Below are 57,521 nucleotides of genomic sequence, written 5' to 3'. Positions count from 1 at the left end.
ATGCGGCGCTCGCTGTTTGTCAGCCGATCGAATTGAATGGCAAGGCCTGCGCCGAACAGCAGCGAAAACAGCGCAAACGCCTTGAGTTCGACGGCCTGTGTCAGGATCGTTTCGATGGCGCGATCGACCGGCGAGGCGAGCGTCTTCGGGCCAAGAAATTGCTCGAAGATTGAAATGCGAAATTCCATGACGAGGTTGATGGCCATGACGCCGAACAGGGCGACGCCGCGCAACACGTCGATAGCGTCAATTCGCTCCGTAGCATTTGTTGGCCGGGGAGATGCGGCGCCATCGGAAGTCATTGCGGTATGAATTCCAATTGCGCCTTGGCGTATTTCGTCCTCTTACGACAACCGCATGTCCAGCAGCCGCCGGCCTTCGCCCTTCAAGAGCTTCTTTACCGCGCTCGAGGCCACGACCTCGCCGTCATTGGCGTAGGCTTCGTGGTTCTTCTCGATGTCGTCGAGGCGGTAGAGATAGTTGACCATCACGCCGGCCGACTCGCGCACGCCCTTCGGCGAGAGGTCGCCGAGCCAGTTGATGCGCTCGAGCCGTGCGCCGTTGCCGAGATGGAAGCGGGCGACGGAATCGATCAGCTTGCCCTTCGGCGTGCGCGCCTTCAGGAAGTAATAGGCCGCGAGCGGCTCGATCACGGCGCGTAGCAGCGCGGTCGTCTCGGGGTTCTCGAACCATTTGGGATCGTCGAGGCGCTTCAGCACCTCGCGGTCCTCGTCCGAGAGCGGCAGGTCCTTGTCCTGCTTCACCCATTGCATGAAGCCCGGCACCGGCGACAGCGTCACGAAGGTGTCGAGTTTTGGCGTCTCGCGGCGCAGCTCTTCGACCACCTGCTTGATCAGGAAGCTGCCGAAGGAGATGCCGCCCAGGCCCCGCTGTGTGTTGGAGATCGAGTAGAACACCGCGGTGCGCGCGCGCTCGATCGGCAGATGCTGGCGGTCGACCGCGAGCAGCGGCGCGATCGCGCCGGGGATCGTTTCGGTCAGCGCTACCTCGACGAAGATCAGCGGCTCGTCGACCATGGCGGGATGGAAGAAGGCGTAGCAGCGGCGGTCGACCGGATCGATGCGGCGGCGCAGATCGTCCCAGTCGCTGATCTCGTGCACGGCTTCATAGCGGATGATCTTTTCGAGGATGTTGGCCGGAGTTGACCAGTCGATCCTGCGCAGCACGAGAAACCCCCTGTTGAACCACGAAGAGAGCAGATGCGAGACGTCGCGATCGAGCGCGGCAAGATCGGTGTGCCCGTTCATCATGCCGAGCAAATCGGCGCGCATGTTGACGAGGTCGCCGGTGCCGCCGGGCGCGCGGTTGAGACGGCGGATCAGCTCCTGCCGCCGCGGCTCGGAGGCGAAGTGCAGCGAGCTCGCGTCTTCGTCACTGGGCCTGGCGCGCCATTTTTCGATCGCCTTGGACAGGCGTTCCCGATCGGGGCCGAAATCGCGCACCAGGGCCTCGAAGAAGGCGCGGCGTCCTGCCGCATCCAACTCCTGGTAGATGTCGAGCACCTCACGCGCCATGGCAGTGCCCGAAGCTTCGCCACGACCGGACAGCAGCGCACCGCAGAGCTCGATCAGCCCGTTGGCATCGTGCTTGGTGTCGTCGGAATCCCCGCGGCGCAGCAGCGTGCGGCCGCGATCGGAGATTGTGGCGAGCAGGTCTGAGAAGAAGGCGTTGGCCATCTGGACTTTTCGATTCCGGTTTGTGCGCTGCGGAAGCTTACACGGGATTTAGGCGGAAGCCGATCACAATCAAGCAGGCAAATTCTGTATCTTTCGTGGTGCCATGCGTCGCCAAGAAAGCTGTCATGCCCCGCCAGTGGCATTTGGAGAACGAGGCGGCTGCCTCACACGCCGTCATTGCGAGCGCAGCGAAGCAATCCTGACTGCCGCCGCGGAAGGATTCTGGATTGCTTCGCTGCGCTCGCAATGACGAGGTTGGAGCTATCCCTTCCCCGCAAATTCCGTCGGCGTCCGCCCCGTCACCTGGCGGAACGCGGCGGAGAACGCCGGCACGCTGGCATAGCCGAGCTGGGTGGCGAGCTGCTTCACCGAGACGTTCGCATCCGTCGACAGCCGCTGGATCGCCGCGGCGATCCGGGCGCGCTGGCACCAGCTCTTGAAGCTCAGCTGCGTCTCCGTCGAGAACAGCCGCGACAGGGTGCGCGCGGAGGTTCCGACCTCGCGCGCCAGCGTGTCGATGTCGTGCAGGCCGGTTGGGTCGTCGAGCACGATCATCGCGGCGCGCCGGCAGCGCGGCTCGCGCGGCAGCGGCACGAAGGTCGCGGAATCCTCGGCCTGGTGCAATTCCAGCATGACGAGGCGAACCAGCAGCTCGGTGCGCTCATCCGTGTTGCGCGCGTCGAACAGCGCCAGGATCGCCTGATTGAGCAGCGGCGACACCCGCACCACGAATTCCCTGGTCAGGCCGTCATAGCGCTGCTCGCGCTTCAGCCAGGACAGGTCGAAATACAGCGTGCGCATCTCGATGTCGGCGAGCAGGTCGAGGGCGTGCTCGAGCCCGGCCGGCACCCAGACGGCCCGGTCCGGCGGCACCAGCCAGCGTCCCCCTGGTGTCGTCACCTGCATCGTGCCCTTCGCGGCATAGATCAGCTGCGCCTCGCGGTGCAGGTGCGGGTCGATCCGCATGCCCTTGGGATAGTCGCGGGCGACCAGGTGCACGCCCGCGGGCGAGCGATGATTGCTCCGGACCGCCCGGAGGATTGGCGTTTCCACGACAGTCATTGGCAGCATCTCGTCATGCCCAGGACATATAACTCATTTCGGAGCAGGAGAGGATTCGTATGAACAGCCCAAGCCGGGTCATCAGTTTCGTCAACGCAGGCCATTTCATCGACCATTATTCGATGCTGATCTTCGCCGCCGCCGTGATCATCATGGGGCCGGCGCTCGGCATGGCCTATTCGGAACTTCTGCCCTATGCGACGCCGGGCTTCATCGCCTTCGGCGCGGGCTCGCTGCTGACCGGCTGGCTCGGGGACCGCTGGAGCCGCCGCCACATGATGCTGATCTTCTTCCTCGGCATCGGTGCCTCCATGATCGCGGTCGGCTTCGTGCAGACGCAGGCGCAGCTCGGCGCTGCGCTGCTGGCGATCGGAATCTTCGCCTCGATCTACCATCCCGTCGGCACCGCGATGATCGTGTCCTATGCCGACAGGCTCGGCCGCGAGATGGGGCTCAACGGCGTCTGGGGTAATCTCGGCGTCGCCTCCTCCGCGCTGGTCACCGGCGTGATCGGCCAGTATCTCGGCTGGCGCTTTGCCTTCATCGTTCCCGGCGTCGTCACCATCCTGATCGGCATCGCGTTTGCGATGATGGTCGTGCACGAGGACCGCAAGGGCTCGAAGCAGGCGGCGGCGCAGGCGCGCGTCGCCAAGCAGGACATGTGGCGCGTGATCCTGGCGCTGCTGATCGTCGTGATCGCGATCTCTACCACGTTCAATGCCGTCACCGTCGCGCTGCCAAAGCTGTTCGCGGAACGGCTTGCCGATCTCACCAAGAGCCCGGCGCTGCTCGGCGTGATCGCGGCCTGCGTCTACGTGTTCGGCGCGATGACGCAGTACACGATCGGCCGGCTGCTCGACCGCTATTCGCTGAAGACGGTGGCGCTGCCGCTGTCCTTCATGCTGGCGCCGTTCCTGTATCTTGCCGCGAGCCTGTCCAATCTGCCGCTGATCCTGGTCTCGATCGGCATCGTCATGGGCGCGTTCGGGCAGGTCACGGTCAACGACGCCATGGTCGGCAAGTACACCACGGAGGAGTGGCGCTCGCGTGCCTATGCCGTGCGCTATTTCGTCGGCTTCACCGCGGCGGGCGCCTCCGTCGGCCTGGTCGCCTGGCTCTACGAGCAGGGCGGCTTCGTCACCATGCTGCACGCCTTCGCCGCGCTCTGCCTGCTCGCGATCGTCGCCGCGCTGATCCTGCCGCGCGAGATCCGGCCGCCGCAGGCGGTTTGAAGGATTGACGCGGGCGACCGCCTCCACATCGTCATTGCGAGCGCAGCGAAGCAATGACGGGGATGCGGCGGCGTCTCGCGCCCTGCCTGCCCATGATGCCATTCTGCCGGTGTCTTGCCCGACGAGTCAAACGTCGGAGCGGCTGAAAAAACTCAACGCCGTCAACGCCGTTCTACTGTGCATGGGGTTGTTTTCGACTTTTTTGTTCGAGCAGGCTTCCGCAGACAATGCCTAGGGTTTCACCTCGGTCACCGGCTGCGCCTTCGGCGCCTTCTTCGACGCCCGCCAGTTCTCGAACCGCTGCACCACCACGAAGAAGGCGGGCACGAACAGCACCGCGAGGCAGGTCGAGGCCAGCATGCCCGAGAACACGGTGATGCCGATCGACTTGCGGGCGCTGGCGCCGGCGCCGGTGGCGATCACCAGCGGCACCACGCCGAGAATGAAGGCGAACGAGGTCATCAGGATCGGGCGGAAGCGGGCGCGGGCCGCTTCGATCGCCGACTCCAGGATCGGCTTGCCATCGCGGCCGTGCAGCTCGAGCCCGACCTCGACGATCAGGATGGCGTTCTTGGCCGACAGCGCGATCAGGAGGATCAGGCCGATCTGGCAGTAGAGGTTGTTGTCGATCTTCAGGCCGTTGAGGATCAGCATTGGCCCGATCAGCGACAGCGGAACGGCGAGAATCACCGAGATCGGCGCGTACCAGCTCTCGTACTGGCCGGCGAGCACGAGATAGACCAGCAGCATGGCGAGGCCGAACACCCAGTAGATCTGGTTCGAGACCGCCTTCTCCTGGTACGACATCGCGGTCCATTCATAACCCGTGCCCTGCGGCAGGGTCTTGTCCGCGATCTCCTCCATCAGCTTCAGCGACTGGCCGGACGAGTAGCCCTGCGCCGGCAGGCCGATGATGGTCGAGGACGGATAGAGGTTGTAGAGGCTGATCAGCGACGGGCCGGTGGCCGGCGTGATCGTGGCGACCGTGCCGATCGGGATCATGTCGCCGTTCGAGTTGCGCACCATCATGTTGGCGATGTCGCGCTCGGTGACGCGGAACGCCGGATCGGCTTGCGTATAGACCTGGAAGACGCGGCCGAACTTGTTGAACTGGTTGACGTAGGACGAGCCGAGATAGGTCGACAGCGCCGAGAACACTTGATCGGTGGTGACGTGCAAGGTCTGGGTCTTGACGCGGTCGATCTCGACGTTGAATTGCGGCACCGACGAGCGGAACGAGGACTGGACGCGCTGGAGCGCGCTCTGGCTCTGGCCATTGGAGACCATCGCACCGGTGATGGCCTGCAGCTTGGCGAAATCGCTGTTGCCGTCGCGCAGCTCGACCTGCATCGAGAAGCCGGCGGCGTTGCCGATGCCCTGGATCGGCGGCGGCGGCAGCACGATGGTGCGGGCTTCCATGATGGTCGCGAGCTTGTCGTTCAGTCCAAAGACCAACGAGCGCAGATCCTCGCCGGGCCCTTTACGGGCCTCCCAGTCCTTCAGGATGATGTAGGCGACACCGGCATTGGCGAGGCTCGCGCTGTTGTCGAGCGCGGAGATGCCGGCGATGGTGATGACCTGCTGGACTCCAGGGGTGTCCTTGATGAGCCCGCTCGCTCTGTCGAGCACCGTCTGGGTCCGCTCCAGCGCGGCGCCGTCGGGCAGCTGGATGGCGGCGATCAGATAGCCCTGGTCCTCGATCGGCAGGAAGCCGGTCGGCACCCGCGACAGGCCGTAGCCGCCGATTCCGATCAGCACCAGTGCGACCGCGACCGACAGGGTGGCGTGCCTGACCAGGAAGGTGATCAGCCGTGTGTAGCCGCGCTCGACCCGGTCATAGACGTTGTTGAAGCCGCGATAGAAGAAGTTGCGCTGTTCCGGCGGCACCGCCGGCCGCAGCCACAGCGCGCATTGCGTCGGCTTCAGGGTCGCCGCGTTGATGGCGGAGAGCAGCGCGGTCGCCGCGATCACCAGCGCGAATTGCGAGTAGATGCGGCCCGTGAGGCCCGCGAGGAACGAGGCCGGCAGGAACACCGAGATCAGCACCAGCGTGATGCCGACGATCGGCGCGAACAGCTGGTCCATCGCCTTGATCGCGGCGTCGTGGCCGTTCATGCCCTGCTCGATATTGTGCGCGGCGCCTTCGACCACGACGATGGCGTCGTCGACGACGATGCCGATCGCGAGCACGATCGCGAACAGCGTGGACATGTTGATGGTGAAGCCGAGCGCCGCCATCGCGGCGAAGGCGCCGATGATGGTCACAGGCACGGTCGTCGCCGGCACCAGCATGGCGCGCCAGTCCTGGAGGAACACAAGGATCACGACCAGCACCAGCAGGCCGGCCTCGATCAGCGTCATATAGACCTCGTGCACCGAGGCCTCGACGAATTTGGTGGTGTCGAACGGCGTGTCGTATTTGATGCCTTCCGGAAAGCGCTTGGCGAGCTCGGCCATCTTCTTCTCGACGGCCTGCTCGACCTGGAGCGCGTTGGCGCCGGGCGACTGGAACACGCCGATGCCGGTGGCGGGCTGCTTGTTGAGCGAGAAGATCTGGCTGTAGGTCTGTGCGCCCAGTTCGACCCAGCCGACGTCGCGCACCCGCGTGACGTCGCCGCTGGTGCCCGATTTGACGATGATGTTCTCGAACTGGCTGGTATCGTCGAGCCGTCCGTTGACGTTGAGCGTGTACTGGAACGCCTGGCCCGGCGGCGTCGGCGGCGCGCCGACCTGGCCTGCCGAGACCTGCTGGCTCTGCTGCTGGATTGCGTTGATGACGTCCTGCGGCACGAGGTCACGGACTTGCAGCTTGTTGGGATCGAGCCAGACCCGCATCGAATACTGGCCGGCGCCGAACACCGTGACGTTGCCGACGCCGGGCAGACGCGAGAGCTCGTCGCGGATGTTGATGGTGGCGTAGTTGCTCAGATACAGGCTGTCATATCTGGAATCCGGCGAGGTCAGCGTCACGAACAGCAGGATCGAGGTCGAACGCTTCTGCACGGTGACGCCCTGGTTCTGCACCGACTGCGGCAATTGCGACAGCGCGCTGGAGACGCGGTTCTGTACCAGCACCTGCGCGAAGTTGAGGTCGGTGCCGATCTTGAAGGTCACGGTCAGCGTGTAGGTGCCGTCGGAGCCGCTGTAGGACTGCATGTAGAGCATGTCCTCGACGCCGTTGACCTGTTGCTCGATCGGCAGCGCCACGGTGTCGATCACCGTCTTGGCGCTGGCGCCGGGATAGCGCGTGGTGACCTGCACGGTCGGCGGCACCACGTCGGGATATTGCGCGATCGCGAGGTTGAACAGCGCGACGCCGCCGATCAGGATCATCAGCAGTGCGATGACGTTCGAGAGGACCGGCCGCTCGATGAAGAATTTTGAGATCATGGCCGGCGCTCCTACTTGGCAGACGCCTGCGGCTGTCCGATCTTCGTCACCTGCGGGTCGATCTTCTGGCCCGGGATCACCCGGAGCAGGCCTGCGATCACGACGCGGTCGTCAGGCTTCAACCCGCCCTCGATCACGCGCAGGCCGTTGTCGACGGGGCCGATCTGCACCTTGCGCTGCTCGACGACGTTGTCGCCGTTGACCACCAGCAGATAGCGGCCGCCCTGGTCGCTGCCGAGCGCGGTGTCGGGAACGAGGAGCGCGGCCTTCTCCTGGTCGAAAGGCACGCGGACGCGGACGAAATAGCCGGGCAGCAGCACCCGCTTGTCGTTGGGGACGACGCCGCGCACCGCCAGCGTGCCCGTCGATTGGTTGAGGGTCGGCGAGACGTAGTCGAGCTTACCTTCGTGCGGATATCCGGTTTCGGTCTGGAGGCCGACCTGGATCGGCAACTGTTTGAGGTCGTTGACGGTCAGCCCGCGGCGGGCCGCTTCGGCGCGGATGCGAAGGACGTCCTGCTCGTTGACCGTGAAGTTCACCCAGATCGGGTCCATCGCGACGATGGTCGCGAGCTGGGTGGGAGAGGAGACGCCGACGAGCTCGCCGACCGAGACCATATGCGCGCTGACCACGCCGTCGAACGGCGCGGTCACATTGGTGTAGCCGTAGTTGACCTCGGCGAGCCTCGTATTGACCTGGGCCTGCTGGAGACTGGCCTGGGCGTTATCGCGGGTCGATGTCGAGGTGTCGAGGGTGGACTGCGAGACCGCCTGGCGCTGCACGAGCTCGGCCTGCCGCTTGAAATCGGCTTCGGCCTGCTTGACCGTGGCTTGCGCGCCGACCTCCGCGGCCTTCGCCTGCTCGACCTTGAGCTTGTAGGTCTCCGGCTCGATCGTGAAGAGCTGGGTGCCCTGCTTGACGAAGGTGCCGTCCTGATAGTCGATCGATTGCAGAAAACCCTGCACGCGCGCAACCAGGTCGACACTCTTGATCGGGGCGGTGTTGCCGGTGGCTTCGACATAGCGCGTCACCGGGCGTTGTACCGGTGTTGCGACGTCCACCTTGGGGGGCGGCGGTGCCACGTAGGCGTTCTTGTCCTCGCAGCCGGCGAGCGCGATCACGGCGCCCACGGCGGCCAGCGCCCGTCCGACATGTCTCCACGCTTCGTTGCGATGGGCGAGAGATGCGGGATTCGCGCAGGTCATTCGGTGGCCCCCGATTGCTGTCTGTCGGTGCGGCAGGCTACCAACAAATGCCCGGCCGTGGAACACCATAGCCATGGCAGTCACCGGCCTTGCACTGCAAACGGCGGTGTGGCCTTTGACAGGTTTGTCATGACAAACCGCTTTTCACCGCGCGCACGATCGACCAGAATTGTGTCAATGGCCGTGTCACGAAAGAGAAGCGGCCGGGACGAAGAGAAGAAGCCAGGAAGCCAAGAAGCCAAGAAGAAAAGGTGAGGAGAGCATGACATGCCCAGTTCGCTTCGATCGGCCCTTGCCGGCCTCCTCCTTGCAGCGGCGGTTGCCATGCCCGCGCTAGCCGATGGCCTGAAGGACGAGATCGCGCCGACCGGCAAGCTGCGGGTCGCGATCGCAATCAGCCCTGCGGGCGGCGCGTTCTGGTCGACCAAGACGGAAGCCGGCTATGCCGGCGTGCCGGTGGACCTCGGCAAGGAGATGGCGGCCCGGCTCGGCGTTGGCGTCGAATATATCGTGCACCAGAATTCCGGGCAGATCACCGACGCGGCTGGCAAAGGCACTCTTGAAAAAGGTGCTTGGGACGTCACCTGGCTGCCCAAGGATCCGGAGCGCGAGACCAGGATGATGTTCGGCCCGATCTACGAGGTCGCGGACGCCACCTACATCGTCAAGCCTGGTTCGAGCGTGACCAATTTCGCCTCGCTCGACCAGCCCGGCATCAAGGTCGCGGCCGTCAACGCCACCACCACCATGCGTGGCGCAGTCGCGCATCTGAAGAACGCCGAGGTCACGGGCTATCAGACCTATGACGAGATCTTCAGCCTCCTGAAGAGCGGCGAGATCGACGCCTTCGCGCTGTCGCGGGACCAGCTCAACAAGATGGCGCAGAAGATTCCCGGTACAAAGGTGCTGGACGAGACCTTCAAGAAGACGGTGACGGCCGTCGCCGTGCCGCTCGGCCACAGCCAGGCATTGGCGTTCGTGACGAAGTTCATGACGGACGCCACGACGAACGGCACCTTGCGCAAGGCCTATGACAACAATGGCCTGAAGGACTCGCCGATCCGCACCGAATAGGGCAGGCGGCGCAGGGCAGGTTGCAACCGGTCGCTCAGTGCGCCCTGATCTCCGCGTATTTCGCCATCGCGCGCTCGAATTTGCGGTTGAACAGCCACATCGCAGCGAGGATCTCGCGGAAGCTTGCCGAGCTGCGCGATCTGTCGGCCTGTCCAAAGGCGAAGATGCTGTTGTTGCGCAGGTGCCTCATGATCGTCGGGCTGGACACCCGGTAGTTCAGGAGATCGCTTGATTTGAGCGCGGACCGCGTCGGAGTGGGAACGATCTGGATCAGCTCGAACAGCTTCATCTGGTCGATCGGGTCGGGCAGCGTCTTCACGATCGCGGGGATTTCCCGGAAGACATCGGCATGCGCGTTCATCAGGCCGTCGCGCACGTTGGTCCAGTGGTTGAAGCGGTGATCGGTGCCGCGGGCGCGCGCCTCTTCCTTGTCGTCGCGCGCGCTCAATTCGGGATCGGCCGCCGCGATCTCTCCCTTGATGGCCTCCCATTTCCTGCGGCCGTTGCGGTCCTCGGAGGGGCCGGTCTGGAAGCTGCCCATATAGGTGTTCGAGCGCCCGTTGCGGACATTCTGCTTGCCGTTCGTCTCCGCAAAGAACAGCCCGAGGCTGATGCGGCCGGCAGCCTCGGCGTGGTCAAGTGCAAGCCCCTTCGCGCGTGCAATCGCGACGGCGAGATCGACGACGTCCTTGAACGGCGTCGGCGAGTTCTGCGCATTGGCCGGCGGCGCCTCCATGATGTCGAACAGCCCCGCGTATTCGTCGACCAGCGGCTCGATCGCGGCATCGAAATAGGCCGGCGGAATCTCGAACTTGTTGGGCTTGCCGATCCGCGACGGCATGGCGTCGGTGAGATCCTTGTAAGCACTGATGACGGCGACGCGTGCGAGATAGAGCGCCTGTCCCGGCAAATTCGGCAGCGGTTCCTTCGCCTCGATCTGTCGGCGCCGCTCGGCGAGGATGGATTTGAAATCGCCGAGCGCGCGATCGTAGGCTGCAAGCGCCTCCGATTGCTTTGCGTTAAGCGTTTGTGCCTGGCTGACCGCAAATGTCGTGAGGATCAGCCCAAGCATCGCCATGGCTGCGGCGGCCTGACATCGTAGTCCCATGGCGGGTTCCCATGTGCCGGAGATTCGTCGGTCATGGGGATCGTAAACGTCAAACGCGCGGACTGGCGAGTTGCAAATCCCGTTCAGCCCGGGTTCTCCGACCTCACGCTGCGGCCCGGTAATCCGGCGCCGTCGCCAGGAACTTCGCATAGGCATCCGCATCCGGCGGCTGGAAGTGTCCGGCGAGCCCGCCGCTTTTCTGGTTCTTCGCGCCGATGTCCGCCATGAGCTCGTCGAAATGGCGGTAGTGATAGGGCGCGACGCAGAGGCCGCCGTAGACGCCGGCAGCCGGCCGTTCGACGCGCTTGAAGTGCAGCATCATCTCGATGTTGTCGTGCATCTGCCGCGCCGTCGGCTGGTTCGCGAGCCGGCCGTCGGCATAGCGCACCAGCCAGTTGGCGGCGAGGTCGGCACAGAGCACGGTGCAGAACGACGAGTTGAAGCCGACGAAGCCGAGCTCCGGCAGATCAGGGTTGGCGATCAGCCGGTAGAGCCGGTACTGCCCGTCTGAATCGACCAGCTTTGCCTGATATGCGTCCGGCAGGAATGGCACGCCGAGCTTGTAGCCGATCGCGAGCACTGCGACGTCGGCTCCGACCCGCTCGCCGCCGCTCATCACGATGGTATCGCCTTCATAATGATCGAAGCTGCCGAACACCGCCTTGATGCGGCCGTCGGCGACCATTGGGTAGAAGCCCGGCGTTGCGATCGGCACCGAGCAGTTGACGCCGTCCTCGATCCGCTCCTTCGGCACCATCTTGCACCGGCCAAGCTTGAGCTGGGTCTTCAACAGGCTCTCCAGCCCGCGCCAGTTTGCCCAGATCAGCGGCGCGGCGAGGCGAAGCGCGAGCCGTGCCATCGCGCTGGCGCCCCAGCCTGGAAACATCTCCTCCTGCGCGCGGATGTAGAGGATGCGCTTGAAATTCACGAGGCCGCCGATGAAATAGGGGATGCGCCAGACCGGCTCGCGCATCACGATGGTGACCTCGCGTGCACCTGACTTCACCGCGTTCACCGCGATGTCGGTCGCCGATTTCGAGCCGCCGAGCACGACGACGCGGCGTCCTTTCGCCAGGCTGGAATCGCTGTATTTCGATGAATGCAGGATCTGGCCGCCCTGCGCCAGAAAGCCGTCCTCGCCCGGGCAATGCAGCTCGCGCGGCTCGTTGAACTGCCCGGTGCAGACCGCGACGAAATCGAAATCCTCGTTCGTCGTCGTGCCGTCCCTGTTCGTCAGCGCGAGCGTCCAGCCCGGCTTCCCGTCGGCGCGCCGCGCCATGCCGGCGACCTCGGTGTTGAGGCGCAGCATACGGTCGAGGCCGAAGCTCTTGGCGTAATCGGCGAGATAGGCGTGGACCTGTGGCCCGGTCGGCCATTCCGGATAGGCGTCCGGCATGGCGCGGTCGGTGTAGCGATAGAGATCCTTCGGGCTCTGGGTCTGCACCTCGGGATAGGAGCGCGCCGGCTCCCAGACGCCGCCGAGATCGCCGCTGCGCTCGAGAACGGTGACGCGGTGGCCGCGGGTGGAGAATGCCTTTGCGGCGGCAAGACCGGAGACTCCGGCGCCGATCACGCAAACATGCTTGGGACTGACCATGGGATTGCTCGCAATCAGGGTGTTTCGTGTGCAAGCGGCCACGCTCGGCCGCAATGCGCGGCCGGCGGACCTGCAAGCAGATGAAAGTGGACGGTGAGGCGGCCGCCTACTCGTTGGCCTCGGGCGGCAGGAAGTCCACCTCGTGCAGCGCCGAGATGCGCACGACTTCGGCAGGGTCGGTCAGATTGTGGAGCTGGTTGAACAGCGCCTCCAGCTTCTGCATCGGCGAGACCCAGAACAGCGCGCGGCACGGCTTGTCGGATTTGTTGAAATAGCCATGCGGAATGCCGCGCGGCATGCGCACGAGATCGCCGGCATGGGCCTTGACCCATTGGCCGTCGAGCTTGAGATCGAGCGTGCCTTCCTGCACCAGGATGAACTCGTCCTGGGTCGGATGGATGTGCACCGGCACGAACTGGCCGGGATCGCTGTTGGTTTCGAACGCGAAGGTGGAGTCGGTGACGGCCTTGGGGAAATAGACCTGGCCAAGGATGTTCCAGCTCTTGCCGCCATAGCCAGTGCCGACAGCGGTTATGCCCTTTTCGAGTGCAGTCATGGCTCGCTCCTCATGGATTCCGGCGAGGATGGAGCTTCGGCCAGCGACCGGCCGCCTGTCTATCCGCTAAACGAATCCGGATGGAGCTTTTGCCATGCAGCACGACGATTTTGCGACGCGGCCCTTTCCGCGTCCGCGGAACTATTATAGGCTTAAAGCAATTCCGTGACGCGAAGCGTGGTCGACGATGTCCGCAGCCGTGCTGGAAATGAGCGCAAGTGCGTCCGCAGCTGAACGGCTCGCGGACTTCGCCCGCGTCGCCACCGATGATGTCGACGAGGCGGCCGAGCAGATCGGACGCATCTTCTGTCCGCACGATCTCAAGCCGGCACAGGCGCGGGCGGCCGGCTTCTCCGCCCGGCACAATTGCGCGACATTCGACGGCTTTTCCATCAACTACGTTGCCTATGGCGGATCCGTCAGCATCGATCCCGGCTGCCTCGAGCGCTTCTTCCTGCTGCAGGTCCCGCTCATGGGCGCCGCCCGCATTCGGGCCGGCGCCGGCGAGTTCGATGCCGTGCCGGACCGGACGGCATCGCTGCTGTCGCCGACGATCCCGACCCGGATGATGTGGAGCGACTGTGCCCAGGTGATCCTGTTGCTTGACCGCCGCATGGTCGAGCAGCGCGCCGCGGCTTTGTCGGGGAGGGTAGCGGGCACGGTCGAGTTCGATCCTGTGATCGACCTGGACGCGCCGTCCGGGCAGGCCTTGCGGACCAGCCTTGCCGGGCTGATGACGCTCGCCGAACGTCTTGGTCCCGCCGGCAGGCTTTCACCCGTCGCGACGGCCGACTGGCGGGAGGCGCTGCTCGATCACCTCCTCAACGGCCAGCGTCATGGCCTGTCCGATGCGATCAGGACGTTCTCAGGGCGAGCCGAGCGTCTGCCGCGGGCGCTCCGCGTGGCGCGGGACCGTCTTGCGGACAATGCCGGCGAGCCGCTCGACCTTGCGCAGCTCGCCTGCGCCGCCGGGATCGGCATCCGCGCGCTCCAGCTCGGCTTCCGCCGTCATTTCGGCGTGTCGATCTCGGAGATGCTGCTCGACATGCGCCTCGCCGGTCTGCACGCCCGGCTCGCGCAGGCCCCGCCCGATGCCTCCATCACCGAGGTCGCCTTCGATCTCGGCTTCACGCATCTCGGCCGCATGGCCGGCGCCTACCGTGAAAAATTTGGCGAGACGCCGTCGGCAACGCTGCGGCGAAGGATGAGCTAGCGCGAGAGACCTACTTGCGCGACCGAGTCGTGCCGTTGTCTTCAGCCGCCTGCCTGCGCAGAAAACCCTCGACATCGGCCTGCACCGAATAGGGCGTCGGGATCGGGTCGCCCATGGAATCGACGGCGGTGTCGAGAGAGCGGCGCAGCATGCGCGCGAGCTCGGCCTTGCGGTAGGGTTTTGTCAAAAGCGGTGCGCCCATCGTGGCGCGGCCCTGTGCGTTCAGCGAGTCGTAGGCGTATCCGGAGGTGAACAGCACCCGCAGGGACGGCCGCGCGGCCACCATCTGCTCGGCGAGCTCGCGTCCGTTGATGCCGCCGGCCAGCACGATGTCGGTGAACAGCAGGTCGAACGCCTTCCCCTCCGCGGCGATGGCGAGCGCTTCGGTGGCGTTGGCGGCGGGGATGACCTTGTAGCCGAGGCTCTCGAGCTGGACCGTGACGTATTGGCGGACGTCGCGATCGTCCTCGACGCAAAGGATGGTTTCGCGCCCGCCCACGACCTTGCGATCGTCATAGCCGGCCGGGCGCATCGTGCTGGTCTCGGCCTTCGGCAGGTAGATCGTGAATGTCGTGCCGCGGCCTTCCTCGGACGCGACCTTGATGCCGCCGCCGGATTGCTTGACGAAGCCGAACACCATGCTGAGCCCGAGCCCCGTGCCCTTGCCGACCTCCTTGGTCGAGAAGAAGGGATCGAAGATCCGCTCCAGGATGGCCTGCCGCATGCCCGTGCCGGTGTCGGCGATCTCGATCTCGACATAGTCGCCGGCATAGCCGGCGCCGACCGCCACGGCCTCGCGGACGCCGAACACGACATTGCGCGTCGTCAGGCTCAGCCTGCCGCCGTCCAGCATGGCGTCGCGGGCGTTGATCGCGAGGTTGAGCAGCGCCGAGCTCAACTGGCCGCGGTCGACGAGGGCGAGCCAGACCTTGCTGTCGAGCCTCGTCACGATCTCGATCTTCTTGTCGAAGGTCGCCAGCAGCAGCTTTGCGAGCTCTTCGAGCAGCTCGTTGACGTCGATCTCCGTCGGCTGCAGCGCCTGCTTCCTTGCAAAGGACAACAGGCTCGAGGTCAGCGCGGCGCCGCGGTCGGCGGCCTCGCTGATCAGCTTGGTGATGGTCGCAAGCGGAGGATTGTCCTTCACGGCGTCGGCAAGGATCTCGATCGTGCCGGTGATCACGGTGAGCATGTTGTTGAATTCGTGCGCGATGCCGCCAGTGAGCTGCCCGACCGCCTCCATCTTCTGCGCCTGGATCAGCTGCTCCTCGGCGGCGCGCTTCTGGGTGATGTCCTTGACGAAATTGTTGATGATGGTGCGCCCGCCGAGCCGGAGTGCCGTGCTCGACGCCTCGACCAGGATCGCATCGCCGTTCCTGTGCAGCAGGCTCACTTCGATGCGGATGCCGATCGGCGTATCCGACAGTTCCGGCAACAGCCGCATCATGCGCTGCCTGAAGCCGGCGCGGAGCGGCTCGGCGACGAGGAGGTCGACGACGTCGGCGCCGATGGCCTCCTGCCGCGACCATCCGGTCAGGGCTTCGGCCTGAAAGCTCCATTCCAGGACGATGCCGCGTTCGTCGGTCTGAATGAAGGCGTCGAGCGCGGTCTTGATGATGGCTTGCGTCATCTGTGCGCTCTCGGCGACGGCCTTCGCCCGATCGGCCAGTTGCGCGGAAGCCCGCTCGGCCTGCGACGTCGCGATCGCGCGCGTGCAGAGACGCGCGAGCAGCACCGCAACGACACCGCTCGCCATCAGGGCGATGAGCTGGGCCATGCCGAACCCGCGCGGGCCGGCGGTGCCGGTCACGGCATAGGAGGCGAGAAGGAGTGCGGCGGTCACGACGGCCTGGGCGGCCATCGCAAATGTCACAACCCCCCTGAGTTTCATGGTCTCACACCCAAGACGCCAGCCGCGGACCGTGCCGGCCCCGCCCTGTCGAGGGGGCCAGCTTCATGTGAGCTACAGATTCCGTGCGTTTCCGTCGAGGGGCAATTTCCGGTGGCGCGGGGCGGCCGTCCGTCCCGGAGACGAGGCCCGGCCTGCCTCGGGCTTCAACCCGCCGGCGAATCGGTCTGGCGCAGCGTCGTCACCCAGATCGCGCGCGCCACCTGCTGGGTCGGGTTGTCGAACATGTGCGGCACGATGCTCGGGAAACGAAAACTGTCGCCGGCCTCGAGCACATGGGCCTGGTTGTCGAGCCACAGCCGCAGGCTGCCGGACAGGATGTAGCCGGCCTTCTCGCCGGTGTGCTGCAGGAAGTCGGTGCCGGACGAGGCGCCGGGATTGAGCGTGAGCTCGTAGAGTTCGAGCTGGCCCTTGCCATCGGGGGTGAGGGCTTCCTTGACGACGCCGCTGGCGGTGAGGCGCAGCAGGCGACGGCTGTTCTTGCGCACGATGTAGCGCTGCACGTCGGCGGAATCGGTGGTCTCGAAGAAATAGGAGATCGGGACCTCGAGCGCGATGCTGAGCAGGCGCAGCGTGCGGATCGACGGCATGGCGCGCGCGCGTTCGAGCTGGCTGATCATGCCGTTGGAGAGGCCGGTCTTGTTGGCGACGTCCTGGATCGAGAGGCCGGCGCGCTGACGCAGCAGTCGGACGGTTTCGCCGAGGCGCTGGTCGACGGCATCGTCGGCCTCGATCGTTGGAGCGTCCTTCGGGCCGTTGGTATCGCCGCGACCATCCATGTCGCTCTCCCATGCATCATCTCAGCCTTGGACCGCATCGGTCCGAGACTTCAATCGGAGTGAAAAGGTCGCGCATCCTAGCAATGTGATTGACAGCTGTATTTAGTCATGATGAACTTTTGACTGAAAAATTTAGAAGCACTAAAGCCCACTCCTGTCCCTTTGCCGGGGTCTGGGGGCGCGGGAGACGGTGCCGCGTGCGACAACGGAGAGTGGTCATGGCAAGCGACACCGGCAAGTTCGGCGTTGGGGCAGTGCATCTCGGCATTCCGAATCGCCGTCAATTCTTCCAGCTCGGGGCCGGCGCCGCCGCGGGATGGAGCCTTGCAGGCAGCGCCTTCGCGCAGACCGAGCGCCCGACCAATCCGCCGGACAAGCCGCGCGGGCAGGTGATCGCGGCGCTGTCGCAGGAGCCGACCGTCTTCCATCCGCTGATGCCAAACATCGAGGTCGATCAGGGCATCTGCTGGCAGGTGTTTTCGCCGCTCTGGTACATCGATCCCGACGGGAATTTCGTTCCCGACCTCGCCCGCGAAGTCCCGACCCTCGAGAATGGCGGCCTGTCGGCCGACGGGTTGACCTGGAAGATCAAGCTGCGCAGCGACGTGAAGTGGCACGACGGCACGCCGTTCACGGCGGAGGACGTCAAATTCTCCATCGAGCTGATCAACAATCCCGGTTTCCGCGCGCGCAGCCGGGTCGGCCATAGCCTCGTCAAGGACATCACCGTCGTGGCGCCCGACGAGATCCATTGGCGGATGGAAGCGCCCTATTCGCCCTATATGTCGATCCTGGGGTCGTTCACCTTCATCGTGCCCAAGCACATCCTGGAGAAGGTGTCCGATCCGAACGCTTCGCCATTCCACAATGCGCCGGTCGGCACCGGCCCGTTCCGCTGGGGCGAGCGCGTGCCCGGCGACCACATCCTGCTGAACGCCAACACCGGCTACCACGGCAAGGGGCCGTACGTCGAACGCGTGGTGTTCAAATACATTCCCGACCTCACCGTGCTCTACACGCAGTTCCGCACCGGCCAGGTCGACTATACGGGCCTCGCGGGCATCCTGCCGAACTTCGTGCAGGAGGCGAAGACGCTGAAGGGCCGCAAGATCTTCGTCTCCTCGACCTCCTCGGTGGAGCATATCGCGCCCAACCTGGAATTCGGTCCCTTTGCCGACCGCGCCGTGCGCGAGGCGCTCTATCTCGGCATCAACAAGCAGGCGATCATCGACGCGCTCTATTACGGCCTGCCGACGCAGACCGAGAGCTTCGTGCCGAAGCAGGCCTGGTCGTTTCAGCAAGGGCTGCCGCAGCACAAATACGATCCTGCCAAGGCCAATGCGCTGCTCGATGCTGCGGGCTGGGTCCGCGGCTCCAGCGGCATCCGCGAGAAGGGCGGCGTCAAGCTCGAATTCACCAACTCGACGACGGCGGGCAGTGCCGTGCGCGAGCAGTGCCAGCAGCTCCTGATCCAGGACTGGCGGGCCATTGGCGCGACGATGCGCGTCAACAACATGCCGGCGGCCGTGATCTGGGGCGACTTCTGGCAGCAATCGAAGTTCAATTCGGTGATCGTCGGCGTGAACTTCATGCTGGGCAGCGACCCCGACGTGACGCCGCGCTTCGGCTCCGGTGCCATTCCCGCCAAGGGCGGCCGCGGCTACAACACTTATCAATACCAGAACGCGGAGGCCGACCGGCTGCTTTCCCAAGGCGCCAAGCAATTCGACCTGGCGCAGCGCAAGGCGACCTATGGCGAGCTGCAAAAGCTCATCCGCAACGACCTCGCTATCCTGCCGCTGTTCCAGAGCTTCATCGCCGAGGGCGTGAAGGAGGGGCTGCAAGGCTTCCGTCCCAACATCAACATGTCGATCAACAGCTGGAACATGCGCGAATGGTATTGGGCCTGATGTCTCCGGCTCGCTGGATCGCCTGAGATGGCCCGTTACGTCGCCAATCGCCTGGCGCAGGCGATCATGCTGCTTGTGATCGTCTCGGCGATCGGCTTCGCCATCCTGCATCTGGCGCCGGGCGGTCCGCTCTCGCAGTTCGCCGCCTCCGCGCAGATGACGCAGGAGGATCTCGACCGCGTCACCAAGCAGCTCGGCCTCGATCGGCCATTGCCGATCCAGTATCTCGACTGGTTCGGCCGCATGCTCAAGGGCGATTGGGGCCGCTCCTATCGCGACGGCGAGGCGGTGCTGTCCGTGATCTCGTCGCATCTCGGCGCCACCCTGGAGCTGATGGCGACGGCGACCATCATCGCGGTCCTGCTCGGCTGCTGGATCGGCGTGCTCGGCGCGCTGCGCCGCTATTCGCTGTTCGATACGCTGGCAACCGTCGGCGCCATGATCGCGCTGTCGATCCCGACCTTCTGGTTCGGCCTCGTCACCATCTACATCTTCTCGGTGAAGCTCGGCTGGCTGCCGGCCGGCAACCGCGAGACCGTCGGCGACGGCTCCTTCCTCGATCTGCTGCATCACCTGATCGCGCCGGCCCTGGTGCTGGCGCTGGTCGAGACCGCGATGTGGGGCCGCTTCATGCGCTCTTCGATGCTCGAGGTCATCCACCAGGATTACATCCGCACCGCGCGCGCCAAGGGCATGCCGGAATGGCGGATCCTCACCGTGCACGCGCTTCGCAATGCGCTGCTGCCGATGATCACGGTGGCCGGCCTCCAGTTTCCGACGCTGCTCGGCGGCGCGCTGGTCGCCGAGACCGTGTTCACCTGGCCCGGCATGGGGCGTCTGTTCCTCGATTCCATCGGCTATCGCGACTATCCCGTGGTGATGGGCATCCTGATGTTCTCGGCGACCATGGTGCTGATCGGCTCGCTGCTCGCCGACATCTTCTATGCCGTCGTCGATCCGCGCATCCGGGTGGGTTAGGCGATGACGAGTGCGGTTCTCTCCACCGACCAGCTCGCGCCCGGCCAGGCCGCCTGGCGGCGCTTTCGCCGGCACCGGCTCGCGCTCGCAGGCGCCGTGATCATCCTCATCCTCGTCCTCGGTTCGGCACTGGGTCCATATCTCCTGCCGTTCGACGATACCTATATCGACATCATGAAGCGGTTCGCGCCGCCGCTCTCGGGCGCGCACATCCTCGGCACGGACGAACTCGGCCGCGACGTGCTGGCGCGGCTGATGATGGGCGGACGGGTGTCGCTCTCGATCGGCATCGTCGCGATGGTGATCGCAATGGCGGTCGGCATCGCCGTCGGCGCCTTCGCCGGCTTCTACGGCGGCGTGGTCGGTGCGGTCCTGATGCGGCTCGTCGACGCCGTGCTGTGCTTTCCGACCATCTTCCTGCTGCTCGCGCTCGCGGCCCTGACCGAGCCCGGCCTCGTCACCACCACCGTGCTGATTGCGGCAACCGCCTGGATGGCCGTCGCCCGTGTCGTCGAGGCCCAGGTGCGTTCGCTGCGCGAGCGCGAATTCGCGGTGGCAGCGCTGGCCTTCGGCTCGTCGAACCTGCGGATCATGTTCCGCGAGCTCGTGCCCAACGCGATCGCGCCGATCGTGGTCGCGGCGACGCTGAACGTTGCCAAGGCGATCCTGCTCGAATCCTATGTCAGCTATCTCGGCTACGGCATCCAGCCGCCGGCCGCGAGCTGGGGCAACATGCTCAACAACGCGCAGATCTATCTCACCAGCGCGCCGTGGCTCGCGATCGCACCGGGCCTTGCCATCACGCTCGCGGTGACGAGCTTCAACTTCCTCGGCGACGGCCTGCGCGACGCGCTCGATCCCAGGATGAACATCCCATGACGAGCCGACGAGCTTCGATCGAACTGAATACCAGGAGTTCCCCATGTCCCCGCCGCTCAACCGTATAAATAGCGACGAACGCCTGCCGGCGCAGGTGGATGTCGTCGTCATCGGCGGCGGCGTGATCGGTGTGTCCGCGGCCTATCATCTGGCGAAGAAGGGGCTTTCCGTCGCGCTCGTCGAGAAAGGGCATGTCGGCGGGGAGCAGTCGAGCCGCAATTGGGGCTGGTGCCGCCAGCAGGGCCGCGCGCGTGAGGAGATTCCACTGGCGCGCGAGGCGCTGCGGCTGTGGGAGGATATGCAGAACGACGCCGGCGTCGATGCGGGCTTCCGCCGCACCGGCGTGCTGTTCCTGACCAAGAGCAAGGACGAGCTCGCCGGCTGGGAGCGCTGGGCCGCGATCGCGCGCGAGCAGCAGGTTCACTCCACCGTCCTGACGCCGGCCGAGGTCGCCGAGCGCCTGCCCGGCAATGCCGACAAATGGGTCGGCGGCCTGCACACGCCGAGCGACGGACGCGCCGAGCCGTCGATGGCGGTGCCTGCGCTCGCGACCGCCGCGCGAAAGCACGGCGTCACCATCCATCAGGGCTGCGCCGCGCGCGGGCTGGAGACGACCGGCGGGCGGGTCAGCGCCGTCGTCACCGAGAAGGGCACCATCCGCACGCAATCCGTGCTGCTGTCGGGCGGCGCCTGGTCGTCGCTGTTCTGCCGCCGTCACGGCATCGAGCTGCCGATCGGTCTCGTCAACGCCACCGCCTGCCGGACCACGCCGGCGCCGGAGATCACGTCGGGTGCGCTCGGCACCGACTTCTTCTGCATCCGCCGCCGGCTCGACGGCGGCTTCACGCTGGCGCTGCGCAATCGCGGCACGGTCGAGCTGTCGCCCGACCTGTTCCGCTACGCGCGCACCTTCTGGCCGACCTATCTGCATCGCCGCAACGGACTGAAGATGTCGTTCGGCAAGTCGTTCTTCGACCAGCTCATGCGCGGCACCAGCTGGAGCTTCGACAAGCCGTCGCCGTTCGAGACCGAGCGCGTGCGCGATCCCGCGCCCGACATGTCGCTGGTCAGTGCGGCGCTGGCGTCGCTGATCAAGTCTAACCCCGAATTGAAGGACATCGAGATCGCGGAAGCCTGGGGCGGCACGATCGACTGCACGCCCGATACGATCCCGGTGATCTCGCCGGTCGATGCGCTGCCGGGCTTCTTCCTCGCCACCGGCTTCTCCGGCCACGGTTTTGGCATCGGCCCCGCGGCCGGCAAGCTCGCCGCCGACATCGTGACCGGCTCGACGCCGCTGGTCGATCCGGCGGCCTACAGCCACAAGCGCATGATCGACGGCCGCCGGCTCGCGCCGGTCAGCCCGTTCTGAGGGCCTTGGCCGCATGACGGTTCTCTACAAGGCCAACATGGTGCGCGGTGCGGAATGGGCGCGCTTCTTCGCCGAGCGCGCGCCGCATCTGCCGTTCCGGCTCTGGCCCGACATCGGCGATCCCGCCGAGGTGCGCTACCTCGTGGCGTGGGTGCCGCCTGATGACATCGCGGCGACCTTTCCGAACCTCGAGCTGGTCTTCTCGGTCGGCGCCGGCGTCGACCAGTTCGACGCCACCAAACTTCCACCGCACATCCCGCTGGTGCGCATGCTGGAGCCCGGTATTGCCGAGACCATGGTGGAATACGTCACCATGGCCGTGCTCGCCCTGCATCGCGATCTCCTGGACTTCATCAGCCAGCAGAAGCAACAGGTCTGGCGTGAGATCCGGATCACGCCGGCGAAGCGGCGGCGTGTCGGCGTGATGGGGCTCGGCCAGCTCGGCCAGGCCGTGCTCGAACGCCTCGAGGCGTTCGGCTTTCCGCGTCTCGGCTGGAACCGCTCGCTGCGCGAGATCGAGGGCGTCACCTGCTATGCGGGCATCGACACGTTGCCCGATTTCCTCGCGCAGACCGACATTCTCGTCTGCCTGCTGCCTCTGACCGACGAGACCCGCGGCATCCTGAACGCGGACCTGTTCGCGCGCCTGCCGCGCGGCGCCTCCCTGGTCAATGTCGGGCGTGGCCCGCATCTCGTCGAGGCCGATGTCCTCGCGGCTCTCGACAGCGGCGTGCTCTCGGGGGCTGTCCTCGACGTCACCGATCCCGAGCCGCTGCCGGCGGGCCATCCATTCTGGAGCCATCCGCGCATCCTGCTGACGCCGCACAATGCCAGCATGACCACGCCTGATACGGCCGTCGACTATGTGCTCGACGTCATCGCACGTCACCGCCGCGGCGAAGATCTGCCGGGGCTCGTCGATCGTTCGCGCGGCTACTAGGACACTCGCATGAGCATCGGCGCAAGCAGACCTGACCAAGTCATTGCCGAAGCACAGGCGCCGGTGCTGTCGGTCGCGGACCTCACCACGTCCTTCATGCGCGAGCGGCAATGGATCCCCGTCGTCCGCAACGTGTCGTTCGACGTCGCGCCGCGCGAAACCGTGGCGATCGTCGGCGAGTCCGGTTCGGGCAAGAGCGTCACCGCGCTGTCGATCATGCGGCTCATTCCCAAGGAGAGCGGCCGCATCGAGGGGCGCGTCACGCTCACCGGCCGCGATCTCCTGGCGCTGCCCGAAGCGAGCATGAAGGATATCCGCGGCAACGACGTTGCCATGATCTTCCAGGAGCCGATGACGAGCCTCAACCCGGTGCTCACCATCGGCTTCCAGATCGCGGAAGCGCTGATCCAGCATCGGGGCCTGTCGCGGGCGGCCGCCGAGGCCGAGACCGTGCGCCTGCTCGACCGTGTCCGCATTCCCGCGGCGGCATCACGCTTCCACGAGCATCCGCATCGCTTCTCCGGCGGCATGCGCCAGCGCGTGATGATCGCGATGGCGCTCGCCTGCAAGCCGAAACTCCTGATCGCCGACGAGCCGACCACCGCGCTCGACGTCACCATCCAGGCCCAGATCCTGGAGTTGCTGAAAGAGCTCCAGCAGGAGGAGGATATGTCGATCCTCTTCATCACCCACGACATGGGCGTGGTCGCCGAGATCGCGGATCGCACCGTGGTGATGTATGGCGGGCAGGCGGTCGAGCTTGATGCGACCTCGCGCATCTTCGCGGCGCCCTCGCATCCCTACACCCGCGCGCTGCTCGCAGCCGTGCCGCGCCTCGGCTCCATGGACGGGCGTCCGCGGCCGATGCGCTTTCCGATCGTCGACAAGGTGACCGGCACTTCGGACGAGCCGACGGAGACCCCTGATACGGTCTCGATCGCCGAGCGCCCGCTGCTCGAAGTCGCCAATCTCACCACGCGCTTTCCGATCCGCTCGGGATTGTTCGGCAAGGTCTCCGGCCGCGTCCACGCGGTCGAGAACGTCTCCTTCACCTTGCACGCGGGCGAGACGCTGGCGCTGGTCGGCGAATCCGGCTGCGGCAAGTCGACGACCGGCCGCTCCATCCTCAAGCTGGTCGAGCCGGACGGCGGGACGGTTCTGCTCGACGGTCGGGACGTGCTCGGCATGAACGGCCGCACCTTGCGCGACTGTCGCAAGCAGATGCAGATCGTGTTCCAGGATCCGTTCGCGAGCCTCAATCCGCGCATGTCGGTGGGGACGTCGATCGCAGCACCGCTGCTGGCCAACGGCCTCGCCTCGGCGTCGCAGGCGCGCGACAAGGTCGCCGACCTGCTCGTGCGCGTCGGCTTGACCGCCGACATGGCCGCGCGCTTTCCGCACGAGTTCTCAGGCGGCCAGCGCCAGCGCATCTGCATTGCGCGCGCGCTCACGCTCGGGCCGAAGCTGATCGTCGCCGACGAGGCCGTGTCCGCGCTCGACGTCTCGGTGAAAGCGCAGGTCGTCAATCTGATGCTCGACCTTCAGGCCAGCATGGGCCTTGCCTATCTCTTCATTTCCCACGACATCGCGGTGGTCGAGCGCATGAGCCATCGCGTCGCGGTAATGTATCTCGGCGAGATCGTCGAGATCGGCCCGCGCGCGGCATTGTTCGGCAATCCGCAGCATCCCTACACCAGGAAGCTGATGGCGGCCGTGCCGGTGCCCGACCCCGCGCGCCGCGGCACGAAGCGCGAGGTCGCAAACGACGAGATCAGAAGCCCGGTGCGTGCGCCGGACTACCAGCCGCCGGTGCGGCAATATCGCGAGGTCTCGCCCGGTCACGTCGTCCAGGTGTGGGGCGAGGAGTGGTCGGCCTGAGACGCGCGGGATGCGGTGCGTTTCCGATGACGTGTCCGAACCCGTGAGTTGAAGTGCACGAAGCAGGCAAGTGTAGATAGGTTGGATGCCGGCGAAACGCCGGACAGCTTGCCAACCGACCGCGCCTTTCAGCTCCCGCTCGCGCGCTCCCAGGTAATGCGACGATGCAGACTCGTCCTCCGGAAATTGTGACCGGGTCGAGCGACAGGGAACTGCGGAATGTGAACGATCTCATACTCCGTCACTCTCTTCTCGAGCTACCAATCCCGTAAGAAATTGCCGCACCCGGACCTGACAGACACGGGTGAGATGCAGTGCCTGCGAAGCCGCGTGCTCGCAGCTTTTTTGGATTGGCTTTCGTCTCGCTCACGAGCAAGCCAGCCCTTCACTCAGCACAGATTTTTCAGAAATTGGAATCAAGGGAATCGCGAAACGCGTCCACGAGGCAGCCCTCTATTCGGGGTCGGCCGGTAGGCCGCTACTTACTCGAGAAGGACCCTCCAATGAAGATCAGCAGTGAAGTTTTCAGCGCATTTTCTCTAACAAGGCACGCCAGCAATCTTCGGATCGCTCGTTCCAGCCTGATCAAGTCTGCCCATCTTCTTGAAAGAATTGGGCTTGCAGCCGTTGGGGCCTCTTGCGGCCTCTACGTCGGTGCGACCCTGTTGCGTGAGAAGGGTGGACTGTTTGAAAGCGGCTGGATCGTGCTGATAACGATGCTCTACGGAGCGCTCAGCTATTATGTCGGAATTGATCTGTCGGGCAGTGCCGCGCGGAAGTCGATTTCGGGCATCTCGGAAGAATGGAATGGTTCCGAGCCGGTTGAGATCATGAGTGCGGCCGGCACGTTCGGCGCCGCAATTGCCGCAGCTCTGTCCGTCAGCATCCTTGTCCTTGATCAAAACCCTCCCAATGGCCTGGTAGCATTTGTCGCCGGCTGTTGGGTGGTTGGTTCCTCGCTTCAAGTTGCGGCGGGCACGATGGCTCGCAACAACGAAACGTACATGGACAAGAAATGAAGGACTACGCTCGCGGAAAACGTCTGCCTGGCTTTGTGACGCGAGCACGAGCCGCAGTGCTGGAGCGGGCTTCAGGTATGGAATGAGTAGCCACGCTCATCGCAACCTCTGTCGTCCAACGCTGCGTGCTGACGATTTTTGGTGGCGTCGCCGTTCGCATCGGGCATGTCGCTGCCTGGAAGCCGTATCGGTACCGAGTAACCTAAATTATCGCGCAACAAACAAGACGTGCCATCATGGCGATGTTGGGATATCGTCCGCGCGCCGTGGTCCAAAATTCTGCTAACCGCCAACCACACGATCGGTGGAGCCAATGCAGATTGCGGAGTGGCTCGAGAAGCTGGGGCTTGGGCAGTACGCAGAGCGTTTCGCCCAGAATGGCGTCGACATGGGCGTCCTTCCCGAGCTGATGGACGAGGACTTCGACAAGCTCGGAGTCCTGCTCGGACATCGCCGTAAAATGCTGCGTGCTATTGCCGACCTCGATCCCGCCGCGTTGATCGCATCGCCGGCTCCTCCTCACGACGCCGAGCGACGCCACCTCACCGTCATGTTTTGCGATCTGGTCGGCTCGACCGCACTCTCGGCGCGTCTTGATCCCGAGGATATGTGGGAAGTGATCCGGGCCTATCGCGCCGCCTGCGCGAGGGTCATTTCCGCCTATGACGGCAGCATAGCCAGGTTCGTCGGCGACGGAATACTTGTCTATTTCGGCTATCCGCGCGCCCACGAGGATGACGCGGAGCGCGCAGTGCGCGCGGGCCTCGACGCCATCGCTGCGATGAGACAGCTCAAGACGAGCGGCGATGAGCGGGTTGAGCTGCGGATCGCAATCGCGACCGGGCTCGTGGTGGTCGGCGACCTCATCAGCGGAGATGCGTCAGAGGAGCACGCAACGGTCGGCGACACACCAAACCTCGCTGCCCGGCTCCAGAGCCTGGCGGAGCCGGGAGCGGTCGTCGTTGCCTCGTCGACGCGCCGGCTGCTCGGTGATCTCTTCACTTTTCGCAACCTCGGCCGCCGCGAGGTCAAGGGGATATCAGAACCCATCGCAGTCTGGGCGGTCGAGGGAGCGGCCGCATCGGAAAGTCGCTTCGAGGCGGTCCACGCGGCGCGCTCGATCGGCTTTGTCGGCCGCAAGGAGGAGATCGAACTCGCGCTCTCGCGCCAGCGGCTGGCATGGCAGGGACAGGGCCAGATGGTGCTGATTTCCGGCGAAGCGGGCATCGGCAAGTCGCGCATGGTCGCAACGCTGTCCGAAAGCGCCGGGTTGGGAGTGCACCGCCGGGTGCGATATCAGTGTTCGCCCTACCACACCAACAGTGCGCTTCATCCCTTTGTCGCGCAGCTCGAGCGCGCGGCCGGCATTTGCTCGCACGACACGCCCGGGCAAAAGCTCGACAAGCTCGAGGCGATGCTGGCGCTTGGAACGCAGCAGGTCGCCCGGGCGACAGCGCTCATTGCAGCACTGCTTTCGATCCCGACCGACGACCGTTACCCGCCGCTCGGTCTGAGCCCGGCGCAGCAGCGGCGACAGACCTTTGCCACCCTTCTCGATCAGCTTGAGGGATTGGCGCGAGAGCAGCCCCTGCTGATTGTCTGCGAGGATATGCATTGGGCCGATGCCACGACTCTTGAACTGTTCGATCTCACGGTCGACCGGATCCGGAGACTGCCGATACTCGTGCTCATGACATCGCGGCCGGAGTTCGAGCCCTCCTGGTCGGGCCTTGGCAACGTCAGTCTGCTGCGGCTCGACCGGCTCGATCGGCAGGACACGCGGGCGCTGGTCGAGCAGGTGACTGTCGGTCGCCAGCTGCCACGCGAGATGATGAAGCAGATCATCGACAGGACGGATGGCGTCCCGCTATTCGTCGAGGAATTGACCAAGATGGTGCTGGAGTCCGGATGGCTCGTCGAAGGTGCCGGGCGCTATCGCCTCGAGAGTCCGCTCCCGCCGCTGGCCATTCCCGCGACGCTGCAGGATTCGCTGATGGCGCGGCTCGACCGGCTGGCGCCGGTCAAGGAGGTGGCGCAGATTGGCGCCGCCATCGGCCGCGACTTCTCGTACGCGCTGCTGAGATATGTGGCGGGACGCGATGATCTGACGCTGAGCGCTGCGCTGGGGCAACTCGAAGAGGCCGAACTGCTGGTGTGTCGCGGGACTCCGCCCGAAGCAAACTATAGTTTCAAGCACGCTCTCGTTCAGGAGGCGGCCTACGAGAGCCTGCTCAAGAGCAAACGGCAGGTGCTTCACACCCGCATCGGCGATGTCCTGCGCGAAAAGTTTCCGGTCGTGGCCGAGACTGAGCCGGAAGTTCTGGCGCACCACTTCACCGAGGCTGGGCTGAACGAGGTCGCCCTCGAGTGGTGGCGCAAGGCGGGCCAGCAGGCGCTGAAGCGCTCGGCCTATTCCGAGGCAATTGCGCATCTCGGCAAGGCGATTGCCATCGCCGATGAGTTGCCTGATGAGCCTCATCGGATGATGAGCAGGTTGAATCTTCAAATCGCATATGGCCGCGCGTTAAGGGGTGGCCTCGGGCATAGCGCCCCCGAAACGGTCGCTGCATGGACGCGCGCCCGGCAGTTCGCGGCCGACATCAATGATCCGGTTGAACTTGCGCCGATCCATTCCGGTCTCTTCAATGCCTGCCTGACCCACGGCGAACTTGCTCCGATGCGGGAGCTGGCGGACGCCATCATGAGTGCCGCGGAGCGACGACCGGACGCGGCAGTGGCCGCCGTCGTTGCGCATTGGACGGGCGGCGTCACCTGCTGGTTCGGGGGCGACTATCTGAAGGCGAGAACGCATCTCGAGCAGGCACTGGCGATCTATGGTGCCGAGCCGGATCCCGCGACGTTCAGGCCCTCGGCGCTGGATCTGCCGTTCGTGATCATGAGGTTTCTTGCTCTGGTGCTTTGGCCGCTTGGCAGCATCGCTCGCGCGCGCCGGCTCGCCGCCGAAGCGGTGAGCGCTTCAGGAGAAAAACGGGCGCTTTCCCAGGCCAATGCGCTTGTTCATCGCGCTGTGTTCGACGGGCTATGCGGGGGGCTGTTGCAGCAAACGGATACTATCCTGGCGCTCGGCCTTGCGCGTGACCATACGATGCCGCTGTATGTGGCCGCCGGTACCTACCTGAATGGCCTGGCCAACTGGCGTGCCGGCGACCGAATGGCCGGACTGACGGAAATGCGTCGCGGATGGACCATGCTGCGCGAGAATGACTGCTACCTCTGTGAACCGTTTTGGGGGATGCAGGTCGCGATGGCGGATGCAGAGGTGGGCCAGCTCGAAACCGGGCTGGACATCTTGAGCGAATTGATCGCATCGGCGGGACAATCCGGTCAGCATTGGCTTGATGCGGAGCTGCATCGCGTCCAGGGCGAGCTTTTGTCGCGTCATGACCCTCCGGACGGTTCCAGCGCCGAAAATGCCTTCAACCGAGCGCTGGAAATCGCACGGCACCAGCAGGCGAAGACTTTCGAATTGCGCAGCGCCCTTGGACTTGCGCGCCTGCACAAGGCAAATGGCCGAGCCGGCGCGGTTTTCACACTGCTCGCTCCCGTCCTCGCTGAATTCGACGCGGAGCGAAATCTTCCCGAAGTCGAAGAAGCGGAGAAGCTGCTTCGGAATGGGCGTTAGCCGCGCCGCCGTTCGATCGGCGCCAACGGCGCGCCGACTTCAAGCGGGAATAGGTCGGCATCCTGGTTCCTCGATTCGGGAGCCGTAGTCTTCCGGTTTTGACACAGCTTAACCTAATGTGGTGAAAGCTAGATATGCTTCTCTTGGTTGCGAACGCGACCCTGCTGCGGTGACGAAACCTGATTTCGGCTAGCAGCAATGTTGGCGGATTGCTCAAGGCGCAGACGTCATCCCAACACCGGGCCATGCGCCGATTGGCTTGCCTTCGCTGGGCAGACGCAGCGACCAAAGCCCATTGGAGATCCAGCCGTGGTTCGCTTGCACGTCGAACGTTTCATTCGCAGCCGGATTGTTCGCCGATCCCTGGCGCTCGGGATCATCGCTCTGAGCGGATGGGCCCTGTTGCCGTATGTGACCTACCGAGTCGCTCCCTCCGCCTATGTCAATGCCGAGCTCATGCGGGTGACTGCCCCAATGGCGGGTCAGCTCTCGTCAGATCTTCCACGCAAGGGTGAATATTTCCAGCGCGCCCGGGTGGTGCCGCTGGTCGAGGCGCGTTCGCCGGATCGCCGGCATCTCATGGACCTTGATCAGCAGCTTGCCATGTCCACCAAACGCGCCGAGCTTGCACGTCGGCAACTCGAGGAAATCGCCGAGCTCGATCGCAAGCTCCGCGAGCGCAGCGAAGACTATCGTTTGGGGATGGTGGCGCGGCTGAGCCACGAGATCGGCGAAACGGAAGTTGAAAAAGGCGGCTGTCTCGCCGAGGCGCGGCAGCGGAACGATGTCGCGGGCCGGATTGAGAAGCTCGTGAAGCTCGGCATCAGTTCGCAGATCCGCTCCGGCGAGGCCCAGGCTTCTCAAGAGGCGACCGCAACGCGGTGCCAGATGGCCGATGAACGCCTGCAGCGCCTCAAGACCGAATTGGGGGCGGCTGAGAAGGGCATCTATCTTCGTGGCGATGCCAATGATGTGCCCTATTCGCAGCAGCAGCGCGAGCGGCTTGTCCTCCGCCGCCAGGAGCTCGAGACAGACCTGTTGCAGAACAGCTCACGTGCCGCGCAGCTGGCCGCGGAGATCGCAGAGGAACGCACTCGACTTGATCGTCTCGATCACTACGATCTGTCCTTGCCGGCAGCTCATGTAGTCTGGTCGGTGGCGGCCAGCCCGGGCTCGATGGTCACGGAAGGGCAATCGGTCTTCGATTTTGCAGATTGCGAACGCCGGTTTATCGTTGTTGAACTCCCCGAGCGCGATTTCGAGAAGATCAAGGCCGGAGATGCGGCTACCGTCCGCCTGATTGGGAGCCGCGAATGGAAGACCGGCCAGATCCGGCAAGTCCGCGGATCGGCAGCGTACGGCGATGATCGGCTGCTTGCGGCCCGGGTGCCGCGGCCTGATCCGGGCAACATTACCGTTGAGATATCGCTTCCGTCCAATGAGACGTTGGCCGACCGCAACGGCTCCTGCGATATCGGGCGGTTGGCTGAGGTGCGCTTCGAGCGCAGAGCCGACGGCCTGCTACGATTGGTCAGCTCGAAGCTGAAATGGCTGACCGCTCGCCTGGAGCTCGACCAGTCGTCCCTGTAAGCGAGATGTTCCATGCAGGCCATGACTCTGCCTCTCTCTCAGCTGTTCGCGCCGATGCTGGGCATCTTTGCGGCGATGTACCTGTTGGCGCCGACCTTTCCAGTCGCGCGCCTCTGGGCCCGTGTCGCGGTCTTTGTCGTGGTTTGGCTTGTGGTCGCCCGCTATCTCGAATGGCGTATTTTCACCACCGTGCTGCCGGCAAGCGGGACCTGGTATCAGGTCGGCTGGATCTGGTTCTGTCTGTTCGTCGAGCTTCTGACCTTCACAGATCAGTTCATTCTCTATCTGACTTTCCTTCGCAGGACCGATCGCCGCAGCGAAGCAGATCAGCACGAGCGTCGGCTGCGCAGCCTGCCGGATGACGAGCTGCCCGCGGTCGACGTCTTTATTCCGACCTATGACGAGCCAATCGAGGTGCTGGAAAAGACGATTACGGGCGCGTTGTGTCTGGACTATCCAAACTTCCAGGTATGGGTCTTGGATGATGGTCGCAGGCCTTGGCTCAGGGAACTCTGCACGCAAAAGGGCGCCGGCTATCTCACGCGCGCCGACAACTTGAATGCCAAGGCCGGCAATATCAATCATGCACTGACGAAGACGAGCGGCGAGTTCTTCGCGATCTTTGATGCGGACTTCGTGCCGCAGCGCAATTTCCTGATGCGCACGACGGGCTTCTTCGCTGATCCAAAGATCGGAATCGTTCAGATCCCGCACACCTTCTACAATGAGGACCCGATGCAGGCGAATCTCGGCTTGCACAGGGGGCTGCCGGACGAACAACGGTTCTTCTTCGATGCCATCATGCCCGCGCGCGACGGCTGGGATGGTGCCTTTTGTTGTGGTTCCAACTCCGTCACGCGTCGCGCAGCACTCCGCGCGGTGGGCGATGCCTTGCCGACCCAGTCCATCACGGAAGACATCCTGCTGACGCTGGTCCTGCTGCGCAAGGGATACGTCACTCGCTATCTTCGCGAGCCGCTGGCGATTGGACTGGCGCCGGAAAGCCTTGACGCCTTTTTCGTGCAGCGGCAACGCTGGGCGCGTGGCGCGATCCAGACGCTGTATCTCGCCGCCGGCCCGCTCGGACCCGGACTGGGCTTGATGCATCGGCTCCTCTTCTTTCCTGCGCACTGGCTCTCCATGGGCCTGCGGGCGCTCGCGGTCGTGGTGGTTCCGATCGTGTTCATGTGGACTGGCCTCGCGCCTGTCGTCGACGTCACTCCCGAGTCGGTCTTCTATTACTTGTTCCCCGCGATCCTGGCGCTTAACGGCGGTATCTCCTGGTTCGCGCCGCACGAGCACTTTCCGCTCGCCGCTCAGGTGTCGGCGACTATCCAGAGCTTCAAGATCCTGCCGACGGTGCTCGAGACTCTCGTCAAGCCGACGGGGCATGCGTTCAGGGTGACGCCCAAGGGAGCTGCTGCGCGACGCGCAAGCTACGCCGCGGAGATATTCTGGCCGTCGGCGGTTCTGATGGCGTTGACGGTCGTCGGTGTGGTCCTGAACACGATCCCGGAATGGCGGATCATCGATCATCCGGCGGCTCTACCGATGGTCGCCTTCTGGTCGGTCGTGAACATCGTCGTGCTTTTCTTCGTCTGCATGACCTCGCTACAGGCGCGGATGGGACGCACCGAGGAGCGTTTCGATGCCGATGAATCAATCTTGATCCAAACCGCGTCCGGCGAGCGGCTTTCTGGGCGCATGAGCAACATCTCCCTCTCTGGCGCCGGCGTTCTGCTCGGCTCCGGCATTGACTATCCTCGCGCTGGAGAACCGCTACGGGTGCACATCGTGCAGGTGGGTTGGATCGACGCGACGGTCGTGCAACAAAGAGGCCAGCTCGTCGGGGTGCAGTTCCATTTGCCGCAGTCGCTTGAACGAGACCTGCTGATTCGCAAGCTCTTTACCGTCGCCCGTCTGAGGGGGAACGGTGTCATCGCGCGCTCGGTGAACAGGGCGATGCTTAAGAACATCTGGTCAATGGCCGCGCCGTTGCCCCACATTGTTACGCGCGGCGCGAAGCCCGCGTCGTTTTCGCCGACCGAGCGCCTGCCGGCAGAGAGCCTGGTGATTCGGCCTCAACGGCGGATCGACGACTTGGCACATCTTGCCGGAGTTCGAAGCCTGCATCCGACGAGTTTTAGTGAACCTGGCTTTGGCCGAGTGGCCGGCACAGTGCTCAAGGCCGTCAAGCTGAGCTGATTGCTGTGTTGTCCTTCTCGTCCGACCAGTCCACGGGATATCGATCGACGGTCAGGCCGCTCATCGATGCCGGCGGTCTCCTTCCGGTGCCCTGCCAAAAAACTCAACCGGAGCGAGCAACCATCCCTTGGCCCAAGGCGTTTGCGGATTAAGGGTGGAGGGAGCATCTGTTGATCGATCACCGCAGCGATCTTCGGCTCGGGCGTCTCACGTTCTGGGTCTCGGCATTCGTGGCGGTCGCCTGCTTGGCGCTCGTCGTGCTCAGCGGTTGGCGGGAGTGGTCCTCGCGAGTGACGGTCCTGAAGGGCTCCGAAACGGACATGGCCAATCTGGCCCGGTCGGTGACGCAACACGCGGACGACACGTTCGAACTCGCGGACACCGTTCTAAATGTGTTGGTTGGCCAACTCGAGCTTGAGGGAACCAGCCCGGCGGCAATCGCCAAGATTCAGACCTTTCTTTCCCGGCGCAAAGCCGCGAATCGGATCCGCGCCGTGTTCGTCTATGACGAGACCGGCCGCTGGCTCGCAACCAGCGAGCCTGTGAATTTCGCCGGTCTCAACAACAGTGACCGAGAATATTTCCAGCATCATCGCGCCGTGGCTGACCGGGGAACCTTCATTGGGTCTCCAGTGAGGAGCAGGTCGGGCGGGCAATGGATCATCACCGCCTCAAGGCGCTTCAATCATCCTGACGGCAGTTTTGCCGGAGTGGCTCTTACGACGATCGATGTCGACTATTTTCTGCAGTTCTATCGCGGATTCGACGTTGGCCAGAACGGTTCGATTGCACTGGCGACCGCGAAAGGCGTTATCCTCGCGCGTAGCCCGGACAACGGCTATACGGGCCGCGACCTGTCGAGTGCTCCGCTTTTTAGAATAATCCGCGAGCGGCCGACTGCGGACGTCTACTACTTCACGTCGCCTCTCGACGGCGTTCGGCGTCTGAGCTTTTATCAGCTGAGCAGTCGGTACCCTGTTCTCGTGGTTGCCACGGAATCGGAAGACGACGTCTTGGCGCCCTGGCGCAAAGCGGCGCTGACGCGCATGGCTGCGGTGCTGGGACTGATAGGAGGGCTCGCTGTTGCGGGGCTCTTCCTGGTGCGCCAGTTGCACCTGCGGCAAAAGATGGCAGCCGCCCTGGTCGCCAAGGAGGCGGATTTTCGCCTCCTCGCGGAGCAGTCGGGAGACATGGTCATGCGCATAGCGGTCGATGGACGGATCCTCTATGCGTCGCCGTCCAGCGCGCGAGTTCTCGGCTGGGCTCCGAACCAGTTGGTGGATACGTCGGCCTTCGCCGGCATAAATCCCGCGGACCTGGCCCGGGTTGAGCAAACGATCTCCGCGTTGGGGAACGGCGAAGCCGAAGAGGCTAGAATCACTTATCGCGCTCGGCATCGCGAGAAGGGCGAGGTCTGGATCGAAACCGCGCTGCGCGTCGCCAGGAGTGCGCAGAGCGGAGACATCAACGGCGTGGTGGCGATCTCGCGCGACATGACCGAACGTAAGGATCGGGAGGATAAGCTTGCGGCCCTCGCCAGTTCGGATGGCCTGACGGCCTTGGCAAACCGCAGACACTTCGACGAGCGGCTGGAGGCGGAATGGGACCGGGCCAGGCGCGAAGGAACGCCTCTGTCACTGTTGCTGATGGACGTCGATCATTTCAAGAGTTTCAACGATCAGTACGGGCATCAGGCGGGCGATGCATGTCTCCGCTCGGTCGCCGGGGTCCTGGCGGAGCAGGCCAGACGGCCGGCAGACGTAGCCGCCAGGTATGGTGGCGAGGAATTCACCTTGCTGCTACCAAATACCGACATGGGGGGGTGCGAGCAGGTCGGCGAGCGAATCCGGCAAGCGATTCAGGACCTCGGGATCCTGCACGCGCTCAACCCGCCATCCAGGCAGGTCACCCTCAGTATTGGCGGCGCCACACATGTGTCGTTCGGCGACAAGGCGGATTGCACGTCGTTGATTGCGGCTGCGGATAAGGCGCTCTACGCCGCCAAGGAGAGCGGACGCAACCGCGTTGTGATGTCAGGGCAAGTCGTCGCGTGGCCCGGCTCGATACGGGCTTGAAAAGCAGCCCGGGCGCGCCACGGCGTGCGCCTCACGAATTGACGTGCACGAAATCGCGCAGCAGCGGATAGATCTCGTTGTTCCAGCGCTTGCCGGAGAACACGCCGTAATGGCCGACGCCGGCCTGCATGTGGTGCACGCGGCGATAGGCGCGCACGCCGGTGCAGAGGTCTTGCGCGGCGAGCGTCTGGCCGATCGAGCAGATGTCGTCCTTCTCGCCCTCGACCGTCATCAGCCCCATGCGGCTGACGGCCTTGGTGTTCACCGGCCGTCCCCGATGCATCAGCTTGCCCTGCGGCAGCAGATGCTCCTGGAACACGTCGCGCACGGTCTCGATGTAGAACTCGGCCGGCAGATCCATCACCGCGAAATATTCGTCGTAGAAGGTCTTGATGGTCGCCGCCTTCTCCTTCTCGCCCTTGGCGATGTGGTTGGCGAGATCCATGTGCTGCTTGATGTGCCGCTCGAGGTTCATCGAGACGAAGGCGGTGAGCTGGACGAAGCCGGGATACACTTTGCGCAGTGCGCCGCGGCACTGCACCGGCACGTAGTTGATCAGGTTCTGCTCGAACCAGTCGATCGGTCTGCTCTTGGCGAACTCGTTGACCCTGGTCGGCTGGATCCGCGTGTCGATCGGGCCTGCCATCAGCGTCAGCGTCGCCGGCCGGGAAGGATGGTTGCCCTCGCACATGACGGCGGCGGCCGCGAGCGCCGAGACCGACGGCTGGCAGATCGCCACCATATGCGGGCGCGGGCCGAGCTGGCCGAGGAAATCGATGAGGTGATCGGTGTAGTCGTCGAGCCCGAAGCGGCCTTCGCTGCGCGGAATGTCGCGCGGATTGTGCCAGTCGGTGATGTAGACGTCGTGGTCCTGGAGCAGCGTCTTCACAGTGCCGCGCAGCAGCGTCGCGAAATGGCCGGACATCGGCGCCACCAGCAGCATGCGCGGCTGCTCGGGCACGTCTTGCTTCCTGAAGTGCAGCAGCGAGCCGAACGGGGTCGCGTAGGCGATCTCCTCGGTGACGGCGACCTCGCGATTGCCCACCATGACACTGTCGATGCCGTAGGCCGGGCGATGGTAGGTGAGGGTGGAGCGCGAGATCAGCTCCAGCGCCGCCGAGAGCCGGCCGACGACCTGGTCCGACACGCCCTGCGGCACCAGGTTGAGGAATCTGAGCGCAGACGAGGCGCCCGCCCGCCACGGCGCCGTCAGGTCCATCTGGTTCTGAAAGGCTTGATAATACATCGACATCATACTGAAGCGCCCACCTGTTCCATGGTGCCATGCAATATCGAAGCCAAACCTGAGTCGAATCGCCTGGAAAACTGGCACATCGCTTGCTCTTCAAGCGAGGTGTACACATGGGAAGCACAGGTAGTGGGCACGCCAGCGGGCCGGGCGGGGTGCCCGTCTCAGGCGTGAGGGAAGGGGCCATATGGCGAAGGCGACACTGACCATCAGCAGCAAGAACTACTCGTCCTGGTCGCTGCGTGGCTGGCTGCTGACGAAATTTTCCGGGCTCGATTTCGAGGAGATCGTGACCGCGCCCGACGACGCCTCCGCGCGCGCCGAAATTCTCTTGCTGTCGTCGTCGATCCTGGTGCCGTGCCTGCGCCACGAGGGCGCCACCGTCTGGGACACGCTGGCGATCGCCGAATATCTCAACGAGGTGATGCCGGATGCCGGCCTGCTGCCGGATGACCGCGTCCAGCGCGCCCATTGCCGCTCGATCTGCGGCGAAATCCATTCCGGCTTCACCACGCTGCGCGCCTCGCTGCCGGTCAATCTGAAGGGGCACTTCCCCGGCTTCAAGATCTGGTCGCGCGCGCAGGCCGACATCGACCGCGTCTGGTTCATCTGGCGTGACTGCCTGGAGAAATCGGGCGGCCCGTTCCTGTTCGGCGAGAGGCGCACCATGGCGGATGCGATGTACGCGCCCGTGGTGACGCGCTTCGTGACCTATGACGTCAAGCTCGAGCCGCTTCTGAAGGCCTACGCCGATACCATCATGGCGATGCCCGAGATGAAGGAATGGATCGCGGCGGCGAAGGAAGAGCCGGCCGAGATCGAGGAGCTCGAGGTCGAATATTAGGCAGGCCCGGCTCGGCCCTGCCTGTTTCGGGGGCGGGGACCGCCTGGGGCCGTGGTGCGAGCCACGCCCTGTCCACCGTTAACCTTTGGCGCCGGCTCGACGCCCGAGCCCGTCCGCAGGTCTCGCAGATATTGTGCGCGAGAACAGACCCGCATCGACATCTAGCCGTGAACAGGCGTGGACAAGGCCATTCGGCTGATTCGGACGCGATTCGTTCGAACCGCGTTCCGAAGGTTAAGACGGCGCGCGGCCCCGTTGCATTTTGGAACAGAAGCCGCCGTCAGGCGACGCCGGAGTGCTTCAGGCGTGGCAGGCGCCAGCCGATCACGGTCGCTTCGACCGCGATGCCGGCCTCGTGGTTCTGCCAGCGTCCCTCGACATAGCGGCAGGCGAACGGCAGTTGATACGTTCCGCTGTGATCCTCGCACAGCACTTCGACCGGCAAGCCAGGTGGCGGTTCTCCAGCGCCGTCGAACTCCGCCAGACGTCTATCGCGCGTTGCCATTCCAAAAATCTCCCCTAATCAAAGCCGCGGAAAGAGCGCCCAATTCTTCCGCGTGCGGTTCAATGCTCCCTGTCCCGAGGGAACGAGCCAAGCTCAACGCGAGAATGCGGTACGAGTGTGGTAGCCTTCGCCGGCTGCGCGCAAAAAGCGCACATTGCCGTGATCGTTTTGACGAGGAACCTGCATGCCGTTTCGAAACGCCAGCGCTTGTGTCGTGATGTTGCTGCTCGCGACGCTGGCGATCGCGCCGCTCCGCGCGCAGGACGTGCCCGGCATCGAGATCTGCACCGTCGAGAAGACCATGGAGCGGCGCACGAGCTGCCTCCAGAGCAACGTCGATTTCCTCCAGAAGACGATCACCAAGCTCAACCTCGATCACCAGCAGAAGCTGGATGCCGCCAATCGCCAGATCGACGCGTTGAAGACGAGCCTCGCCGGCTTGCAGAAGACGCTTCTCGATCTCCAGGCCGCGCAGACGAAGATCGCGGAGGATTTGAAGAAGAAGCAGGACGCGCCGCCGGCCAAGGACGCGTCGAAATAGGCGCCGCGCTCACGCGACGCGATATCGCTCCATCACGCCGCGGTCGGGTTCATAGCCGAGCCCGGCTCCAGTCGGCACCGCGACATGGCCGGTGGCATCGACATCGGCGCGGCCGCCCCAGAGGCAGGCCTCGCGCTTCAGGTAAAACATCTCGACGAACCCGTCGTCGCGCACGGCCAACAGATGCAGGGTCGCCAGCAGGCCGGGGCCGAAATACGGGGAGTGCGGGACGATCTTGACGCCGAGCCCATCTGCGAGCGCCGCGACCTTCAGAAATTCCGTGATGCCGCCGACCTTGATCACCGACGGCTGGGCATGGCTCACCGCGCCCGCATTCATCATCTGGCGGAATTGATATTCCGTGCAGGCGTTCTCGCCGGCGGCAACGCCGAGCCCGCCCTTGCGGCGGACCTCGGCGAGCGCTGCAAAATCCTCCGGCGGCCAGACCGGCTCCTCCAGGAACATCGGCTGCGCGTCAGCGCATGTCCCGGCGAACGCGATCGCCTGCTCGCCTGACAGCGGGCAGTTCATGTCCACCATCAGCGGAATGCCCGGGCCGATCGCCTCGCGCGCGGCAAAGACCGCCGGCGCCGTGGTCTCGTGCAGCTTGATGGCGCCATAGCCGAGCGCGAGCGCCTTCCTGCATTCGCTGGCGATGTTGTCGGGCGAGCCGATCCGCAACAGGCTCGCATAGGCCGGAATGGCCGGGCGCCTGGTCTCGCCGAGCAGGCGGTACACCGGCACACCCTTGATCTTGGCGGCGAGGTCCCACAGCGCGATGTCGAGCCCGGATATCGCGAACATGGTGATGCCGTAGCGGCCGAACAGATGCAGATTGCGCTGGATCTGCTCCATCACCGCGGGAATGCCGGCGGCATCGGGAACCTCCAGGCCGCGGGCGTGCGGTGCGATCATCTCCTCGACGGCGCTGCGCGTGGTGCGGGGGCAGACATAGGCGAAGGCATCGCCCCAGCCGGTCAGCCCCGCGTCGGTCGTGACCTCGACGATCACCATGTCCAGCGCGGTGATGGCGGAGGCGCCCTGGCGGAAGCTCGCGACACCGGCATCATAGGGGATGCGGATATGGTGCGCCCGCACATCGGTGATCTTCATGGCGCGGTTCCTCCTGCTTTCTTGTGAGCGGTTTCAAGGACGTCCCGAGTGTAGTCACGAACGCCCGGGCGTTGCCAGTGGCTGTTCCGGCGTTATCCTCCTGCGGGACCGCAACGCCGATCAAGCGAAGCCCGCGGCGTTCCGTGCATCATGGCCGCGCTTCGAACGAGGGCCCGAACCACCATGAATCCAGCCCATCGCGCGCTCTGGTATATCGAGAGCCATCTGGCCGAGCCGATGACGCTCGACGAGATCGCTGCGATATCAGGCGTGTCGCGGTTCCACATCGTGCGTGCGTTTGCCGCAGCCACCGGCCTGCCGGTGATGCGCTACGTGCGCGCGCGGCGGCTGACCGAGGCGGCACGCAGTCTTGCGAACGGCGCGCCGGACATTCTGTCGCTGGCGCTGGAGGCGGATTACGGCTCGCACGAAGCATTCACCCGCGCGTTCCGCGACCAGTTTGGCACCACACCCGAAGCGGTGCGGGCCGCGACGTGCACCGGCCATCTCAAGCTTCAGGAGCCGATCCTCATGGACTCCACCCTGTCAGACACGCTCGCCCCGCCGCGTTTCGAGACCGCAAAGGCCTTCCTCGTCGCCGGCATCAGTGAACGCATCTCCTGCGACAACGGCGCGATCATCCCGGGAATGTGGCACCGCTTCAACCAGGAGGTCGCCGACATTCCGGCGCGTGTCGGCAACGTCGCCTATGGCGTCTGCTGCAACGGCGACGATGCCGGCAATTTCGACTACATCGCCGGTGTCGAGGTCGGCGATTATTCCGACCTGCCGCGCCGCTTCGGCCGCATCCGCATCCCCGAGCAGCGCTATGCGGTGTTCACCCACACCGACCACGTCGCCTCGATCCGGCGCACCGTCAACACGATCTGGAATCAGTGGCTGCCGGCCTCCGGCCTGAAGGCCGCAGACGCGCCGAACTTCGAGCGCTACGACGAAAAGTTCGATCCTGCGACCGGCAATGGCGGTTTCGAGATATGGGTGCCGGTGCGGCAGTAGCATGATCTGGACCCGCTGGCGCAAAGTGCGAAGCGGTTTTCCGAAAAGGTCATGCTCAAACGACAACGCAAGGCGCGATGCCCCTTGTCGCGCCTTGCGGCGCAACGCTGGCATACCGTCCCGCTTGCTTGGCAAGCCCCGGTGACTTTGTCATAACCACGGGTAAATCTTGCGTGTGGAGGCCCGTGCCGGACATCCCGTGCAAGCCATAACAAGCAGCCGGGAGGGTCTCAAATGTCTGACGTCCGCGTTCTCGCCACCGACCTCGAATTTCCCGAAGGGCCGGTCGTGATGCCGGACGGCTCGGTGGTGCTGGTGGAGATCCGCGGCCAGCGCCTGACCCGAATCCATCCCGACGGCCGCAAGGAGATCGTCGCCGAGGTGCCGGGCGGGCCGAATGGCGCGGCCCTCGGCCCCGACGGCAAGATCTACATCTGCAACAATGGCGGCTTCTCCTGGATCCCGACCGGCAAGATGATCATGCCGGGCCCGCAGCCGGACGGCTATCTCGGCGGCTCGATCCAGCGCGTCGATCTGCAATCGGGCAAGGTCGAGACCGTCGTGACCAAATGCGGCGAGCACGATCTGCGCGGCCCGAACGATCTGGTGTTCGACAGGCACGGCGGCCTCTGGTTCTCCGATCTCGGCAAGCGCCGCGCGCGCGAGATGGACGTCGGCGGCATGTACTACCTCAAGCCCGGCATGACCGAGATCGTGGAGGTCGTGCACGGCGTGCTGCCGGCCAACGGCATCGGGCTGTCGCCGGACGAAAACACGGTCTACATCGCGGAAACGCCGACGGGGCGGCTCTGGGCCTATGAGCTCTCCGCCCCCGGCACGCTCAAGCCGCGCGAGCCGATCTACCGCGGCGAACGGGGCACGCCGATCTGCGGCCTCGGCGGCTACCAGATGTTCGACTCGCTCGCGGTGGAGGCGAACGGCAATGTCTGCGTCGCCACCCTCGTCTCCGGCTGCATCTCGGTGATCGCGCCGGATGGGACCCTGGTCGAGCAGGTCCAGACCGGCGACCGCGTCACCACCAACATCGCCTTCGGCGGCCCCGGGCTGAAGACCGCCTACATCACGCTGTCAGGCAAGGGCGAGCTGATCGCCATGGACTGGCCGCGCGGCGGTTTGCCTCTCAATTTCCTAAACAAATAAACGGTGCTAGTTACCGTCATTGCGAGAGAGGCAATGCAACCATCAGACCCTCACCCTGAGGAGCGCGCCCTTCGCGCGCGTCTCGAAGGGCGAGGCCACCAGCCGGGCCTTCATCCTTCGAGACGCGCGTTCCGCGCTCCTCAGGATGAGGATCTGGCAGTCCGGCTGCCTCGCCGCACAATGACGTAAGGAGAGACTACAATGCCCTGGCCTGATCCCGTCACCCTGCGTGGACAGCACGCCCGTCTCGAGCCGCTGTCGCATCAGCATATCGAGGGGTTGGTGGAGGCCGTGAAGGACGGCGAGCTCTCGAAGCTCTGGTACACCGCGATTCCCCTGCCCGAGAACATGGGCAAGGAGATCGACCGCCGCCTGGCCTTGCAGGCCGCGGGCTCGATGCTGCCGTTCACCGTGTTCGATGCCGGCGGCAACATCGTCGGCATGACGACCTACATGAACATCGATGCCGCCAACCGCCGCGTCGAGATCGGCTCGACCTGGTATGGCAAGAGCGCGCAGCGCGGCCCGCTGAACACGCAGTGCAAGCTGCTGCTGCTCCGGCACGCCTTCGAGACGCTGAACTGCATCGCGGTCGAATTCCGCACGCACTTCTTCAACCACCAGAGTCGCCGCGCCATCGAGCGCCTCGGCGCCAAGCAGGACGGCATTCTGCGCAGCCACCAGGTCGCGCCGAACGGCACGCTGCGCGACACCGTGGTCTACAGCATCACCGCCGCCGAATGGCCGACGGTACAGACGCATTTGAATTATCAACTCAACGACAAGCCGCGCTGAGCGGCCGAGGCACCATGGACAGATTTGATTATGTGATCGTCGGCGCGGGCTCGGCCGGCTGCGTGCTGACCAGCCGGCTGAGCGAAGATCCGAACGTTAGCGTCTGCGTGCTCGAGGCGGGCCCGAGCGACTGGCACCCGTACATCCATCTGCCGGCGGGCTTCATCAAGACCTTCCACATGAAGAGCATCAACTGGGCCTACCAGCAGGAGCCGGGGCCCTGGACCGGCGGGCGCAGCATCTACGCGCCGCGCGGCAAGACGCTCGGCGGTTCGTCCTCGATCAACGGCCACATCTACAATCGCGGCCAGCGCATGGATTTCGACACCTGGGCGCAGATGGGCAATCGCGGCTGGGGCTATGCCGACGTGCTGCCCTACTTCAAGCGGCTGGAGAAGCGGGTCGGCGAGGGCGAGGACACCTATCGCGGCCGCGACGGCAACCTCATCGTCACCACCATGGACTGGCGCGATCCGCTCTGCGAGGCCTTCATGGAGGGCGCGGTCTCGCTCGGCATCCCGCGCAACCCCGACTACAACGGCGCGAAGCAGGAAGGCGTCTCCTACTGCCAGCGCACCATCAACAACGGCTTGCGCGTCTCCGGTTCCACGGCGTTCCTGAAGCCCGCGATGAAGCGGCCGAACGTGCATGTGCACACCCACGCGCACGCGACCGAGATCATTTTCGAAGGCAAGCGCGCCGTCGGCGTGCGCTACACCAAGGGCGGCTGCGGCGGCACGCCGGTGGAAGTGCGCGCCAACAAGGAAGTGATCCTCTCCGGCGGCACCTATAATTCGCCGCAGCTGCTCCAGCTCTCCGGCGTCGGCTCGCCGGACCTGCTGGCCGCGCACGGCATCGCCGTGCGTCACGCTTTGCCCGTCGGCGAAGGCCTGCAGGATCATTACGCGCCGCGCACGGTCGCGCGCGTAAAAGACATCAAGACCATCAACGAGCTTCGCCGCGGTCTCTCGCTCTGGATCGAGGCGCTGAAATGGGCGACCGCGCGTCGCGGCCTGCTCTCGCTGTCGCCGACCATGGTCTATTGCTTCTGGCACTCCGGCGAGAGCGCCGAGAGCTCCGACCTGCAGCTCACCTTTACCCCCGCAAGCTACAAGGAAGGCGTGCAGGGCCAGCTCGAGGACGAGCCCGGCATGACGGTGGCCTCCTGGCAGCAGCGTCCCGAGAGCCGCGGCTATGTTCGCATCCGCTCGGCCGATCCCTTTGCGCCGCCGATCATCCAGACCAACTATCTCGACGCCGAGCTCGACCGCCGCGTCATCGTCGGCGGCATGAAGCTCGCACGGCGCCTCTTGAAGTCCGCGCCGCTGTCGCCCTATTACGCCTACGAGGATTTCCCCGGCCCCAACATCAACACCGACGACGAATTCCTCGCCGCCGCCACCGAACGCGGCACCACCACCTTCCACCCCGGCTGCACCTGCCGCATGGGCCCGGCGGATTCCACCTGGGCGGTGGTCGACGACCAGCTCCGCGTCCACGGGTTGGAAGGCCTCCGCGTGATCGACGCCTCCGTGATGCCACGCATGATCTCGGCGAACCTCAACGCCTCCACGATGATGATCGCCGACCGTGCCTCGGACCTCATCCGCGGCAAGCAGCCGATGGAGTCCGCGCGCGTGCCGGATGCTGCTGTGGCGTAGGCTTCGTAGGGTGGGTTAGCTGGCGGCTGCGCGAAGCGCAGTCCGCGCGGCGTAACCCACCGCTTCTCTCGACACGGAGACCAAAGAGGTGGGTTACGCTGACGCTAACCCACCCTACGAGCTTTGCTGTGTCGCTCGCTCGTCAACCGCTTCGCACGAAAATATTCCACTTTACCGAAATTCGGAATTGCGGTATGAATCGAAGCAGCCCGGCCCGACGAAGAGGGGCGGTTCGCGAGTCGTTCGAAACGCGGGCCGGGTTGCGGTGGACGCGGCAGCGTCGGCACGAGAGGGTGCGGGCAGGGCGGGTAGTCCCTGTGAGTCCGCGGCCGCGTGTAGACGAACGGCGCTGAACGCGTACGGCAAAACCGTGTGGTCCTGGCCGTCGTTGCTACGGTCAAGCCTGTCGCGGAGATGCGCGCGAGCCCAACCGGGCGGACGGCATCGTCAATTCGCGGGGTGAGGGAGGCCAGAAGGAAAGTTCGGCTCCCGGGAGAGCGCGGCATAAGCCGTCCGACCATCGCGCAGGGAAGGCCGTGTGTACGGCTTCACCTGTATGCCGCTGTGCAGTTTTTCTGCGTGTGCTTTCGCACGGCGGACCGTGGGTGCCAGCCGGCACCCGGCCTTCCCTGCGCCCTCATTTCTGGAGGGCGATGGAGAGACCAAAGCTCGGGCGAAATGCGCCGCGAGAATGAGAAGGTGCGTCTGTGATTCAAAATGCGAACCGGAAGAGCGAAGCCGTTGCCCCTTGCTCCGTCATTGCGAGCGCAGCGAAGCAATCCAGACTGCTACCCGCGGAAAGATTCTGGATTGCTTCGCTGCGCTCGCAATGACGATGTGGGAGCAGCACGCAAATGCCTCCCCAATGTCGTCCCGGCGAAGGCCGGGACCCATAACCACAGGGAGAGGTTTGACGAAGACTAGTCGTCCGGAACGCCGACTATCCGCATCGATAAATCACGCGGTATGGGTCCCGGCCTTCGCCGGGACGACACCGGGCGTGTGGTTGGCGACGCCGCCTACACTTCCCTTCGGCTCAAGAACGCCAGCCGCTCGAACAAATGCACGTCCTGCTCGTTCTTGAGCAGCGCGCCGTGCAGCGGCGGGATCAGCTTGCGTGGGTCGCGTTCGCGGAGCTGCTCGACGCTCATGTCCTCGTTGAGCAGCAGCTTCAGCCAGTCGAGCAGCTCGGAGGTCGAGGGCTTCTTCTTCAGGCCCGGCACCTCGCGCACCTCGAAGAAGATGCGCAGCGCTTCTTCCACCAGGCGCTTCTTGATGCCGGGGAAGTGGACGTCGACGATCCGGCCCATCGTGTCGGCGTCGGGGAATTTGATGTAGTGGAAGAAGCAGCGGCGCAGGAAGGCGTCCGGCAGCTCCTTCTCGTTGTTGGAGGTGATCATCATGATCGGGCGCTGCTTGGCCTTGATCGTCTCGCCGGTCTCGTAGACATGGAATTCCATGCGGTCGAGCTCGAGCAAGAGGTCGTTCGGGAATTCGATGTCGGCCTTGTCGATCTCGTCGATCAGCAGCACCGGGCGCTGCTCGGCGGTGAAGGCCTCCCAAAGCTTGCCGCGCTTGATGTAGTTCCCGATGTCGGAAACCCGCGCATCGCCGAGCTGGCTGTCGCGCAGGCGCGACACCGCGTCGTATTCGTAGAGGCCCTGCTGCGCCTTGGTGGTGGACTTGATGTGCCAGGTCAGAAGCGGTGCGTTCAGCGCCTTCGCCACTTCCTCGGCCAGCACCGTCTTGCCGGTGCCGGGCTCGCCCTTGATGAGGAGTGGGCGCTCCAGCACGATCGAGGCATTGACGGCGACCTTGAGATCGTCGGTCGCAACATAGTCCTTGGTGCCGGTAAATTTCATTGCGCGTCCTTAAATGATCGTCGGCGCGAGGCGCTAAGCCCCGTCGCGACAAGGGAACGGCCGCTCATGGCGGCCGTTCCTGGTTCGGTCAGGCTTTCAGACCCGTTTTATCAGCGAAAGGATGACGAGCACAATCACCGCGCCGATGGTGGCGTCCACGATCGCGCCGACGGTACCGGTCGCGAGCTGGATGTGCAGCTGAGGCAGCACCCAGCCCGCCACCAGTGCGCCGATGATGCCGACGACGATGTTGCCGATCAGCCCAAATCCCGCCCCGTGGACAATCTTGCCGGCGAGCCAGCCGGCGATCGCACCGATGATGAGTGCTGCGAGAATTCCCATTGCAAATGTCCCCAAAACAACCCCGTGAGGTGGTCAATTCTAGAGCAAAAACCCTCCCGGTCCAGCGCCCGGCCGCGGCCTCCGCCCCTTGACGTTCGCCCCCCGACGGGCAATCTGTCACCCATGTTCCTGCAATTCTTCACTTCTCTGCGCGACGCGCAGGTCCCCGTGACGCTGCGCGAATACCTCACGCTGATGGAGGCGCTCGACGCTGACCTTGCGGACTACACGGTCGAGAATTTCTACTACCTGTCGCGCGCCTCGCTGGTGAAGGACGAGCGCAACCTCGACAAGTTCGACCGCGTCTTCGGCACCGTGTTCAAGGGCCTGGAGAGCCTGCTCGAGGCCATGGACAAGGCCGAGATCCCCGAGGAGTGGCTGAAGAAGCTCGCCGAGAAATACCTTACCGAGGAAGAGAAGAAGCAGATCGAGGCCATGGGCTGGGACAAGCTCATGGAGACCCTGAAGAAGCGCCTCGAGGAGCAGAAGGGGCGGCACCAGGGCGGCTCGAAGTGGATCGGCACGGCCGGCACCTCGCCGTTCGGCGCCTACGGCTACAATCCCGAAGGCGTCCGCATCGGCCAGGAGAAGAACCGCAACAACCGCGCCGTGAAGGTGTGGGACAAGCGCGAGTTCAAGGATCTCGACGGCAATGTCGAGCTCGGCATCCGCAACATCAAGGTGGCGCTGCGGCGCCTGCGCAAGTTCGCGCGCACCGGCGCGCCTGACGAGCTCGATCTCGACACCACCATCCGCGAGACCGCCAATCACGGCTATCTCGACGTGCACATGCGGCCCGAGCGGCGCAATGCGGTGAAGCTCTTGGTGTTCTTCGACATCGGCGGCTCGATGGACGCGCATATCGAGCAGGTCGAGGAGCTGTTCTCGGCGGCGAAGAGCGAGTTCAAGCACATGGAGTATTTCTACTTCCACAACTGCCTCTATGAGGGCGTGTGGAAGCAGAACAAGCGCCGCTTCACCGACCGCACGCCGACCTGGGACGTGCTGCACAAATACCCGCACGACTACAAGGTTGTGTTCGTCGGCGACGCCTCGATGTCGCCTTACGAGATCATGGTGCCTGGCGGCTCGGTCGAGCATGTCAACGAGGAGCCGGGCTCGGTCTGGCTCGACCGCATCATCCGCACCTATCCGCATTCGGTGTGGCTGAATCCGGTCGCGCAGAAGCACTGGGACTATTCGGAATCCACCACCATCATCAAACGCATCTTCGCCAACCGGATGTACCCGATCACCATCGAAGGTCTCGAAGGTGCGATGAAGGAATTGACGCACTGACTCTCGCCGTCGTCATTCCGGGGCGATGCGAAGCATCGAGCCCGGAATCCATCGGGCCGCAGCGTTGGTGAGAAATGGATTCCGGGCTCGCGCTACGCGCGCCCCGGAATGACAACAAGAGGGAGAACCACATGCCCCAGACCATCACCCGCGGCATCAAGGCGCTGATCGACGAGGCCAATGCCGAGATCGAGACGCTCACCGCCAAGGACGCCATCGAAATCTCGAAGAACGGCGATGTCGTCATCGTCGACATCCGCGACCCCCGCGAGATCGAGCGCGACGGCCGCATCCCCGGCGCGTTCGCCTGCACCCGCGGCATGCTGGAATTCTGGATCGACCCGCAGAGCCCTTATGCAAAACCGGTGTTCCAGGAAGACAAGAAGTTCGTCTTCCACTGCGCCGGCGGCATGCGCTCCGCGCTCGCGGCCAAGACCGCGCAGGACATGGGCCTCAAGCCCGTCGCCCACATCGCCGGCGGCTACGCCGCCTGGCGCGACGCCGGCGGCCCGACGGAGCAATGGGAGCCGAAGAAGAAGGGGTGAGGGTGTGCCTCGCTGTCGCTCCAATCTCCAGCGTCATTCCCCGCGAAGGCGGGGAATCCAGTACGCCGCGGCCTCTCGGCTCAATCGCAACCGCCTCTGGAATACTGGATCGCCCGGTCGAGCCGGGCGATGACAGCGGAGTGTGATGTGCACGGCTTCAATCTCGCGCGTGCGCGCACGCACCGGAATGACAAGGAAAACTCTGCATGACCACCGACCCCCTCGTCTCCACCGAATGGCTCGCCGCCCATATCAACGATGCCAACGTCAGGGTGCTCGACGCCAGCTTCAAGCTGCCGGGCGTGCTGCCGCTGCCGAAGGACGACTATCTCGCTGCGCATCTGCCCGGCGCGGTGTTCTTCGACGTCGATGCGGTGTCGGACCATTCCAACCCGTTGCCGCACATGTATCCGAGCGCCGAGCAGTTCGGCCGGGACGTCGGTAATCTCGGCATCTCCAACGCCGACACCGTCGTCCTCTACGACGCCGGCGGCTGGGTTGCCGCGCCGCGCGCGTGGTGGATGTTCCTGGCTTTCGGCCACGGCAATGTGCGCATCCTCAACGGTGGCCTGAAGAAATGGCGCGCCGAGGGGCGCTCCGTCGAGAGCGGCGAGGTGGAGCCGAAGCCTGCGACGTTCAAGGCGAGCTACGACGCCAAGCGCGTGCGCAGCATGCAGCAACTCGTCGCCAATTTGGAAAGCGGCAAAGAGCAGGTGATCGACGCGCGCGCCGCCGACCGTTTCGAGGGGCGCGCGCCGGAGCCGCGGCCGGGCATCCGCTCCGGCCACATCCCCGGCGCCCGCAACGTGCCCTACAATCTCCTGTTCGATGCCGCGACCGGAACGATGAAGCCGCTCGAGGATCTGCGCGCCGCTTTCACTGGCGCGGGCGTCAAGCTCGACGCGCCGATGGTGACGAGCTGCGGCTCGGGCGTGTCGGCCGGCGTGCTGACGCTCGCGCTCTATCGCCTGGGGATCACCGACACCGCGCTCTATGACGGCTCATGGTCGGAATGGGGCCAGGCCGGCGGCCCGCCGGTCGCGACCGGGCCTGCGTGAACCGGTAGCTACGACGACGGTGCGCTCCCTCGCCCCGCGCAAGCGGGGCGAGGTGAAGCTCAGCGCGGGCGCGTGGTTGTCGTCGCGAAGCTCTGCTGCGGTCGCCCGAACGGATCAAGCGACTGCTGCAGCTGCTGAGGCGGCGGGCGCCGCACGACGCGGTGCCGCTTCTTCGCCTTCGCCCGCGGCTTGGTCGCCTTGCTGTCCTGGGCGCTGCTGTCCGCCTTGGCCTTCGCCGGCGGATCCTTCCAGGCCGTGGTCGCTGGATCGTTCAGCGCGGCCACCTTGGCCGCGGCGACATCGAGCGCCGAGGATGCCTGGGCCGGGCTGGGATCAGCCGGTGCCGGCGCGCTCGCGGTCGCGGCAGGCTTGGTCTCGGGGATCTTGGCCTCGGGGATCGATGCCGTGGTGTCGGCCGGGGTGAGCGTGTCGGCGGGAGCCGGTGCCGTGGCTTCCGTCGTCGTCTCGGCCTTGGCCGGTTCGGCGGCCGAGGTATCGGCTGGCGGTGCAACGACCTGGGGCTGAGCGTCAGCCTCGCTCGTCACCGCCGCGACCTGCTCGGGCTCGCTCGCCGGCAGGGCGATGGTCGGCACCTGGTCGCGCAGCGACGGCACGGCGGGCTCGGCCGGCTCCGGCTCCGCGCGCAAGGCCGCGAGCACCGGCTGGGCCGGCTCGGACGCCTGCGCAAACACCTGCTCCTGCGGGCCGTTCCGCCAGGAGGGGTTGCTGACATACTGCTCGTGGCTCGCGCGCAGCAGCGCGGCGGCGCCCAGGCCGAACACCAGGATGGAGATTGACAGCAGGATCGCGGCAAGCAGGAAGCGAAAGCCGGGAAGCATCGAGGGATTGCGAATTTCCGCCCCGGCGGCGAGGTGGCCAGGGCCCATGAGCCATCTGAACGCGGTGACGGTACTGGTTGCCGCGTTCGCCACGCGGAATCGGAGCTCGAAGCGGCGGCGAATCAGGCTGATTCGAACATATCGCAACGCCTCCGCGCCGTTCCCTTAAAATCGGGGCCATGACTCCGGCAATCCACGGCGCAATGCGATTTCCGCCCCCGTGATGCAACGGAGCAACGCTAGACCTGCGGATCACAAATCGGCAAATCCGGCGCAAATGAGCCTGCAATGTCTTGAATGTGCCGCTATTTTCGGTCATCTGGCCGTTAGCGGTCCGATAGGGCTTGGGGACTATACAAGAGCGATGATGATCAAACATTTTCTGACGATATGCGCTGCCGCAACAGTCGCTGCGGCGGGAACTTCGCTCGCACAGGCCCAGAGCTATCCAGTTCAGCAGGCGCCGAGCTATGGCGCTCCGGCCGAATACCGCCCCGGCGACCGCACGCCGAATTTCGACGCGCTGGAAGATGACGACGACGCGCTGCCGCAGGCATCGCTGCCGCCGCCCGGCCCGGGCGGTCCGATGTCGCCTAACGATCCCCGCTATGGCCGTCCCGCTGGTCCCCCGGTCTATTCGGCCGCCCCGCCGCAGGGACCGGTGATGTCGCCGGATGATCCCCGTTATGGCCGCCCCGCCGGCGCTCCCGTCTACTCGGCTGCGCCGCCGCAGGGTCCGGTGATGTCGCCCGACGATCCCCGCTATGGCCGCCCCGCCGGCCCGCCCGCGGTGATCTATGCCGATCGTCCGGCGCAGGCACCCGGCAGCAGCGACGGTCTGCGTCCGCCGGAGGCCGTCGGTGGTCCCGCCGCGACCGGAGCGGTCCAGGCCGGGCAGCCGCCGGTTGACGCCGATGGCCGGCCGATGACGATCGCTTCGCTGCCGCCCGAGGAGCAGCCCGATGCTGCGCCGGCGCAGTTGCCGCAGAACCTGCGCCGCCAGGAGGTCTCGTTCCAGACCAAGGAGCCGGCCGGTACCCTCGTGGTCGATACGCCGAACACCTACCTCTATTACGTGCTCGGCAACGGCCGTGCGATCCGCTACGGCGTCCGCGTCGGCCGCGACGGTTTCACCTGGACCGGCGTGCAGAAGATCACCCGCAAGGCCGAGTGGCCGGATTGGCATCCGCCGACCGAGATGATCGAGCGCCAACCCTACCTGCCGCGCTTCATGGCCGGCGGCCCGGGCAATCCGCTCGGCGCCCGCGCCATGTATCTCGGCTCGACCGTCTACCGTATCCACGGCACCAACCAGCCCTCGACGATCGGCAAGTTCGTCTCCTCCGGCTGCATCGGCATGCTGAACGAGGACGTCTCCGACCTGTTCGACCGGGTCAAGGTCGGCACCCGCGTGGTGGTGATGCCGGGCGGTCCGGCGCCGGGAACGGCGACTGCCTCGGCCGCGCCGACGCCCGGTGCGCCGGCTCCAATGTCTGCCCAGGCCGGTCCCGTCCCGGGGACGCAGCCGACCGTGGTGCCGCCGCTGCCCGCGCCGGTCACCGTGCGCTAAGCGCTTCGAGACAAGTTTGATTTGCAGAAGGGCGTGCCGTCGGCGCGCCCTTCTTCGTTTCAGGCCAGCTTCCGCGGCAGCTCGCTGCCTTTGGTCCAGGCGTCGATCGCCTCGACCATCTGGCCATAGTGGATACGCAATCCGTCCTCGGTCGCGTAGCCGAGATGCGGCGTCAGCACGAGGTTGTCGAGCTTGCGGAAGGGATGGTCGACCGGCAGCGGCTCGACCGAGAACACATCCAAGCCGGCGCCGGCGATCTTCCTCTGCTGCAAGGCCTCCAGCAGCGCCTGCTCGTCCACGATCGGCCCGCGCGCGGTGTTGACGAGAAAGGCCGTCGGCTTCATCCGCGCGAGGTCCGCAGCGTCGACCAGTCCCCGCGAGCGGTCGCTCAGCACCACATGGATGGTGACGATGTCGGCCTTGGCGAACAGCTCCTCCTTGGTGGCGTAGCCGACGCCGGCCGCCTTGCACTTCTCCGGCGTGAGGTTCGGGCTCCAGGCGATCACGTTCATGCCGAATGCTTTCGCAATGCCCGCCATCTTGCTGCCGAGCTTGCCGAGCCCGACGATGCCGAGCGTCAGCCCCTCGATCTCGACGCCGGCAAAGGTCTGCCAGGGCTCGCCCGCATGCATGCGCGCGTTTTCCCGGCCGATGCCGCGGGTCAGCTCCAGGATCAGGCCCATCGTCAGCGGCGCGGTGGGATCGCGGGAATATTGCGTGCCGCCGATGGCAACGCCTTGCGCCTTCGCAGCCTCCATGTCGATCGAGGCGTTGCGCATGCCGGAGGTCAAAAGCAGCTTCAGCTTCGGCAGCGACGCGAACAGGCTCTTGGGGAACGCCGTGCGTTCGCGCATCGCGCAGACGATCTCGAAATCGGCGAGCGCGCTGGCCGCGGCCTGCTCCGAGGTGAAGGGATGGCTGAACACGGTAACGTCGATGCGGTCGGACAGTTTTTGCCAATCAGCGACGTCGAGGGCGAGGTTGAAATAGTCGTCGAGAATTGCACAGCGCAGCCGCGTCATCAGCGTTCATCCATGGCGAGAGGTGACGGCGCCAGGCGGGGGAGCGCCATCGTCGGAACCTGGCCATGGTTGCGCGCAATCACGCCCGCGCGCAAGAAGCTCGCGTCGTCAAAAATCCGATAGCGGGGAAGGGCTCAGAGATCGCGCGGCTTCAGCCGGATTGGTGCATTCATGCCGTGCTTGGCGCGCCAGGCGGGGCCGGGACCACGCATGTAGTACAGCTCGGGCCGGTAGGGGTTGAAGGCGGTGGCGAAGAAGCGCTTCCAGAAGCCCTTGATCTCCGTGACGAGTCCGGAAGCGCTACCGGCTCGTGCCGGAACGGTGATGGAGGTGGTCTCGATCAGAGCCATGATGTGGCCTCGCTGTTCTCCCCGCCGCTTCTGCCGCGGGTGGCGTCTTTTTCGGCGCCATGACGAGCTTTGGCCCACTTTATTAAAAAATGGTTTCAATTGTCCGGATTGGCGGCCGGATGGTGTCCGATCCGTATTCATCCGTGGTGAACGGAGGGAAAACGTTGCCCTTTGGGGGCGGGATCGTTACATCGGCGGCAAGCAAATTTCCTCAAATCGAAGGTTTCACGGGACCGATGGCGCGCCAGTTCATCTATTTCATGCAGGGCCTGACCAAGAGCTACCCGACCCGGAAGGTGCTCGATAACATTCATCTGTCGTTCTACCCGGACGCCAAGATCGGCGTGCTCGGCGTCAACGGCTCGGGCAAGTCGACGCTGCTCAAGATCATGGCCGGCCTCGACAAGGAGTATAACGGCGAGGCCTGGGTCGCCCAGGGCGCCCGCGTCGGCTATCTCGAGCAGGAACCGCATCTCGATCCGACACTCTCGGCGCGCGAGAACGTCATGCTGGGTGTCGCCAAGCAGAAGGCCATCCTCGATCGCTACAACGAGCTGGCGATGAACTATTCGGAAGAAACCGCCGACGAGATGACCAAGCTGCAGGACGAGATCGAGGCCCAGGGCCTCTGGGATCTCGACAGCAAGGTCGACCAGGCGATGGACGCGCTGCGCTGCCCGCCGGATGATGCCGATGTGACAAAACTCTCGGGCGGTGAGCGCCGCCGCGTCGCGCTGTGCAAACTGCTGCTCGATCAGCCCGACTTGTTGCTGCTCGACGAACCGACCAACCATCTCGACGCCGAGTCGGTGTCGTGGCTCGAAGGCCATCTGCGCAACTATCCCGGCGCGATCCTGATCGTCACCCACGACCGCTACTTCCTCGACAACGTCACGAGCTGGATTCTCGAGCTCGACCGCGGCAAGGGCATTCCCTACGAGGGCAACTACTCGTCCTGGCTGGTGCAGAAGCAGAAGCGGCTCGAGCAGGAAGGCCGCGAGGACGCTGCGCATCAGAAGACGATCGCCCGCGAGCAGGAATGGGTCGCGTCCTCGCCGAAGGCGCGCCAGGCCAAGTCAAAGGCGCGCTATCAACGCTACGAGGAGCTGCTCAAGCAGGCGAGCGAGAAGCAGACCCAGACCGCACAGATCATCATCCCTGTCGCCGAGCGGCTCGGTGCCAACGTCGTCGATTTCGAAGGCCTCAGCAAAGGCTATGGCGATCGCCTCTTGATCGACGATCTCACCTTCAAGCTGCCGCCCGGCGGCATCGTCGGCGTGATCGGCGCCAACGGCGCCGGCAAGACCACGCTGTTCAAGATGATCACCAAGCAGGAAACGCCGGACAACGGCACCATCACGGTCGGCGAGACCGTGCATCTCGGCTATGTCGACCAGTCGCGCGACGCGCTCGACGGCAACAAGAACGTGTGGGAGGAGATTTCCGGCGGCAACGAGCTGATCTTGCTCGGCAAGAAGGAAGTGAACTCGCGCGGCTATTGCTCGTCGTTCAACTTCAAGGGTGCCGACCAGCAGAAGAAGGTCGGTGCACTCTCGGGCGGTGAACGCAACCGCGTGCATCTCGCCAAAATGCTGAAGTCCGGCGCCAACGTCCTGCTGCTCGACGAACCGACCAACGATCTCGACGTCGACACGCTGCGCGCGCTTGAAGAGGCGCTGGAAGATTTTGCCGGCTGCGCCGTCATCATCAGCCATGACCGCTGGTTCCTCGACCGCATCGCGACGCACATCCTGGCCTTCGAAGGCGACAGCCATGTCGAATGGTTCGAAGGCAACTTCCAGGACTACGAGAAGGACAAGATGCGCCGGCTCGGCCAGGACAGCGTCATTCCGCACCGCGTGAAGTACAAGAAGCTGACGCGGTGATGTCGGCATGATGCGGCGGGCGCTCATCGCTGCGGTGATCGTCGTCACCTGCGGCTGGTCGTCCGCCCGCGCCGCCGACGCCGCCTTCACGCAGTTCATCGCCTCGCTCTGGCCGGAGGCGCAGACCGCCGGCGTGTCGCGCGCGACATTCGATGAGCAGACGCGTGGGCTCGAGCCGGATTACAAGCTGCCCGATCTCATCTTGCCCGGGCGGCCCGCGACCGGTGCGCCATCGCAGGCCGAGTTCGTGCAGGTGCCGGCCGACTACGTCAGGGACGCCTCGATCGCGCGCCTTGCCGGCGAGGGGCAGCGGCTGCTGCAAAAATATCGTCCCGCGCTGACCGAGATCGAGAAGAGCTCCGGCGTGCCCGCGACCGTCATGCTGGCGATCTGGGGCCGCGAGACCGACTACGGCCGCTACACGCTGCCCTACGATCTCGTCCGCGTGCTGGCGACGCAGGCTTATGTCGGGCGCCGCAAGGACACCTATCGCAACGAGTTCATCCTCTCGCTGAAGATCCTGGGCGAGGGCGTGGTGACGCGCAAGGACATGCGCTCGTCCTGGGCCGGCGCCACCGGGCTCACGCAATTCCTGCCGTCCGAATATTACAAGCACGGTGTCGACTTCGATCGCGACGGCCGCATCGACATCTGGCACTCGGTGCCGGATGCGCTGGCCTCCACCGCGCAGCAGCTCGTCAACAAGGGTTGGCAGAGCGGCGTGCGCTGGGCCTACGAGGTGCAGGCGCCGGCCAAGGTCGATTGCACCAGCGGCGTGCCCGAGGTGACCAAGCCGATCAGCCAGTGGCTGCGCGAAGGCTTCGTGCCGGTGCGCGGACAAAAGCTCAGCACCGCGGAGCAGGCGCAGCCGGCCTCGTTGCTGCAGCCGGAAGGCATTTACGGCCCGTCATTCCTGACCACGCAGAACTACTTCGTCATAAAGGAATACAATTTCTCCGACCTCTACGTGCTGTTCGTCGGTCATCTCAGCGACCGCATGACGAGCCCGCTGCCGTTCGCAACGCCGTGGTCGGCCTCGAAGCAATTGCGTACCAAGGACGTCGAGACCATGCAGCGCGGGCTGACGCGGGTCGGGCTCTACAAGGACAAGATAGACGGCAAGGCTGGCATGCAGACGCGCGCGGCGCTAGGCGCCTACCAGAAGTCGGCGGGCCTCAAGGTCGATTGCTGGCCGAGCGAAGAGGTGCTGCGTTCGATCCAGGCGGCGCGATAGCGCGCGACCAAAAGAAAAAGCCCGGCCGATGGTCTCGGCCGGGCTTCGATCGTGGCGCTCATGAGCGCCATAGCGATCAAATCAGTAGCAGACGCGAACCGGGCGGATGACCCAGCCGTAACCGTCCCAGTAACGCTGGCGCTGCCAGTAGCAGGGCGCGGGCGGCGGGGGCTCGGCGACGTAGACAGGGCCGCCATAGGCCGGACGGCTCGACGCGATCGCGCCGCCGACGATGGCGCCGCCGATCAGGCCGGCCGCGAGGCCCGCGCCGACGCCGTCATGGGCCTTTGCGGACGGAGCAGCGGTCACCAGCGAACCGGCGACCGTCGCGACCGTGAGGGCGGCAACTAAAGTCTTCTTCATGCTCTTGGCTCTCCAGGGAGATGGGTTCCCCTTGTTAGAGGCGCCCGGGGTTCAAAGGTTCACGCACACTCTGATGGAATTGGCCTTGCAGCTAGGAAGCGCGCAAATGGTCAATCCACGGTAAACGCACACAGAGCTGTGACGAGAAAAAGCGGTCTTTTTCGGGCCCCGGGATGAACGGCGCGTCCGTAGTGAACCGGTTGGCGCCTCAGCCACAGACCCTGACGCGGCGGACGCGCCAGGCATAGCCGTCCCAGAAGCGCTGCCTCTGCCAGGCGCAGCCGCCGTAATAGTCGTCGGCGACATAACCCGGACCCGGCGCGTAGTAGCGGGGCGGGTAGTAACCGGGGTCATAACCCGGACCATAGGCGTAGCCGGGCCCCGGTCCGTAATAATACGGAGAGGCGAGCGCGCCACCGACAATGGCGCCGCCGATGATCCCGGCCGCCACGCCGGCAGCGACGCCGCGCTGCGCATGGGCCGGCGTCCCGGCCGTCAGGGCCACAGCGGCGAGGGCAGCGACTGCCAGGAGCGACTTCTTCATTGGGTTTGACCTTTCGCACAAACACGCGGGAACTCTTTAGGAGATAAAGTTCCATACTTCGCTTGAATGATCAATGAACGGCACCTTGGCCGGGTGCGACGAATTGGTGTGGACCGCAGCTCCGCCAGGGAGGCGATGATGGGCAACGCGCTGATCAATGCATTGATTGCTGCCGGGGTCGTCTTTGCGATCGGCTACGGCTGGATCGCCCACCTCCAGAACCGCGGCCAGCGCCGCTCCCGCGCAGGGGCCGGCAGCGATGGCGGCAGTGGGGGCGGAGACAGCTATTCGGGGACGAGCGACGGCTTCTCGCTGGGGAGCTGGTTTTCGGGCGACAGCTCGGGGAACTCGACCGATGGCGGCAGCTGTTCCAGCAACGATAGCGGCGGGGGCGGGGATTGTGGAGGTGGTGG

47 protein-coding genes (1 of these 47 running past the window's edge) are annotated in these 57,521 nt (G+C 64.9%); 27 read left to right on the top strand and 20 right to left on the bottom strand.

Going from position 1 to position 57,521, the window contains the following annotated elements:
- The 3 genes from E4K65_RS20020 to E4K65_RS20010 all read right to left on the bottom strand — a co-directional run.
- Positions 1-302 carry the beginning of a DUF418 domain-containing protein gene (locus tag E4K65_RS20020; protein ID WP_135175630.1) on the bottom strand. The gene continues 844 nt to the left of window position 1, outside the view, so only the first 302 of its 1,146 coding nucleotides appear in the window; its start codon is at positions 300-302; the stop codon falls past the left edge of the window.
- A 42-nt stretch (positions 303-344) separates the two neighbouring features.
- A complete protein-coding gene (locus E4K65_RS20015) occupies positions 345-1,697 on the bottom strand; it encodes a malonyl-CoA decarboxylase (protein ID WP_135175629.1) in 1,353 nt (450 codons plus the stop codon).
- A 261-nt stretch (positions 1,698-1,958) separates the two neighbouring features.
- Positions 1,959-2,759, bottom strand: coding sequence for an AraC family transcriptional regulator (locus E4K65_RS20010; RefSeq protein WP_027547339.1), 801 nt, complete (start codon positions 2,757-2,759; stop codon positions 1,959-1,961).
- Between the two features lie 59 nt (positions 2,760-2,818).
- Here E4K65_RS20010 and E4K65_RS20005 point away from each other — a divergent pair, with 59 nt between their 5' ends.
- Positions 2,819-3,991 (top strand): MFS transporter, encoded by a 1,173-nt coding sequence (locus E4K65_RS20005; protein ID WP_135175628.1) that lies wholly within the window; start codon positions 2,819-2,821, stop codon positions 3,989-3,991.
- A gap of 231 nt (positions 3,992-4,222) precedes the next feature.
- Here the strand turns inward: E4K65_RS20005 and E4K65_RS20000 are convergent, their stop codons facing one another.
- Both E4K65_RS20000 and E4K65_RS19995 read right to left on the bottom strand, forming a co-directional pair.
- A complete protein-coding gene (locus E4K65_RS20000) occupies positions 4,223-7,381 on the bottom strand; it encodes an efflux RND transporter permease subunit (RefSeq protein ID WP_135175627.1) in 3,159 nt (1,052 codons plus the stop codon).
- A gap of 11 nt (positions 7,382-7,392) precedes the next feature.
- Positions 7,393-8,586, bottom strand: coding sequence for an efflux RND transporter periplasmic adaptor subunit (locus tag E4K65_RS19995; RefSeq protein WP_167770963.1), 1,194 nt, complete (start codon positions 8,584-8,586; stop codon positions 7,393-7,395).
- Positions 8,587-8,853: 267 nt separating this feature from the next.
- Here E4K65_RS19995 and E4K65_RS19990 point away from each other — a divergent pair, with 267 nt between their 5' ends.
- Positions 8,854-9,660 carry an ABC transporter substrate-binding protein gene (locus E4K65_RS19990; protein WP_135175626.1) on the top strand — a complete coding sequence of 269 codons (807 nt, stop codon included), beginning with the start codon at positions 8,854-8,856 and terminating at the stop codon, positions 9,658-9,660.
- Positions 9,661-9,694: 34 nt separating this feature from the next.
- On the opposite strand, the gene E4K65_RS19985 is transcribed toward E4K65_RS19990, so the two are convergent.
- The 3 genes from E4K65_RS19985 to E4K65_RS19975 all read right to left on the bottom strand — a co-directional run bounded on the left by E4K65_RS19985 (position 9,695) and on the right by E4K65_RS19975 (position 12,921).
- Positions 9,695-10,768 (bottom strand): hypothetical protein, encoded by a 1,074-nt coding sequence (locus E4K65_RS19985; RefSeq protein ID WP_135175625.1) that lies wholly within the window; start codon positions 10,766-10,768, stop codon positions 9,695-9,697.
- 103 nt (positions 10,769-10,871) lie between these two features.
- Entirely contained in the window at positions 10,872-12,365 is a 1,494-nt protein-coding gene (locus E4K65_RS19980) for a flavin-containing monooxygenase (RefSeq protein ID WP_135175624.1), read from the bottom strand.
- Positions 12,366-12,471: 106 nt separating this feature from the next.
- On the bottom strand, positions 12,472-12,921 hold the full coding sequence (locus tag E4K65_RS19975) for a cupin domain-containing protein (RefSeq protein ID WP_027547327.1): 450 nt from the start codon (positions 12,919-12,921) through the stop codon (positions 12,472-12,474).
- Between the two features lie 187 nt (positions 12,922-13,108).
- Here E4K65_RS19975 and E4K65_RS19970 point away from each other — a divergent pair, with 187 nt between their 5' ends.
- Positions 13,109-14,134 (top strand): AraC family transcriptional regulator, encoded by a 1,026-nt coding sequence (locus E4K65_RS19970; protein WP_135175623.1) that lies wholly within the window; start codon positions 13,109-13,111, stop codon positions 14,132-14,134.
- Between the two features lie 10 nt (positions 14,135-14,144).
- Here the strand turns inward: E4K65_RS19970 and E4K65_RS19965 are convergent, their stop codons facing one another.
- Both E4K65_RS19965 and E4K65_RS19960 read right to left on the bottom strand, forming a co-directional pair.
- Complete coding sequence (locus tag E4K65_RS19965; RefSeq protein WP_135175622.1) at positions 14,145-16,022, bottom strand: ATP-binding protein; 1,878 nt, start codon at positions 16,020-16,022, stop codon at positions 14,145-14,147.
- A gap of 164 nt (positions 16,023-16,186) precedes the next feature.
- On the bottom strand, positions 16,187-16,819 hold the full coding sequence (locus E4K65_RS19960) for a cupin domain-containing protein (protein ID WP_135175621.1): 633 nt from the start codon (positions 16,817-16,819) through the stop codon (positions 16,187-16,189).
- Positions 16,820-17,037: 218 nt separating this feature from the next.
- Between E4K65_RS19960 and E4K65_RS19955 the strand changes: the two genes are divergently transcribed.
- The 11 genes from E4K65_RS19955 to E4K65_RS19905 all read left to right on the top strand — a co-directional run bounded on the left by E4K65_RS19955 (position 17,038) and on the right by E4K65_RS19905 (position 35,308).
- The gene (locus E4K65_RS19955; protein WP_135175620.1) at positions 17,038-18,729 is read left to right on the top strand and encodes a peptide ABC transporter substrate-binding protein; all 1,692 of its coding nucleotides are present in this window, start codon (positions 17,038-17,040) and stop codon (positions 18,727-18,729) included.
- A 27-nt stretch (positions 18,730-18,756) separates the two neighbouring features.
- Positions 18,757-19,707 (top strand): ABC transporter permease, encoded by a 951-nt coding sequence (locus E4K65_RS19950; RefSeq protein ID WP_027547322.1) that lies wholly within the window; start codon positions 18,757-18,759, stop codon positions 19,705-19,707.
- Positions 19,708-19,710: 3 nt separating this feature from the next.
- Positions 19,711-20,586 carry an ABC transporter permease gene (locus tag E4K65_RS19945; protein WP_135175619.1) on the top strand — a complete coding sequence of 292 codons (876 nt, stop codon included), beginning with the start codon at positions 19,711-19,713 and terminating at the stop codon, positions 20,584-20,586.
- A 43-nt stretch (positions 20,587-20,629) separates the two neighbouring features.
- A complete protein-coding gene (locus tag E4K65_RS19940; RefSeq protein WP_135175618.1) occupies positions 20,630-21,958 on the top strand; it encodes an NAD(P)/FAD-dependent oxidoreductase in 1,329 nt (442 codons plus the stop codon).
- Positions 21,959-21,971: 13 nt separating this feature from the next.
- On the top strand, positions 21,972-22,898 hold the full coding sequence (locus E4K65_RS19935) for a 2-hydroxyacid dehydrogenase (protein ID WP_135175617.1): 927 nt from the start codon (positions 21,972-21,974) through the stop codon (positions 22,896-22,898).
- Positions 22,899-22,907: 9 nt separating this feature from the next.
- The gene (locus E4K65_RS19930; protein WP_135175616.1) at positions 22,908-24,776 is read left to right on the top strand and encodes an ABC transporter ATP-binding protein; all 1,869 of its coding nucleotides are present in this window, start codon (positions 22,908-22,910) and stop codon (positions 24,774-24,776) included.
- A 503-nt stretch (positions 24,777-25,279) separates the two neighbouring features.
- On the top strand, positions 25,280-25,795 hold the full coding sequence (locus E4K65_RS19925; protein WP_135175615.1) for a hypothetical protein: 516 nt from the start codon (positions 25,280-25,282) through the stop codon (positions 25,793-25,795).
- Between the two features lie 313 nt (positions 25,796-26,108).
- Complete coding sequence (locus E4K65_RS19920) at positions 26,109-29,438, top strand: adenylate/guanylate cyclase domain-containing protein (RefSeq protein ID WP_167770962.1); 3,330 nt, start codon at positions 26,109-26,111, stop codon at positions 29,436-29,438.
- Between the two features lie 309 nt (positions 29,439-29,747).
- Positions 29,748-31,028, top strand: a complete 1,281-nt coding sequence (locus E4K65_RS19915) for an HlyD family secretion protein (protein WP_235885686.1) — start codon at positions 29,748-29,750, stop codon at positions 31,026-31,028.
- A 12-nt stretch (positions 31,029-31,040) separates the two neighbouring features.
- On the top strand, positions 31,041-33,233 hold the full coding sequence (locus tag E4K65_RS19910; RefSeq protein ID WP_135175613.1) for a glycosyltransferase: 2,193 nt from the start codon (positions 31,041-31,043) through the stop codon (positions 33,231-33,233).
- A 170-nt stretch (positions 33,234-33,403) separates the two neighbouring features.
- Positions 33,404-35,308: a diguanylate cyclase domain-containing protein gene (locus tag E4K65_RS19905; RefSeq protein WP_167770961.1), complete on the top strand. Its 1,905-nt coding sequence runs from the start codon at positions 33,404-33,406 to the stop codon at positions 35,306-35,308.
- A 31-nt stretch (positions 35,309-35,339) separates the two neighbouring features.
- Here the strand turns inward: E4K65_RS19905 and E4K65_RS19900 are convergent, their stop codons facing one another.
- The gene (locus E4K65_RS19900) at positions 35,340-36,563 is read right to left on the bottom strand and encodes a polyhydroxyalkanoate depolymerase (RefSeq protein ID WP_135175612.1); all 1,224 of its coding nucleotides are present in this window, start codon (positions 36,561-36,563) and stop codon (positions 35,340-35,342) included.
- A gap of 181 nt (positions 36,564-36,744) precedes the next feature.
- On the opposite strand from E4K65_RS19900, the gene E4K65_RS19895 reads away from it, so the two are divergent.
- Complete coding sequence (locus tag E4K65_RS19895) at positions 36,745-37,401, top strand: glutathione S-transferase family protein (protein ID WP_027547311.1); 657 nt, start codon at positions 36,745-36,747, stop codon at positions 37,399-37,401.
- Positions 37,402-37,681: 280 nt separating this feature from the next.
- On the opposite strand, the gene E4K65_RS19890 is transcribed toward E4K65_RS19895, so the two are convergent.
- Positions 37,682-37,906, bottom strand: a complete 225-nt coding sequence (locus E4K65_RS19890; protein WP_027547310.1) for a hypothetical protein — start codon at positions 37,904-37,906, stop codon at positions 37,682-37,684.
- 184 nt (positions 37,907-38,090) lie between these two features.
- Here E4K65_RS19890 and E4K65_RS19885 point away from each other — a divergent pair, with 184 nt between their 5' ends.
- On the top strand, positions 38,091-38,447 hold the full coding sequence (locus E4K65_RS19885; protein WP_135175611.1) for a hypothetical protein: 357 nt from the start codon (positions 38,091-38,093) through the stop codon (positions 38,445-38,447).
- 9 nt (positions 38,448-38,456) lie between these two features.
- Here the strand turns inward: E4K65_RS19885 and E4K65_RS19880 are convergent, their stop codons facing one another.
- On the bottom strand, positions 38,457-39,560 hold the full coding sequence (locus E4K65_RS19880) for a mandelate racemase/muconate lactonizing enzyme family protein (protein WP_135175610.1): 1,104 nt from the start codon (positions 39,558-39,560) through the stop codon (positions 38,457-38,459).
- Positions 39,561-39,743: 183 nt separating this feature from the next.
- Here E4K65_RS19880 and E4K65_RS19875 point away from each other — a divergent pair, with 183 nt between their 5' ends.
- The 4 genes from E4K65_RS19875 to E4K65_RS19860 all read left to right on the top strand — a co-directional run bounded on the left by E4K65_RS19875 (position 39,744) and on the right by E4K65_RS19860 (position 44,194).
- Positions 39,744-40,577, top strand: coding sequence for an AraC family transcriptional regulator (locus E4K65_RS19875; RefSeq protein WP_167770960.1), 834 nt, complete (start codon positions 39,744-39,746; stop codon positions 40,575-40,577).
- Positions 40,578-40,811: 234 nt separating this feature from the next.
- Positions 40,812-41,738: an SMP-30/gluconolactonase/LRE family protein gene (locus E4K65_RS19870; RefSeq protein ID WP_135175608.1), complete on the top strand. Its 927-nt coding sequence runs from the start codon at positions 40,812-40,814 to the stop codon at positions 41,736-41,738.
- Positions 41,739-41,939: 201 nt separating this feature from the next.
- The gene (locus E4K65_RS19865; RefSeq protein WP_135175607.1) at positions 41,940-42,533 is read left to right on the top strand and encodes a GNAT family N-acetyltransferase; all 594 of its coding nucleotides are present in this window, start codon (positions 41,940-41,942) and stop codon (positions 42,531-42,533) included.
- Between the two features lie 14 nt (positions 42,534-42,547).
- Entirely contained in the window at positions 42,548-44,194 is a 1,647-nt protein-coding gene (locus E4K65_RS19860) for a GMC family oxidoreductase (protein WP_135175606.1), read from the top strand.
- A 1,019-nt stretch (positions 44,195-45,213) separates the two neighbouring features.
- Here the strand turns inward: E4K65_RS19860 and E4K65_RS19845 are convergent.
- Entirely contained in the window at positions 45,214-46,056 is an 843-nt protein-coding gene (locus E4K65_RS19845) for an AAA family ATPase (protein WP_135175605.1), read from the bottom strand.
- A gap of 96 nt (positions 46,057-46,152) precedes the next feature.
- Positions 46,153-46,398, bottom strand: a complete 246-nt coding sequence (locus E4K65_RS19840; protein WP_027548317.1) for a GlsB/YeaQ/YmgE family stress response membrane protein — start codon at positions 46,396-46,398, stop codon at positions 46,153-46,155.
- A gap of 123 nt (positions 46,399-46,521) precedes the next feature.
- On the opposite strand from E4K65_RS19840, the gene E4K65_RS19835 reads away from it, so the two are divergent.
- The 3 genes from E4K65_RS19835 to sseA all read left to right on the top strand — a co-directional run bounded on the left by E4K65_RS19835 (position 46,522) and on the right by sseA (position 49,300).
- The gene (locus E4K65_RS19835; protein ID WP_027548316.1) at positions 46,522-47,697 is read left to right on the top strand and encodes a vWA domain-containing protein; all 1,176 of its coding nucleotides are present in this window, start codon (positions 46,522-46,524) and stop codon (positions 47,695-47,697) included.
- 131 nt (positions 47,698-47,828) lie between these two features.
- A complete protein-coding gene (locus E4K65_RS19830) occupies positions 47,829-48,242 on the top strand; it encodes a rhodanese-like domain-containing protein (RefSeq protein ID WP_135175604.1) in 414 nt (137 codons plus the stop codon).
- Between the two features lie 206 nt (positions 48,243-48,448).
- Complete coding sequence (gene sseA / locus E4K65_RS19825; RefSeq protein ID WP_135175603.1) at positions 48,449-49,300, top strand: 3-mercaptopyruvate sulfurtransferase; 852 nt, start codon at positions 48,449-48,451, stop codon at positions 49,298-49,300.
- Between the two features lie 59 nt (positions 49,301-49,359).
- Here the strand turns inward: sseA and E4K65_RS19820 are convergent, their stop codons facing one another.
- Complete coding sequence (locus E4K65_RS19820; protein WP_167770959.1) at positions 49,360-50,187, bottom strand: hypothetical protein; 828 nt, start codon at positions 50,185-50,187, stop codon at positions 49,360-49,362.
- A 319-nt stretch (positions 50,188-50,506) separates the two neighbouring features.
- Between E4K65_RS19820 and E4K65_RS19815 the strand changes: the two genes are divergently transcribed.
- Entirely contained in the window at positions 50,507-51,709 is a 1,203-nt protein-coding gene (locus tag E4K65_RS19815) for a L,D-transpeptidase (protein ID WP_167770958.1), read from the top strand.
- A 59-nt stretch (positions 51,710-51,768) separates the two neighbouring features.
- Here the strand turns inward: E4K65_RS19815 and E4K65_RS19810 are convergent, their stop codons facing one another.
- Positions 51,769-52,731 (bottom strand): D-2-hydroxyacid dehydrogenase family protein, encoded by a 963-nt coding sequence (locus E4K65_RS19810; RefSeq protein ID WP_135175600.1) that lies wholly within the window; start codon positions 52,729-52,731, stop codon positions 51,769-51,771.
- 134 nt (positions 52,732-52,865) lie between these two features.
- A complete protein-coding gene (locus tag E4K65_RS19805) occupies positions 52,866-53,081 on the bottom strand; it encodes a hypothetical protein (RefSeq protein ID WP_135175599.1) in 216 nt (71 codons plus the stop codon).
- A 236-nt stretch (positions 53,082-53,317) separates the two neighbouring features.
- Here E4K65_RS19805 and ettA point away from each other — a divergent pair, with 236 nt between their 5' ends.
- Together ettA and E4K65_RS19795 are read left to right on the top strand one after the other, a co-directional pair.
- Positions 53,318-54,967, top strand: a complete 1,650-nt coding sequence (gene ettA, locus E4K65_RS19800) for an energy-dependent translational throttle protein EttA (RefSeq protein ID WP_135175598.1) — start codon at positions 53,318-53,320, stop codon at positions 54,965-54,967.
- Positions 54,968-54,974: 7 nt separating this feature from the next.
- Positions 54,975-56,201, top strand: a complete 1,227-nt coding sequence (locus E4K65_RS19795) for a lytic murein transglycosylase (RefSeq protein ID WP_135175597.1) — start codon at positions 54,975-54,977, stop codon at positions 56,199-56,201.
- 81 nt (positions 56,202-56,282) lie between these two features.
- Here E4K65_RS19795 and E4K65_RS19790 read toward each other — a convergent pair whose 3' ends face one another.
- Together E4K65_RS19790 and E4K65_RS19785 are read right to left on the bottom strand one after the other, a co-directional pair.
- Positions 56,283-56,564, bottom strand: a complete 282-nt coding sequence (locus E4K65_RS19790; RefSeq protein ID WP_135175596.1) for a hypothetical protein — start codon at positions 56,562-56,564, stop codon at positions 56,283-56,285.
- 208 nt (positions 56,565-56,772) lie between these two features.
- Positions 56,773-57,108, bottom strand: coding sequence for a hypothetical protein (locus tag E4K65_RS19785; protein WP_135175595.1), 336 nt, complete (start codon positions 57,106-57,108; stop codon positions 56,773-56,775).
- 135 nt (positions 57,109-57,243) lie between these two features.
- Between E4K65_RS19785 and E4K65_RS19780 the strand changes: the two genes are divergently transcribed.
- On the top strand, positions 57,244-57,521 hold a 278-nt coding region (locus E4K65_RS19780), incomplete at its 3' end, for a hypothetical protein (RefSeq protein ID WP_167770989.1).

The organism is Bradyrhizobium niftali, assembly GCF_004571025.1.
Taxonomy (GTDB): Bacteria; Pseudomonadota; Alphaproteobacteria; order Rhizobiales; family Xanthobacteraceae; genus Bradyrhizobium; species Bradyrhizobium niftali.
This window is presented reverse-complemented; position numbering and strand designations above follow the sequence as displayed.

Coding starts and splice junctions, on each gene's coding strand:
- E4K65_RS20015 (WP_135175629.1), bottom strand. CDS start 1,697: ATGGCCAACGCCTTCTTCTCAGACCTGCTCGCCACAATCTCCGATCGC.
- E4K65_RS20010 (WP_027547339.1), bottom strand. CDS start 2,759: ATGACTGTCGTGGAAACGCCAATCCTCCGGGCGGTCCGGAGCAATCAT.
- E4K65_RS20005 (WP_135175628.1), top strand. CDS start 2,819: ATGAACAGCCCAAGCCGGGTCATCAGTTTCGTCAACGCAGGCCATTTC.
- E4K65_RS20000 (WP_135175627.1), bottom strand. CDS start 7,381: ATGATCTCAAAATTCTTCATCGAGCGGCCGGTCCTCTCGAACGTCATC.
- E4K65_RS19995 (WP_167770963.1), bottom strand. CDS start 8,586: ATGACCTGCGCGAATCCCGCATCTCTCGCCCATCGCAACGAAGCGTGG.
- E4K65_RS19990 (WP_135175626.1), top strand. CDS start 8,854: ATGCCCAGTTCGCTTCGATCGGCCCTTGCCGGCCTCCTCCTTGCAGCG.
- E4K65_RS19985 (WP_135175625.1), bottom strand. CDS start 10,768: ATGGGACTACGATGTCAGGCCGCCGCAGCCATGGCGATGCTTGGGCTG.
- E4K65_RS19980 (WP_135175624.1), bottom strand. CDS start 12,365: ATGGTCAGTCCCAAGCATGTTTGCGTGATCGGCGCCGGAGTCTCCGGT.
- E4K65_RS19975 (WP_027547327.1), bottom strand. CDS start 12,921: ATGACTGCACTCGAAAAGGGCATAACCGCTGTCGGCACTGGCTATGGC.
- E4K65_RS19970 (WP_135175623.1), top strand. CDS start 13,109: ATGTCCGCAGCCGTGCTGGAAATGAGCGCAAGTGCGTCCGCAGCTGAA.
- E4K65_RS19965 (WP_135175622.1), bottom strand. CDS start 16,022: ATGAAACTCAGGGGGGTTGTGACATTTGCGATGGCCGCCCAGGCCGTC.
- E4K65_RS19960 (WP_135175621.1), bottom strand. CDS start 16,819: ATGGATGGTCGCGGCGATACCAACGGCCCGAAGGACGCTCCAACGATC.
- E4K65_RS19955 (WP_135175620.1), top strand. CDS start 17,038: ATGGCAAGCGACACCGGCAAGTTCGGCGTTGGGGCAGTGCATCTCGGC.
- E4K65_RS19950 (WP_027547322.1), top strand. CDS start 18,757: ATGGCCCGTTACGTCGCCAATCGCCTGGCGCAGGCGATCATGCTGCTT.
- E4K65_RS19945 (WP_135175619.1), top strand. CDS start 19,711: ATGACGAGTGCGGTTCTCTCCACCGACCAGCTCGCGCCCGGCCAGGCC.
- E4K65_RS19940 (WP_135175618.1), top strand. CDS start 20,630: ATGTCCCCGCCGCTCAACCGTATAAATAGCGACGAACGCCTGCCGGCG.
- E4K65_RS19935 (WP_135175617.1), top strand. CDS start 21,972: ATGACGGTTCTCTACAAGGCCAACATGGTGCGCGGTGCGGAATGGGCG.
- E4K65_RS19930 (WP_135175616.1), top strand. CDS start 22,908: ATGAGCATCGGCGCAAGCAGACCTGACCAAGTCATTGCCGAAGCACAG.
- E4K65_RS19925 (WP_135175615.1), top strand. CDS start 25,280: ATGAAGATCAGCAGTGAAGTTTTCAGCGCATTTTCTCTAACAAGGCAC.
- E4K65_RS19920 (WP_167770962.1), top strand. CDS start 26,109: ATGCAGATTGCGGAGTGGCTCGAGAAGCTGGGGCTTGGGCAGTACGCA.
- E4K65_RS19910 (WP_135175613.1), top strand. CDS start 31,041: ATGCAGGCCATGACTCTGCCTCTCTCTCAGCTGTTCGCGCCGATGCTG.
- E4K65_RS19900 (WP_135175612.1), bottom strand. CDS start 36,563: ATGATGTCGATGTATTATCAAGCCTTTCAGAACCAGATGGACCTGACG.
- E4K65_RS19895 (WP_027547311.1), top strand. CDS start 36,745: ATGGCGAAGGCGACACTGACCATCAGCAGCAAGAACTACTCGTCCTGG.
- E4K65_RS19890 (WP_027547310.1), bottom strand. CDS start 37,906: ATGGCAACGCGCGATAGACGTCTGGCGGAGTTCGACGGCGCTGGAGAA.
- E4K65_RS19885 (WP_135175611.1), top strand. CDS start 38,091: ATGCCGTTTCGAAACGCCAGCGCTTGTGTCGTGATGTTGCTGCTCGCG.
- E4K65_RS19880 (WP_135175610.1), bottom strand. CDS start 39,560: ATGAAGATCACCGATGTGCGGGCGCACCATATCCGCATCCCCTATGAT.
- E4K65_RS19875 (WP_167770960.1), top strand. CDS start 39,744: ATGAATCCAGCCCATCGCGCGCTCTGGTATATCGAGAGCCATCTGGCC.
- E4K65_RS19870 (WP_135175608.1), top strand. CDS start 40,812: ATGTCTGACGTCCGCGTTCTCGCCACCGACCTCGAATTTCCCGAAGGG.
- E4K65_RS19865 (WP_135175607.1), top strand. CDS start 41,940: ATGCCCTGGCCTGATCCCGTCACCCTGCGTGGACAGCACGCCCGTCTC.
- E4K65_RS19860 (WP_135175606.1), top strand. CDS start 42,548: ATGGACAGATTTGATTATGTGATCGTCGGCGCGGGCTCGGCCGGCTGC.
- E4K65_RS19845 (WP_135175605.1), bottom strand. CDS start 46,056: ATGAAATTTACCGGCACCAAGGACTATGTTGCGACCGACGATCTCAAG.
- E4K65_RS19840 (WP_027548317.1), bottom strand. CDS start 46,398: ATGGGAATTCTCGCAGCACTCATCATCGGTGCGATCGCCGGCTGGCTC.
- E4K65_RS19835 (WP_027548316.1), top strand. CDS start 46,522: ATGTTCCTGCAATTCTTCACTTCTCTGCGCGACGCGCAGGTCCCCGTG.
- E4K65_RS19830 (WP_135175604.1), top strand. CDS start 47,829: ATGCCCCAGACCATCACCCGCGGCATCAAGGCGCTGATCGACGAGGCC.
- sseA (WP_135175603.1), top strand. CDS start 48,449: ATGACCACCGACCCCCTCGTCTCCACCGAATGGCTCGCCGCCCATATC.
- E4K65_RS19820 (WP_167770959.1), bottom strand. CDS start 50,187: ATGGGCCCTGGCCACCTCGCCGCCGGGGCGGAAATTCGCAATCCCTCG.
- E4K65_RS19815 (WP_167770958.1), top strand. CDS start 50,507: ATGATCAAACATTTTCTGACGATATGCGCTGCCGCAACAGTCGCTGCG.
- E4K65_RS19810 (WP_135175600.1), bottom strand. CDS start 52,731: ATGACGCGGCTGCGCTGTGCAATTCTCGACGACTATTTCAACCTCGCC.
- E4K65_RS19805 (WP_135175599.1), bottom strand. CDS start 53,081: ATGGCTCTGATCGAGACCACCTCCATCACCGTTCCGGCACGAGCCGGT.
- ettA (WP_135175598.1), top strand. CDS start 53,318: ATGGCGCGCCAGTTCATCTATTTCATGCAGGGCCTGACCAAGAGCTAC.
- E4K65_RS19795 (WP_135175597.1), top strand. CDS start 54,975: ATGATGCGGCGGGCGCTCATCGCTGCGGTGATCGTCGTCACCTGCGGC.
- E4K65_RS19790 (WP_135175596.1), bottom strand. CDS start 56,564: ATGAAGAAGACTTTAGTTGCCGCCCTCACGGTCGCGACGGTCGCCGGT.
- E4K65_RS19785 (WP_135175595.1), bottom strand. CDS start 57,108: ATGAAGAAGTCGCTCCTGGCAGTCGCTGCCCTCGCCGCTGTGGCCCTG.